This window comes from Streptomyces sp. NPDC043996 (genome assembly GCF_056435225.1).
Genome location: NZ_JBWKEY010000001.1, coordinates 56248 through 113143, shown reverse-complemented (window position 1 = coordinate 113143; position 56896 = coordinate 56248). Strand labels below are relative to the sequence as shown.

Below are 56896 nucleotides of genomic sequence, written 5' to 3'. Positions count from 1 at the left end.
TCGCCTTCAGCTGCCCACCGCCGGAGCCCAGCGTGCCCGTGATCTTCTGTGCGCCCCAGTGGCCGCTGACCTCAAGGTCCTCGAAGTCGCTGGAGACCGACCCGCTGGCGCTGTCCGCCTCCACCTCCGCGTGCCCCGAGTGGGGCAGCCGGATGGCGATCTCGCCCGAGAAGCTGGTCAGCCCGATGTCGAGCGGGCTGCCGTCCGGGTCCAGGTCGACGATCATCGAGCCGCTCACCGATTCGGCCCGAACGGAGGACACCGCACCCTCGAAAATCGTCAGGTCACCCGTGACCGACTGGAACCGCAGGTCACCGGTGACGCCTTGCGCCTCGACGCTGCCGGAGACCGACTCGGTGCGGACGGCGCCCGAGAGGCCGACGAGCGTGGTGTCACCCCAGACGTTCCGCACCTCCGCGCTCTCCTCGATGCCCGAGACCACGGTGCCCGCGCCGATCGCGCCCACGTCGACACGGGTCCCGGACGGGACGGCGAGGGAGATGACCGCCTTGCGGCGCACGCTCTCGGGGTCGAGCCACTCGAGGAGGCCCTTCCATGACGTGTCGTCGTACGCGACGGACAGGGTGCCGCCGGTCTGCCGCACGTGGAGCGGAGGGCCCGAGATCTCGGACACCTCAAGGCGGGCCGCGTCCTCGGCTGTGCCCACGATGTTCACCGTCCCGGTCACGACGCGGACGCGCAGCGTCGTCACAGGCGCGTCGAACGTCAGCTTCCGGGGTTCGGTGACGGACCACTCTGGCATGGTGGCGGACCTCCTTGAGCGGGTCGGACACGACGCGCCATATCGCGTCTCCCGTCACACGATATATCGCGGATACGGAAAGTCAAGAGCTGTCTCCAGTCTGGATATCGAGATCTATCGCTTCTCCTGTCGCGCGAGCCAGGGGTCCGTGCGCTAAACATCCGCCTTTGTCCTAGCGTGGGTCCATGCCATCCGAGTCGAACCCCGCCCCCGGCGCCCCCGAATCCAACGGCTTTCCCGGTCGCGTTCCCGGCCGCGCCGACCTCACGGGCTCCGGTGACGCGGCAGCCTCCGCCGACCCCAGCGCCGCCGCGGCCGCTGCCCCCGCCGCGGCCGCGTCGGCCGGCGCGGTGCTGCTCTGCCGGGCGCGGCCGGACTCCGTCGAGAACGCCGCCCAACTGCTGCGCGAGCGGATGCTGCTCGCTCCCGCGGGCCCGGAGTGGAGCGTGCTCGTACCCGAGGGCAAGCCGTGGCTCGATGGCGGCGAGCCGGTCGACCGCGTGCTCACCGGCTGGGCCACGGCCCTCGCCGTCGGCTCTTCCTGGCCGGTCCTGGCGCTGTGGTGGGACGCCGACCGCTCCGGCTACACGCTCGCGGCGGGCTTCCGGCGGACGGTCGGCTATGTGTGGCTGGCGAACGGCACCCCGGTCGGCGAGGACGAGGCGATGCGCACGTTCGCCGCCCGCCTCGGCCTCGACCCGGTGCTCGACATGCAGTCCCTGGACGCCCTGGCCCGGCCCGACTCGGAGGCCGACGCGCGGGCCCGGATGCGAGGGCTGATCGCGGTCCTCACCCGCACCGGGGTCGACCTGCCGCCGGGCCTCGGCCCCGGCGAACCGGCCGACCGCCTGAGGGAGGTCGCCCGCGTCGTGGACGGCGTGCGCCAGGTCGAGTGGTCGGGCTGGCGCGACGCCGTGCGCGCGGAGCTCGACGCGGTGGAGAGCGGCCCGCTCGGCCCGTGGCTGCGAGGACCGCGGGCGCGGGTCCTCGCGGGCGCGCAACTCGCCGCCGGGGTCCCGCTCCTCGCGTGGTCGCTGCGGCGGCGCGGCGGGGGCGGCTGGGCGGTCGCCGGGCTCGTCCTCGTGGGACACGGCCTCCTGGGACTCGCCTATGACCGCGCGCGGGACCGGGACTGACACCAGCCTCCCAGGCGCGGGGGCACCCACACAGCGCCGACCCCGCGACGATCTCGAACCTCACCGGCCTCCCACGCGCGGGGCCACCCGACCTCTCCGAAGGGCCGCCCCACCGCCCAGCGCCAGCCACGACAGCAGGGCGACCCGTTCGACTCCCGCACCCCGGCCCAGGTGACCCGTTCCGCTCCGTCACACCCTCCGGCGGCCGTGCCCCGCACCCTCCGTCCCCAGGGCGAACAGCTCCGCCCACTGCCGTGCCGTCAGGTCCTTGGGGAGCCGCGCGGGACCCAGGCGGTGGTGCCGCAGCCACTCCCGCACCGCGCGCCGCGGCAGCCGCGGGCACGCCTGGTCGACGATCTGGGGCAGCCCGCGCCCCCGGCCCGTGAACACGCGGCGCACGAGGTCCTGGTACTCCTCCAGGGCCGCGTGCTCGACCAGGGGGCGGTCCCGGCGCGTGACGGTCAGCAGGCCGCCGTCCACGGCGGGGCGCGGCCGGAACGCCGCAGAGGGGACCCGCCGGTCGAGGCCGAACGCGTACCAAGGCCACCACTGCGCCGTCATCAGCGTGGCCCCGCCGACGCCCGCGCGGCGCCGCGCGACCTCCCACTGGACCAGCAGCACCGCGTCCGTCCACGCCCGTGAGCGCAGGATGCGGCGCAGCATCGGCGTGGTCGCGTGGAAGGGCAGGTTGCCGACCAGGACGTGCGGCGCCGACGGAGCGTCGTACCGCAGGAAGTCGGCGTGGACGATCCTCGTGGACGGGCGGGTGCGGCGGGCGAGGCGCTCGGCCCGGCGGCCGTCGATCTCGACGCCTGTCAGCGGCCTGCCGAGGCCCTCCAGGGGCAGGGTGAGCGCCCCGTCGCCGGTGCCGATCTCGACGATCGGCCCCTGGGTGCGGGCCACCAGGGCGACGACGGCGTCGATGGTCTCCTGGTCGGTGAGGAAGTTCTGGCCGAGCTCATGACGGCCGTAGCGGGGCGTGGAAGGGGTGGTGCGGTGCGTGCGCACAGGAACTCCGCGGCTTCGAGGGGAGCCGGGCAGCACGAAGGACCGCCCGGCGCTGACGCGCTGGAGCGGCGGAGCGTTCCGTTCCTAGAGGCCTCGGGCGTGCTGGCACGTCCCGGAGCGACGCAGGAGAGTCCGGCCGCCGCTAACGGCGGCGGCGCCTCATCGCTGCGATGCCCGCACAAGCTGCGATTCCACACATGCGGCGCAGCGTACGTCACCCCCAAGGGCCGGGGGCAACCGTTTTTTCGGCGGCGGACGGCGCCGGGCTACTCGTCCTCGTCCTCGTCGTCGAGACGCGCGAGCCACGTGGCAAGGCGCTCCACCGGAACCTCGAAGTCCGGGTTGAGGTCCACGAACGTACGGAGCTGCTCGGCCAGCCACTCGAAGGTGACCTCCTCCTCGCCGCGCCGCTTTTCCAGCTCCTCGATGCCACGGTCGGTGAAGTACAACTCTCGCTCCTGCTGCGCGTACGTCGGGACTCTTCGCCTCATCGTAGGCCGACACGCCGGTGGGCCCGGTCCCGCGTCCACCAGGGACGCGGGACCGGGCCCACCTTCGTACGACCGAGGAGGCCGCCGGGACCCTCGCGGGCCGCCGGGGCTACGCCTCGAACACCTCGCGCACGAGCTGCTCCTGCTCGGCCTGGTGCCGCTTGGCCGAGCCGACCGCCGGGGCCGAGCCGTGCGGCCGCGAGATGCGGCGCAGGCGCTCGCCGTGCGGGATGTCGGCACCGACCGCCAGGTCCAGGTGGTCGATCAGGTTGAGGGCGATGAAGGGCCACGCGCCCTGGTTCGCCGGCTCCTCCTGGGCCCACAGGTACTTCGCGGCGTTCGGGTACTTGGCGATCTCCGCCTGGAGCTCGGCACCCGGCAGCGGGTACAGGCGCTCGATGCGGATGATCGCCGTGTCCGTCAGGCCGCGCTTCTTCCGCTCGGCGTCCAGCTCGTAGTAGAACTTGCCGGCGCAGAAGACGACCTTGCGGACGGCGTTCGCGTCCACGGACGCGTCGCCGATGACGGGGCGGAAGCCGCCCGTCGTGAACTCCTCCGTCTTCGAGGCCGCGGCCTTCAGGCGCAGCATCGACTTCGGGGTGAAGACCACCAGCGGCTTGTGGTGCGGGTTGTGCACCTGCCACCGCAGGAGGTGGAAGTAGTTCGACGGGAGGGTCGGCATCGCGACCGTCATGTTGTTCTGCGCGCACAGCTGGAGGAAGCGCTCCACGCGCGCGGAGGAGTGGTCCGGGCCCTGGCCCTCGTAGCCGTGCGGCAGCAGCAGGGTGACGCCGGACGTCTGGCCCCACTTCTGCTCGGCCGACGAGATGAACTCGTCCACCACCGTCTGGGCGCCGTTGACGAAGTCGCCGAACTGCGCCTCCCACATCACCAGGGACTCCGGGCGCGCCAGCGAGTAGCCGTACTCGAAGCCCATCGCCGCGTACTCGGAGAGCAGCGAGTCATAGGCGTTGAAGCGCGCCTGGTCCTCGGCGAGGTACAGCAGCGGCGTGTAGTCGTCGCCCGTGTTGCGGTCGATCAGGACCGCGTGGCGCTGGCCGAAGGTACCGCGGCGCGAGTCCTGGCCCGCCAGGCGGACCGGGGTGCCCTCCAGGAGCAGCGAGCCGATGGCGAGGGTCTCGCCCATGCCCCAGTCGATCGTGCCGTCCTCGACCATGGTCGCGCGGCGCTGCAGCTGGGGCAGCAGCCGCGGGTGGACGGTGACGTGCTCGGGGATGTTCACCTGGGACTCGGCGATGCGCTTGACGACCTCCTGGGAGATCGCCGTGCTGACCGCCACCGGGAACTCGGCCTGGGCCGCGGGGACCTCCGCCGGGGCGGGCTGCGAGGTGGCCTCACGGACCTCCGTGAAGACCTTCTCCAGCTGTCCCTGGTAGTCCTGCAGGGCCTGCTCGGCCTCTTCCAGGGTGATGTCGCCCCGGCCGATCAGCGACTCGGTGTACAGCTTGCGCACCGAGCGCTTCTTGTCGATCAGGTCGTACATCAGCGGCTGCGTGAACGCCGGGTTGTCGGACTCGTTGTGTCCGCGGCGGCGGTAGCAGATCAGGTCGATGACGACGTCCTTGTTGAACGCCTGGCGGAACTCGAAGGCGAGCCGCGCGACGCGGACCACGGCCTCCGGGTCGTCGCCGTTCACGTGGAAGATCGGAGCCTCGATCATCCGCGCCACGTCCGTGGAGTACATCGACGAACGCGAGGACTCCGGAGCGGCCGTGAAGCCGACCTGGTTGTTGATGACGATGTGGACCGTGCCGCCCGTGCGGTAGCCGCGCAGCTGCGACATGTTGAGCGTCTCGGCGACCACGCCCTGGCCCGCGAAGGCCGCGTCTCCGTGGAGGGCGACCGGCAGGACGGTGAAGTCCGTGCCGCCCTTGTTGATGATGTCCTGCTTGGCGCGGGCGACGCCCTCGACGATCGGGTCGACCGCCTCCAGGTGCGAGGGGTTGGCGCACAGGGAGACCTTGATCTGCTCGCCGTCCAGGCCCGTGAAGGTGCCCTCGGCGCCCAGGTGGTACTTCACGTCGCCGGAGCCGTGCATCGACTTCGGGTCGAGGTTGCCCTCGAACTCGCGGAAGATCTGCGCGTACGACTTGCCGACGATGTTCGCGAGGACGTTCAGGCGGCCGCGGTGGGCCATGCCGATGACGACCTCGTCAAGGCGCGACTCGGCGGCCGAGTCGATGACCGCGTCGAGCAGCGGGATGACGGACTCGCCGCCCTCCAGGGAGAAGCGCTTCTGGCCGACGTACTTCGTCTGCAGGAACGTCTCGAAGGCTTCAGCGGCGTTCAGGCGGCGCAGGATGCGCAGCTGCTCCTCGCGCTCCGGCTTGGCGTGCGGGCGCTCGATGCGGTCCTGCAGCCACTTGCGCTGCTTCGGGTCCTGGATGTGCATGAACTCGATGCCGGTGGTGCGGCAGTACGAGTCGCGCAGGACGCCGAGGATGTCGCGCAGGCGCATCATCGACTTGCCGGCGAAGCCGCCGACGGCGAACTCGCGCTCCAGGTCCCAGAGCGTCAGGCCGTGCTCGGTGATGTCCAGGTCCGGGTGCTTGCGCTGCTTGTACTCCAGCGGGTCCGTGTCGGCCATGACGTGGCCGCGGACGCGGTAGGAGTGGATCAGCTCGAAGACGCGCGCGGCCTTCGTGACGTCGTCGTCGTGCGAGGCGTCGATGTCCTTGAGCCAGCGGACCGGCTCGTAGGGGATGCGCAGCGCCTCGAAGATCTCGTCGTAGAAGCCGTTCTGGCCCAGGAGGAGGTTCGCGACGATCCGCAGGAACTCGCCGGAGGCGGCGCCCTGGATGACCCGGTGGTCGTACGTCGAGGTCAGCGTCATGACCTTCGAGATGCCGAGCTTGTTCAGGGTGTCCTGGGACGTGCCCTGGAACTCCGCCGGGTAGTCCATGGAGCCGACGCCCATGATCACCGACTGGCCGGGCATCAGGCGCGGCACGGAGTGGACGGTGCCGAGGCCGCCGGGGTTGGTCAGGGAGACCGTGACGCCGGTGAAGTCGTCCATCGTGAGCTTGTTGTCACGAGCACGGCGGACGATGTCCTCGTAGGCCTGCCAGAACTCGAAGAAGTTCAGGGTCTCGGCCTTCTTGATGCCCGCTACAACCAGTTGCCGGTCGCCATTGGGCTTCACGAGGTCGATGGCCAGGCCGAAGTTGACATGCTCCGGCTTGACCAGCGTCGGCTTGCCGTCCTTCTCGGCGAACGAGTAGTTCATCGACGGCATGGCCTTGATGGCCTGCACCATCGCGTACCCGATGAGGTGCGTGAAGGAGATCTTCCCGCCGCGGGCTCGCTTCAGGTGGTTGTTGATGACGATGCGGTTGTCGAACAGCAGCTTCACCGGGACGGCGCGCACGGACGTGGCCGTGGGCAGCTCCAGGGAGGCGTTCATGTTCTTCGCCACGGCCGCGGAGGGGCCGCGCAGCGTCACGTACTCCGGACCCGCGGGGGCCTCGGCGGCCGGCGCGGCCTTCGCGGGCGCGGCCTTGGCGGCCGGGGCCTTCACGGGCGCGGCGGCGGGCTTGGCGGGGGCCTTCGCGGCGGGTGCCGCGGGCGCGGGTGCGGCCGCGGGCTTCGCCGCGGGGGCGGCCGGGGCGGCTGCTGCCGCCTGGGACGTGGTGGACGCGGCCCCCGCGGCCGTGTCACCCGCCGGCTTGGCCGGAGCTGCGGCGACGGTCGCGCCTACCCCCGGCTTGTAGTCGGCGAAGAAGTCCCACCAGGCACGGTCGACCGAATTCGGGTCCTGGAGGTACTGCTGATAGATCTCGTCGACGAGCCACTCATTGGGACCGAACGCGGCAGCAGGGTTCTTGCCCTGCGCTTCTTGGTCGGTCGTGGTGCTCGAGTTACTGGGGGACTGTGGCGACACGGCGGCAACCGCCCTCTTCCGCTTCACAAGGTGATGGACAGCGGAAATAAAGGCTACGCCTCCAACCTCGTCAGGTGCAGGCCGGGCCGGTCATCCGTCGCGTAAGTCACACTGGATTGCGGGTTTCGGCGCTGTAAATGGCGGGAAACTAGCGAGGTTTGCCTACGACGCGGCGCCGCGCGGAGACCTCTCGGGTACGTCGACGCGCGGCTGCGGCCCATGTGGCGCGCGACCTGCGCGCCTTTGATTCGCTTCCGCTTCGAACCTTACGTCAACTTCAGTCCTCGGGCAGGCCCGGAAGGCTGACCCTGATCAGGCAGCCGCGAGCCGATTCGGCCACTCCGATGTGCCCGCCGTGGAGATCGACCGCCCAGCGCGCGATGGCGAGCCCGAGCCCCGTGCCGCCGTCACCGCCGGGCTGCGCGCCGACATGGGCGCCCCGGTTGAAGCGCTCGAAGACGCGGTGCCACTCGGACTCGGGGATTCCGGGCCCCTCGTCGAGGACCTCCAGGTCCAGGGACTCGGGGTAGGGGCCGCGCCGGGCGCGGACCGTGACGCGGCCGTGCGGCGGGCTGTGCTTGACCGCGTTGTCGATCAGATTGGCGACGACCTGGTGCAGGCGCTCGGCGTCGGCGTGCGCCGTCAGCTCCGGGGGTGACACGTCCAGGCGCAGATGGACGTCCGTACGGGTGTGACTGCCCGAGCCGGAGGGCATCCCTTTGCGCGCGGAGGCGACCATATTGGCCTCCTTCAGGACCCCGGACAGATAGGGCCACACTTCGAAGCGGCGTGCTTTGAGGGGGACGACACCGTTGTCGAGCCGCGAGAGGTCCAGGAGGGTGTCCACCAGGCGCCCTAGGCGCTCCGTCTGCTTCAGGGCCGTGCGCATCGTCTCCGGGTCGGCCGCCGAGACGCCGTCGACGACGTTCTCCAGGACCGCGCGCAGGGCCGCGATGGGGGTGCGCAGCTCGTGCGAGACGTTGGCGACGAGCTCCTTGCGCTGCCGGTCCTGGGCTTCCAGGTCGTCGGCCATGCGGTTGATCGTCATCGCCACGTCGCCGAGCTCGTCACGGCGGTCGGCGCCGCGTACGCGCCGCGTGTAGTCGCCCAGCGAGACCGCGCGGGCCACCGAGTTCATCTCGTCCAGCGGCGCGGTGAGGCTGTGGGCCACGAACTGCGTGATCAGCAGCGTGGCGATCACGGAGAAGACCGTGATGAAGCGGAGCTCGGTCTCCGTCTTCATGGCCACCATCAGCAGCCCGGTGGTGATGAACACCGAGACGACGACCAGGGTGCCGAGCTTCGTCTTGATGGAAAACGGCCTGAGCCCGCCGAAAGGACCGCTCATGCTGCCGAAGGGACCACTCATCCCGCCGCCTCCGCCCCGGTCGTACCGCCGTCTTCGACCCATGCCCGGTGCGCCGCGTGCCGTACCCCCCAGCGCGCCGTGCGCCGGCGCCCCGCTCCGGGCGGTCGTCGTACCGCTCGGGGCGCCGGATGCCGTGCCGCCGGCGGCGCCGGGGTCCGCCGTCATGGCGTCGGGGTCTCCAGGGCGTACCCGACCCCGTGGACCGTGCGGATGCGTTCCGCGCCGATCTTGCGGCGCAGCGCCTTGATGTGGCTGTCGACCGTGCGGGTGCCGGAGGCGTCCGCCCAGTCCCACACCTCGGCGAGCAGTTGCTCGCGCGAGAGCACCGCGCGCGGGGTGTTGGCCAGGCACACCAGGAGGTCGAACTCCGTGGGCGTGAGGTGCACGTCGTCGCTGCGCACCCGCACCCGGCGCTGCGCGTGGTCGATCTCCAGCTCGCCGAGGCGCAGGATGCCGCTGCGCGGCGTCGTCGCGGCGAGCGCGGCCCGCTCCACGCGGCGCAGCAGCACGTGCACGCGTGCGGCCAGTTCGCGCATGGAGAACGGTTTGGTCATGTAGTCGTCCGCGCCGACGCCGAGCCCGACGAGCATGTCCGTCTCGTCGTCCCGCGCGGTCAGCATGAGTACCGGCACAGGGCGCTGGGCCTGCACGCGGCGGCAGACCTCCAGGCCGTCGAAGCCCGGCAGCATGATGTCGAGGATCAGCAGGTCGGGCTGCCAGGCCTGAGCGGTGTCCACCGCGGCCGGGCCGTCCGCCGCTGTTTGCACGACGAAACCCTCTGCGCGCAGACGGGCCGCGATGGCGTCCACGATCGTGGGGTCGTCCTCGACCACGAGCACCCGGCGCTGTGCTCCCGGCATCGCCGCCGTGGCGCTGTTGTGGGAGGTGTGTGTCTGCTCCATCGCCCCGCCCCTGACGTGATCGCTTGGTGTCCGGTCAGCAGAGTACGGGGCGCGAAGGCACCTCGGCTACGCAGCCCTTGTCGCGAGATGGACCACGTCCGGTACGCCCCGGGCAACGGTGATCTCTTCCGTACGTACCCGATGGAATCCGGCATTCCGCAAAGCGGAGTCGAAAGCGGGTGAGGGCTGCGCGGACCAGACGGCGAGGACTCCGCCGGGGTTCAGGAGGGCCCGGCAGGCGGCGAGGCCGAAGGGGGAGTAGAGGCTCCGGTTGTCCTCGGTGACGGTCCAGTCGGGGCCGTTGTCGATGTCCAGGCAGAGGGCGTCGTACGTGGCCGGAGCGGGGCCGGGGCCCGCCTCGGCGGCGCCGTTGACGCTTGCGAATGCGCCGCTGACATATGCGACGAGGTCGGCGTGCAGGATCTCCGTGCGCGGGTCGGCGATCGCCTCCCGGGAGAGCGCGGCGAGCGGCCCTTCCAGGTGCCAGTCGATGACGGCCCGCTCGCGCTCGACCACGGTGATGCGGCCCCAGCGCGGGTCGGCGGCCGCGTGCGCGAGGGAGAAGCCGACCCCCAGGCCGCCGATGAGAACGCTCGGCTCCGGGCGCCCGTCGAGGGCCGCGAGGGCCGCGTCGACCAGGAGCCGCTCGGAGCGGCCGTCCGAGGTGTCCATGAGGAACATGCCATTGGCAATGATCTGCAGCAGCTCTCCGTGGCGGCGCAGCACGACTTCGCCGAAGGGGCCTTCGCGCCGGTCGAGCACCACGGGGGGATCGGGTCGGTACGGGGTGTGCATGCCCGCCATCCTGCTGCGATCCGCCGCCCGACTCCAGGGAATTCCACGGATCCGGAGCGTGGCGTGCGGGGCGCGGAGAAATGAGGCGTGCGGGACGCCGAGGAATGAGATGAGGTTGCTGTGAGTTCCTGTGAATCACGCCGCACGTGGCGTCGGTCATAGACAGCACGGGAACGATCAGTGAAACGTAACCGTGATCGATTCGTGACGAAGTTTCCGTGACGGAGGGAGCGCCTCAGCGTGAACCGGACTGTTCCTGGCGGGCGTGCCCGCACGGCCGCTGGTGGAACCCCTCCCGTGGGCGAGGGCGAGGGTGAGGGGAGCCGCATCGAGGGCGGCCTGGACGGGGTGCCCCGGCAGGGGCGGTCGCTGGTGCTGCGGGCGGTCGCGGGGGGTGGTCCCGGTGGGGCGGCTTCCGGTTCCGTCGAGGACGGAACGCCGGCGGTGGCCCTCGCCGTGGCCGAGCCGCCCGTCTTCGGCGGGCCGGGCGCAGCGGGCCTGGGAGCCGGAAGCGGAGCCTCCGCCGCGGCCGGGCGGCCCGCGCTCGGTGAGCCGGGCGCCCGGCCCCACGGCCCTTGGTCCGCGCTGCCCGCGCTGCGCGGCCTGCGCGGCCTGCGCCCCTGGCGCCTGCTGCCGACTCCGGTTGGTACGCCCTTCACGTTCGGCTACGCCGTGGTCCTGCTCGTCACGTCGACGCTGGCCGAGTACGCCGACCCGTCGCTGATCTCCTCGATGCACCAAGGGTCGAGCACGGACGTCGCCCACCTCGCGGACCGGCCGGTGTTCGTCCTGGTCGCCAGCGCGCTCTGGGTCGCGGGCGGGATCACCTCGCCGTACGCCGTCGGGTTCCTGTTCGTCCTGACCGCACTCGAACGGCGTACGGGCCCGCTGCGGGCCGCGGGCGTCTTCCTGCTCGGGCACGTCGTCGCCACGCTGGCCACGGAGATCCCGGTGGGTCTCTCGGTCCTCGCCGGGCATCTGCCCGGCACGTCCCTGCAGCGCCTCGACTACGGCATCAGCTTCGGCGTCGCCGCGAGCGTCGGCGCGCTGGCGGGTCTGGTCGCGCCGTGGCTGCGCTGGACGATGCTGGCGGGCTTCGGCTGGCTGCTCGTCGAGGACCTCATCGCGTTCGCCGACCCGATGACGAACTGGGGCCATCTGCTCGCCCTCGCCGTCGGCGTGGCGACGTGGCCGCTGCTGCGAGGCGGGCAGGGCAGGGGCGCCGAGCCTCGGCGCCTTCGCTGACGGAAGCGCGTCACCGCTGGTCAAGGGCGGATGCCGGGCTCAGGCTCGGCATCCGCCCTTGACTTTTCCACAAGACTCTTGCGACGCAAGGCAATGCTCGACTATCTTGTACCGCATGACAAAGGAGCTGTCAGCGTCGCACGACCAGCGCCGCAGCCAGCTGCTGCGCGGAGTGCTCGACCTATGCCTGCTCGCGCTCATAGCGGAGCGCCCTCGGTATGGCTACGAATGCGTGGAAGCCCTCACCGAGAGCGGCCTCGACCTGGTGAGCGAGGGGAGCATCTATCCCTTGCTCACGCGGATGGAGCGCGCGGGCCTGGTCGATTCCTATCGCGCCCCATCCGCCGCGGGCGGGGCGCCGCGCAAGTACTACCGCCTCACCGAGGCGGGCGCGGCCGAGCTCTCCAGCGGCCGCACCACGTGGACCGCCTTCACGGGAGCGGTCTCCACGGCCTTGGGGACGACCTCGGGGGCGTGACGACGGCGCGCGGAGCTATGGGGGCGCGCAGGCGCTCGCATGGGCGTGACGGTGCGCGGGCGCGCAGGGAGATCCATGAGCCGCGCGGATCAAGCCGCGCGGATCAAGCCGTGTGGATCGAGCCGCACGGATCGAGCCGCACGGATCGAGCTGTGCGGATCGAGCTGTGCGGATAGGACCGCACGGATAGGGCCGTACCGATAGGACCGAGCGGTTCGAGTCGTGCGGGGGACGTACGGACGGAACAGCGACACAGGCGAACACGGGGGATGAGACATGACGTACGAGACGGCCGGTGACGTGGCGATCAGTGACGCTACGGGCGGCGGGGCGCCGCCATCGGGTGATCGGGGACCGGAACGCGAGGTCACGGGCAAGGCCAGGGGCGAGTCCACGGACGAGCTCAGGGGTACATCCACGGGCGAGCCCACGGGCAACGGCAGCTCCGAAGCGGAGCTGACCCGCGACCGCGTCCTGGCGATCTGCCGCAGCAACTGGGAGTACCGAGGCATCGACGACGCCTCCACCCGCGACATGCTCGACGAGCTCTCCGGCCACCTGGACGAGGCCGCTGCCGCGGGCCGCACGGCGCGAGACGTGGTCGGCCCGGACGTGAAGGAGTTCGCCGCCGCCTGGGCGCGGGCGCGCACGCCCCTGCCGCTGCGCGCCCTGCGCATGGCCGCCCTGATCCCCTTCGTCGTCGGCTCACTGCTGCTGCTCACGCACCTCATCGACCGAACACTGACCCTGTCCGTCGAAGCCCCCCGCGTCGCCTTCTACGTCGCACTCGCGTCGGGTGGTGTGGCCTGGGAGATGAGGCGGGGGAACCTCGGCTTCCGAGGCTGGGCGCTCGGCGGCCTCGCCGCCCTGCCCGTGGCCGCGCTCACCGGCTGGCTCATAGGCGACGACCCGCTGTTCCGCCTGCCGATCTGGGGCACGCTCCTCTTCTTCATTCCCGGACTGCCGTACGCGGTCCAAGACCTGCGGGCCAGACGCGCCGAGCGCGCCCAGGGCGAATCCAGCGAAGGCTGAGGCGGGGCTGTACCGGGGGCCCTGGCTCGCCCTAGCCCCCGCCGTCGCTCTCGCTCTCGCCCCCGCCCACCCGCCGCGCGCTCGTCAGGCGGGCCACCACGCTCCAGCCGAGCGCCTTATACAGCGCCCGCCCCTCCACGGTTCCCGCCAGCACGCCGACCTCGGAGCCGTGGTCGACCGCGGCCGTCTGCAGCGCGCGCATGACCAGGCTGCCCAGGCCCCGGCGGCGATGCTCGGCAGAGGTTTCGATCTGGTCGGCCACCGCCGTGCGGCCGGTCGGGGCGATCTGGCCGCGCGCCGCCCAAGAGCCGTCCTCCGTGGTCACCATGGCCCGGACGACACCGCCACGCTCCCAGGAGCGCAGTCGATAGCCGTCCGGCACCACCAGACCTCGCGGGGCCACCGGCGTCAGCGGCACCGTCATCAGATAGCCCTCCTCCGGATCGACCCACCACTCAGGGCCCAGCCAAGGCGCCACCCGGGAAGGAGCGTCGAAGACCTTCAGCCACACATCCCGGCCCGAGACGGACGAGGCGACCTTGCGGACGTCGGCCTCCTGGACGTCGGCGTTCGCCGCGCCGAAGACGTGCCGGGACGGGTGCTTGGCCTGGCCGACATCGATCGTGTAGCCCCAGGGCTCCACGACCGGAGGGGCGGCACCGCGCGAGACGACCCAGCCGTCGATCCAGGCCCGGACGGCCGTGCCGCCGTCCATCCCGCCCATCCAACCGAAGCGCTCCATCGAACCCCTCCTAGCGCCGAGCTGCCTCCCGGCGCCCTATGTAAGGGGCAAGGGGCGGCAATAGGCATCACGCGTAATGGATGAACGAGGCTAGTGAATATTACGGAGGCTTGATTGCGGAACGGGGGAGGCGATCGCTCAGAGCGAACATGGCCAGGGGAACATTCAGAGGCTCATAAGCATTGAGTCGGTACAGCTCAACTTGAATGCTGAAGGGGAGATCATGGCTGCTGAGTCCACGGCTAACACATCGCTCGCTCTGCCCGTGCTGCCGCTCGACGACGAGGTCGTGCTGCCCGGCATGGTGGTGCCGTTCGACCTGTCCGACGCTGACGTACGAGCGGCGGTGGAGGCCGCGCAGGCCGCCGCCAGGTCCAGTGGGAGTAGCAGCAAGCCGAGGGTGCTGCTTGTTCCGAGGATCGACGGGACGTACGCGGGCACGGGCGTGCTCGGCACCGTCGAGCAGGTCGGCCGCCTTGCGGACGGAGACCCGGGGGCGCTGATCCGTGCGCGCGGCCGGGTGCGGATCGGCGCGGGCACCACCGGGCCGGGCGCGGCCCTGTGGGTGGAGGGCACCCAGGTCGAGGAGACCGTGCCGGACCCGCTGCCCGGTGCCACCGTCGAGCTGGTCAAGGAGTACAAGGCGCTGGCGACGAGCTGGCTGAAGAAGCGCGGCGCCTGGCAGGTCGTCGACCGCGTGCAGCAGATCGAGGACGTCTCGGCGCTCGCGGACAACTCCGGGTACTCGCCGTTCCTCACCGCCGAGCAGAAGATCGAGCTCCTGGAGACCGAGGACCCGACGGCCCGCCTGAAGCTCGCCACCGAGCAGCTGCGGGAGCACCTGGCCGAGCAGGACGTCGCCGAGTCGATCGCCAAGGACGTCCAGGAGGGCGTGGACAAGCAGCAGCGGGAGTTCCTGCTCCGCCGCCAGCTGGAGGCCGTGCGCAAGGAGCTGCGCGAGCTCAACGGCAAGGACGGCGAGGACGAGTCCGACGACTACCGCACGCGGGTGGAGGCCGCCGACCTGCCCGAGCACGTACGGGAAGCGGCCCTGAAGGAAGTGGAGAAGCTGGAGCGCGCGAGCGACCAGTCGCCCGAGGGCTCCTGGATCCGCACCTGGCTGGACACGGTGCTCGAACTGCCGTGGAGCGAGCGGACCGAGGACGCGTACGACATCAAGGGCGCCCAGGACGTCCTCGACGCCGAGCACGCGGGCCTGCAGGACGTGAAGGAGCGGATCACCGAGTACCTGGCGGTGCGCAAGCGGCGCGCGGACCGGGGCATGGGTGTGGTCGGCGGCCGTCGCGGCGGCGCGGTGCTCGCGCTCGTCGGGCCGCCCGGCGTCGGCAAGACCTCGCTCGGCGAGTCGGTGGCGCACGCCATGGGGCGCAAGTTCGTGCGCGTCGCGCTCGGCGGCGTGCGGGACGAGGCGGAGATCCGCGGCCACCGGCGCACCTACGTGGGCGCGCTGCCGGGCCGGATCGTGCGGGCCATCAAGGAGGCCGGGTCCATGAACCCGGTGGTGCTCCTCGACGAGATCGACAAGGTGGGCTCGGACTTCCGGGGCGACCCGGCGGCCGCGCTGCTCGAAGTGCTCGACCCGGCGCAGAACCACACCTTCCGCGACCACTACCTGGAAGTGGAGCTGGACCTGAGCGACGTGGTCTTCCTGGCGACGGCCAACGTCCTCGAGGCCATCCCCGAGGCCCTGCTCGACCGCATGGAGCTGGTCAGGCTCGACGGCTACACCGAGGACGAGAAGGTCGTCATCGCCCGGGACCACCTGCTGCCGCGCCAGCTCGACCGGGCCGGGCTCGGCTCCGGCGAGGTGACGATCGACGAGGGCGCGCTGCGCAAGCTCGCCGGTGAGTACACACGCGAGGCGGGCGTGCGCACCCTGGAGCGCGCCATCGCCCGGCTGCTGCGCAAGGTGGCGGCTCAGCACGAACTGGGCGACAGGGAACTGCCGTTCACGGTGGGCGCGGACGAGCTGCGCGCGCTGATCGGGCGGCCGCACCACGTCCCGGAGTCGGCGCAGGACCCGGCCGAGCGGCGCACCGCGGTGCCCGGCGTGGCCACGGGCCTCGCGGTCACCGGGGCGGGCGGCGACGTGCTGTACGTCGAGGCCTCCCTCGCTGACCCGGAGACGGGCGCGGCGGGGCTGACGCTCACCGGTCAGCTGGGCGACGTGATGAAGGAGTCCGCGCAGATCGCGCTGTCCTTCCTGCGGTCGCACGGCGCCGAGCTGGAGCTGCCCGTGGGCGATCTGAAGGACCGGGGCGCGCACATCCACTTCCCGGCGGGCGCGGTCCCCAAGGACGGGCCGAGCGCGGGCATCACGATGACGACGGCACTCGCGTCGCTGCTCAGCGGCCGCCTCGTGCGCACGGACGTGGCGATGACGGGCGAGGTGTCGCTGACCGGCCGGGTGCTGCCGATCGGCGGCGTCAAGCAGAAGCTGCTCGCCGCCCACCGCGCCGGGATCACCACGGTGATCATCCCGAAGCGGAACGAGCCGGATCTGGACGACGTCCCCGCCGAGGTCCTGGAGAAGCTCGACGTGCACGCGGTGACGGACGTCCGTCAGGTCCTGGAGCTGGCCCTCACCCCCGCCGAGGTGATGGTCCCGGCCGCGGCCTGACCGGGGCGGCCCAAAGGAATCCCGCCGCGGAGTGACGGACGTGGCGGGTGCGCAGGAGGCCCGGGGCTCCGCGAGGAGCCCCGGGCCGTGCGCGACGCGTGGGAAGGGCACGCGACGACAGAGATGTCACCGATCGTCAGCCGTCAGCCGTCAGCCGTCAGCCGTTGGCCAGGGCCTGGACCCGGTCGTACGCGCCGTTGAACTTGTTGTGGTCGCCGACGATCGGACCGGAGGAGGTGTACTGCCACATGGTGTGGAAGCCCCAGCCGGCGGGGAGTTCGCCGGGGCTGGTGTTGTAGCGGGCGATCCACAGGGGGTTGGCGGACGCGAAGCCGCCGTAGTTGCCCGTGCACTGCTTCCACCAGGTGGTGGCCGTGTAGATCACGGGGTCGCGGCCGGTGCGCGCCTTGTAGGTGGTGAGGAAGTCCCGGATCCAGCTGACCATCGCGCTCTGGGACTTGCCGAAGCAGGCGGCGCCGTAAGGGTTCCACTCGATGTCGAGCGCGCCGGGCAGGGTCTTGCCGTCGCGGGACCAGCCGCCGCCGTTGTCGACGAAGTAGTTGGCCTGGGCGGCGCCGCTGGAGGTGTCCGGGGTGGCGAAGTGGTAGGCGCCGCGGATCATGCCGATGTTGTATGAGCCGTTGTACTGCTGGGCGAAGTAGGGATTGCGGTAGGAGGTGGACTCCGTCGCCTTCACATAGGCCCACCGCACGCCGCTGTTCCACAGGGCCGACCAGTTGACGTTGCCCTGGTGGCTGCTGACGTCGACGCCCTCGGTCTGCTCGGCGTCGCCGCCGCTCGGCTTGCCGCCCTGGCCGTCGTGTTCGATGACGCCCTGACCCATGCGGGCGCTGCCGCGCGGCGGGATGTCGGCGGTGTCGGCGGCCTGCGCGGCGCCGGGCAGGGCGACCAGGAGGGCCAGGGCGGACAGAACGGCGAGAAGGATGCCCGCGGCGCGGTGGCCGCGGGCGGTACCAGGTCTGTGCACGGGCATGTCGTGCCTCCGTAAGGCCTCATGGAGCCCGCACGGCGTGGGCGTGGCCGAAGGTGTGGCGCTTCGCCGGTACGGCGTGCGGACTCGGTGGGGGGACCTGTCGACATGCCACGGGGCACCGTGCGCCGCCGCGCCGGCCGCCGCGAGCGGTGCTGGTGTGAGCATGTCATCAATGACGCTACGCACGTAGACAGCGGGTGGGAAGGGGCTCTCGTGGCCGCCGTTGGTCTACGCCTGCGAAATACTGAGCGAGCTGCGGCGATGGTCGCGGCCGGAAGAAACTTTCAGAACCGGGAAAGTGCGGCAGGGGTGCTGACATGCGTGAGGACGCGCACCACGGCGGGAGCTCTGGGGCGGGCGAGGCGAGGGTGGGCAGTGGCGTGGACCATGAGTTCCTGGCTCTGGAACGGGAGCTGACGCTGCTGTTGCGCCGGGCCAGGGCCTCGTCCGGCGAGATGGCCCGCCAGGTCCATCCGGATCTGGAACCGGCCGCCTACGGCCTGCTCGCCTTTCTCGACGAGTCCGGCCCGCGCCGCGCCACGGACCTGGCGGCGTTCATCGGCGTCGGCAAGGCCACGATGAGCCGTCAGCTGCGGGCGCTCGAACAGCTGGGCCTGGTCACGCGCGAGCCGGACCCCGCCGACGGCAGGGCCTGGCTGGTGCGGCTCACGGAGGAGGGCCGCGAGCGGTTCCGTACGGTACGCAGCGCGCGGCGCGAGCGGTACGTGCGGCAGCTCGCCGGGTGGGACAGGACGGAGGTCGCCGAGCTGGCCCGGCTGCTCGGCCAGCTGAACACGCGGGCCGAGCTCTAGCCCCCAGGGCCGCGGTCCGCACGGCCGGAGCCGCGGTCCGCGCGACCGGGGCCTAGGTCCGCACGACCCCGGCCCCGGTCCGCTCGGCCATGACCCGGGCCCCGGCCCCGGCCCCGGCCCCTGCCCGGCCCGGCCGAGCCCTCAGGCCGTTCCGAAGACGACCGCCAGCGGCTGGGGCGTCTTGTACACGGTGGACGGCTCGGTCACGTGGTCCGAGCCCACGTACAGCCGCTTGCCCGCGTAGAGCACGCGGCGGTCCAGGGAGAACCGCGACTCCGTCTCATAGCTCGCCGAGGGGTTCCGCAGGACCCGCGTGGACTTCAGCGTGGCCGGGTCGACGCTCCAGACGGCGCCGCCCTCCTCGCGGACGATGTTGGCCTCCTGGTACGCGACGAGCTTGCCGTCCTCGTCGAGGCCGACCGGCACCAGCCTGCCCGCGTCCGTTCCCGGTGCCCGGCGCAGCCGCTCGCCGGTCTTGAGGTCGAAGGACACCAGGTCGTTCTTGGCCCCGGAGGAGGCGCTCGCCGGGTCCCGCGTGGCCAGGTAGAGCGCGTTGCGCTCCTTGCTGACGACGAGCTGGGAGCAGCCGGTGACCTCGGTGGCTGGGCAGTCGGCCGCGTACTTGCCGTGCTTGCCGCCGCTGACGGGGATCGTGCTGAGCGCCTTGCCGCGCGCGGCGCTGTCGTCGACCGTGACGAAGTGCGAGATGCCGCTGCCGCCCTGCGCGTGGCCGTCGTCGGTGGCGATGACCAGCGGATCGACGGACGCCACATGGGCGTACTCCGTGCCCCGCGCCAGCGCGTACGACGACTTCACGGCGCGGGTCTTCGGGGCGACCGTCTCGACCTTGAGCCGGGGGTGATCGGTGTCGCCGCAGTCGCGCACCACGACCAGCTTGGTCTCGTCGCCCGCGTAGCCCTCGGCGTCGCAGGTCTCGTCCGACGGCTTCCACAGCGGGGTCCCGTCGAGCTTCCAGCCCGCGTTCCCGCTGGTGCCCGCCGCCGCGACCGTGCCGCCGCCGACGGCGACCTCGTCGAACGTCTCGCCGCTGCCGTACGCGTTGACGGCCTGTTTCCGCCAGAGCAGTTCGCCCCGGCGGATGTCGACCACGCCGACCTCGGTGCAGAGCGCGGGATCGTCCTTGTCGTTCTTGAAGAGGACGGCGATTTTGCCGTCCTTGGTCGGTGTCTGCGACGACCAGCAGACCTCACCGGCGAGCGGTACCCGCCACCGGGCCTTTCCGCCGGACAGCGGATATCCGGATATCGCCTTGAGCCCGGTCTTGACGAAATTCCGGTCCGTCGTCCACATGCCCATGGCTCCGGCCATCTCGGGGACCTTCGGCTGGGCGACCTGGCCCAGCAGCCTCGCCTCGGCCCCGGCCGCATCCGAGCCGCCCTCGCCCTCTCCGCTCCCGCCGCCGTCACCGCCACAGCCGCTGAGCACCAGCGCGGCCGCGAGTACCGAACCCGCGATGACCGCCAAGCGCTGGGACATTCAATTCTCCTTCGCGCGTGGGCACATGACCGGATGTGGCCATGCGTTCCCCTCGCCGGAGATCCTTCCCGGTCGCCGCGCGGGATTTCAATACTTAATTCCTGATCCCTTGTTCAGTTCAAATGTTCCGCGGATGAATTCAACGGGCGGGATGGAAAAGGGAATTGACTGCCGGGGTATTTCTTGCCGCCGGGCGGCAGCGTGAAACCCGGGGCTCAGGGCCCGGGACCCGGGGCCTGGCGCCCGGCTACAGCTCCGCGTACACCACCGCGGCGTCGTCGTGCCGCTTCCCGCGCGGGAACGCCGCGCCGTCCGGGTCGGCCCGCTCCAACTCCCGTACGCGGTCGACGAGTCCCTGCGGTCCGCCCTTGCGGAGCAGCGCGAGGCAGTCGGCCCAGTCACCCTCCCGGAACGTCTCGACCCAGCGCCCGGCCCCGTCGGTGAGCGCCGCGAGCGCCGTGACGGCGGCGCGGGGGAGCGTGCCGGTGACCGCGAGGGCCGCCACCGAGGGGTCGGCGGCGGCCGTGTGGAAGCCGCCCTCCGCGTTGCGCAGCGCCTCGACGGCCGCCCCGTACTCACGGCCCAGCGCCTGCCGTTCGGCCGAGCCGCGCGGCAGCGCCCGTACGGCGTCGCGCAGCGCGCGCACGGCGGGCGGCAACTCGTCCAGGCGCCGGTCGAGGACCGCGTCCACCGTGCCGCCGGGGCCGGAGACGAGGAGCGCGGAATCGGACAGGACCAGGTACGCGACGCGCTCCGCGTCCCACCGGGCCAGGACGACGGTCGCCTGGGGAGTGCGCGGGTGAGAAAGGTCACAGGTGTCACGGTGGGTGTCCGCGGTCCGGGAGATGGCCGCCGCGAGGATCTCAGGCAGCGTCAGGTCCGGGCGGGAAGCGGACAGTTCGCCAAGCGCGCCGCCGAGCCGCGCGGTGAACCAGGGGACCGAATGCAGACATCCGACGTCGTCGGCGGGCGGTGTCACCCCGTCGAGTAGAACGAGCGTTCCACCCTGTCCGGACGCGGGCAGCGTCACGGACACATAGTCCTCGTTGGGGCGGTCCGGGTCGCCGGGCTCGGTGGCCAGTTCGATGCGCATCCGGTCAGTCTGCCCGAGGCCCCCTTCGGCCTCCCGGAGCGGCGGTGGGCGGTGCCGGACGGCCGGTCCAGGGCGGTCCGGGCGGCGGAACGCGGCCGGAACTGACGGCTCCGATGGGGTGTGGCGGCGCATCCTGCCAAAGCCGCCCACGGACGTCCAACTGGCTCGCCGTTCAGGCCACGGTCGACACACAGCGTGACTTGCTCGCCAACTCCCAGTCGATGTTCACTCCTTCAGGTGGCCAGGCAGACGATGCGAGAACTGCCGCGCACCGGCACTGGAATCGTCTGGCAAGGTCAGGGTCCGTGCCGGGAGCGCTCGCGTTGACGGATCGTCACCCGGGCCCTAGGGCAGACGAAAACAGGAATGCGAGCACCGGTGCAAGAGATGCGGCCTCGGCGCGAAGGCAGCCAGAAGGCCCCGGCAAGGGCCGAACCGGACGCGACCCCTCCCACCGACCGGGGTACCGCTGCCGCGCGGGGCGCGTCGGCGAGCCCGGCGGACCCCGCCGCCGCTGACCCGACGAGCGACCGGCCCGCCCCCGGCGAGCCCGCGGCACCCCAGCCCGCCCCTGGTCACCCCACGGCACCCCAGCCCGCCACAGGCCACTCCCCGGCACCCCAGCCACCCCTCGCCACCCCGGCACCCCCCAAGGCCCGCGTCCGCAACCGCCTGATCGTCGCCGTGGCGGTCGTGGCCGCCGCCGTCGCCGGGGCCGGAGCGCCCGCGATCGTCGGCGCCTCCGGGGAACTCAACGACTCCCAGAGCCTGGTGACGCTGTCCGAGCTCACCCAGCGCGCCATCACGCTCAGCCACTCACTGGCCGACGAGCGCGACGAGGTCGCCGCCTACATCGCCGCCGGACGCCCCGACGGCAAGGGCCTGTCGGAGAGCCACAGCGCCCGCGTCGACCGGCAGATCGAGGAGCTGCGCGAGGCCGCCGCCGACGCGAACACCAACACCTCCGTCACCGCCGCCCTCCGCGGTGACCTCGCCGCCCTCGCGGGCGTCCGCCGCGCCGCGCTCACCGGCAAGGGCACCGCACTGGACGCCCACAAGGCGTACGCGAAGGCCATCACCGAACTCCACGGCCTCACCCGCGATCTTGCCGAGCGGCTGCCCCCGCGCGCCGGCTCCGGCGGCCACGCGCTCGTCGACCTCGACCACGCCGTCGACCAGGCGGGCGCCGCCCGCGGCCTGCTCCTCGCCGCGCTCTCCGTGCCCCGCCCCGCCACCACCGGCGCCACCGTCGATCCGGTCACGGGCCTGCCCACCGCCGCCGACGACGAGGCGGACGCCGACGCCCACGGCCGCGACGACCTCAGCGCCGCCGCCCAGCAGGCCCGCGTACGCGAGCTGGCCGCGCTCGCCGACTTCCAGGACGCCGCGCCCGCCAAGGACCGCGGCGCGTACGACGCGGCGGTCACCGGCTCCGACGTCACCACCGCCGAGCAGTACCTGGCCCGCCTCACCGACCTGCCCCGGCTCTCACCCTCCGACCGGCGCCTGGACCGCAACAAGGTCGACACCGCGCTCTCCGCCCGCGTGGAGGCGATGCGCGGCGCCGAGAACGCGCTGGCCGCCGCCCGCACGAAGAGCCTCACCGAGCTGCGTGACGACGATGTCACCGCCCTGGAGATCAGGATCGCGCTGGTCGGCGTGCTCCTGCTCGTCGCGGTCGGCGTCGGCATGGCGACCGCCCGCTCGCTGACCCGCCCGCTCGCCGCGCTGCGCATCGGCGCGGCCCGCGTCGCCGGGGCGCCCGCGGCCGAGGAGCCGGTGCGGTTCACAGGGCGCGACGACGAGTTCGCCGCCGTCGTACGGTCCGTCAACGCGCTGCACGGCCACGCCATCGCCTTGCAGGAACGGCTCAGCACCCTTGAGACCGACCGCAAGCACCTCATCGGGCAGCGCCAGACCATGGCCGACGCGCGCGAGGCGATGGCCGACGAGCGCGACGCGCTGCGCGCCGAACTCACCGAGGCCGCCGCCCATCTGGAGCGGGTGCGGCGCGGCATCCACGGCACGTTCGTGAACCTCACGCTGCGCACCCTCGGCCTCGTCGAGCGGCAGCTCGCCGTCATCGAGCACCTGGAGGAGCGCGAGCAGGACCCCGACCGGCTCGCCACGCTCTTCAAACTGGACCACCTCGCCACGGTCACGCGCCGCCACAGCGAGAACCTCCTCGTCCTCGCGGGCGCCGAGCACGGCCACCAGCACGCGGGCCCTGTGCCGCTCGTCGACGTCGTCCGCGCGGCCGTCAGCGAGATCGAGCGGTACGAGCGGGTCCGCATCGCCACGCTGCCGCCGGGCACCCACGTCGCCGGGTTCGCCGCGGACGACATCAGCCACCTGGTGGCCGAACTCCTGGAGAACGCCACGTCGTTCTCGCCGCCGGAGTCGTCCGTGGAGGTGTCCGGCTGGCTCCTGGAGAACGGCGAGGTCATGCTCTCCGTGCAGGACGAGGGCATCGGCGCCAGCGTGGAGCGGCTGCGGGAGCTCAACGCGCGTCTCGCCGACCTGTCGGGCGACGACCTCTACGACCAGGAGGACGGCGAAGGACTCGGGCTCGGCCTGTACGTGGTGGCGCGGCTCGCCCACCGGTACGGCGCGCGGGTGCGGCTGCGCGAGCAGAAGCGGGGCGGTGTCGCCGCCGTCGTCGTGCTGCCCGACGGCATCCTCGCCGACCCGCCCGCGCCGGTGCCCGCGGCACGGGACGGCGCGTCGGTGGCGTACCCGCCCGGCGCGGAGACGGAACTCCCGGCGCCCGCGGAGTCCTTGGCGCCCGCGGAAGCCCTGGCGATCCCGGCACCCCCGGCACCCCCACAGGCGCAGGACCCGCTGATCGCGGCCGCCGAGATCACCATGGAGCTCCTCGCCCCGTCCTTCGGAGCCGGTCGCTCCACGGACGCGGGCACCGACGACCTCAAGGACCTCGGGACCGACCACCCCGATGCCCCTGGGGCCGCCGAGGAGACCGGCCTCCCGGACGAGGCGGAGCCGCACACACGGCCCGACGACGCGCCGCCGGAGCCGCTGGCCCGCCCGAAGCCGGAGCTGCCGGAGACCGGAGCCCCCGCCACCGCGCCCACGGCAGCGACCCTGCCCGACGCGCACGCGCGAGAGGCGGCGGACCGCCAGGTCTTCACCGCCAAGGGCCTGCCCAAGCGCACGCCGAAGGCCAGCCCGATCGCCGGGGGACTCGAACCCCGGCCGCGCACCGGGCGCGTCGACGCCGAGGAACTGCGGCGGCGGCTCGGCGGGTTCCAGCAGGGGGCCAGGAGCGGACGGCGCGACGTGGAGGTGGAACTCGCCGAGGCCGCCGCCCGCGCGCGCGGCACCGCCGCGGACGCCGTACGCACCGCGGATACTGCACAGACCACGGATACCGCAGATGTTCCGGGGGACTCAGTCGAGGAGGCAAGCAGTTGACCGCGCCCATGCGCACGCCCGGTTCTTCCGCCAAGACCGCCGAGCCCGAAGGGTCCAGCGAGCCCCAGGAGCCCAGCAAGCCCCACAAGCCCCACATGTCCCACGAGCCCCACAAGTCCAACAAGTCCGAGGAACCCGAGGAGGCGTCCCGGACGACGGCGGCCGAGCCCGCCGTGCACGGACTCAGCAGCGAGGCACGCAACCTGCACTGGCTGCTGACCAACCTCGTGGAGGAGGTCCCCGGCATCCTCTCCGTGGCCGTTGTCTCCTCCGACGGGCTGCTGCTGCTGTCCTCCGACCCCGCCCGCAACGCCGAGCGCCGCCCCGCCCACCGCCCCACCGGGCCCCGGGGTTCGAGCGCCGACCTCGCGACCATCGTCTCCGGGCTCGGCAGCCTCACCCTCGGCGCGGCCCAGCTCATGGACGGCGGCGGGGTGAAACAGACCGTCGTCGCGATGGCCGAGGGCAGCCTCTTCGTGATGGCGATCAGCGACGGCTCCCTGCTCGGCGCGCATGCCACGCCCGACTGCGACATGACCGTCATCGCGTACCACATGGCGCTCTTCGTCGGCCGGGCCGGACACGTCCTGACGCCCGAACTCCGCGGCGAGCTGCGCCAGTCCCGTGAGCACGCCGGATGAGCGCGAGCGCGGCGGCACCCCGCCTGCCCGTGCGCGGCGCCGACCGCAAACCCGCGCGGGTGCGCCCCTACTCGCTCACCGGCGGCCGCACCCGCTTCGGCCACGTCCTGCTCGTCGAGACGTTCGTGGCCGCCGACCCGGAGCTCGAAGCCGCCGAGGAGCGGCGGCAGCTGGAGCGGGGCGAACCGCTGGGCTCCCGGGTGCTGCCCGAGCTGCGGGCCATCGTGGAGCTCTGCCGCAGGATGCGTACGGTCGCGGAGGTCTCCGCGCTGTTGAAGATGCCGCTCGGCGTGGTCCGCGTACTCCTCAGCGACCTCGCCGACCAGGGAAAGATCCGCGTGTACGGGACGGGCCACGGCCCCGGGCGGCCGGACCGCGCACTGCTGGAAAGGGTGCTGAATGGGCTCCGCGGTCTCTGAGACCCACGTCCGCGAACTGCTCGACGGCGAGGAGGGCGTGCAGGCCTGGCAGCGGGACCGCTCCCGGGCCCCGATCGCCACGAAGATCGTCGTCGCGGGCGGCTTCGGCGTCGGCAAGACGACCCTCGTCTCCGCCGTCTCCGAGATCACACCGCTGCGGACCGAGGCGCTGATGACCGGGGCCAGCGTCGGCACCGACGACCTGAGCGCGACGCCGGACAAGACGACCACCACGGTCGCGATGGACTTCGGCCGCGTCACGCTGGCCGAGGACCTCGTCCTGTACCTGTTCGGCACGCCGGGCCAGCAGCGCTACTGGTTCATGTGGGACGACCTCGCGCGCGGCGCGATCGGCGCGGTCGTCCTCGCCGACACCCGCCGCCTGACCGACTGCTTCCCCGCGCTCGACTACTTCGAGAGCTGCGGCCTGCCGTACGTCGTGGCCGTCAACCACTTCGACGGCACCGAGCGGTACGAGGCCGAGGACGTCCGCGAGGCGCTGACCGTGGCGCCCCGGATACCCGTACTGATCATGGACGCGCGGGAGCGGCCGTCCGTGATCGAGTCACTGCTCGCGCTCGTCGGCCACGTGCTGGACGAAACGCCCGAGTGACCCCGACGCAGCCCCAGTGACCCCCCTGGCAGTAGTGGAAGGACCCGCATGCGGAAGATACTCGTCGTCGGAGCCGGGCAGTCCGGTCTCCAGATCGCGCTCGGACTCCAGTCAGGGGGGTACGAGGTCACCCTGATGTCCAACCGCACGGCCGACGAGATCCGCGCCGGGCGGGTCATGTCCACGCAGTGCATGTTCCACACCGCGCTCCAGCACGAGCGCGACCTGGGGCTCAACTTCTGGGAGTCGCAGGCCCCGCGCATCGAGGGCGTCGGCGTCTCCGTCGCGGGCCCCGACTCCACCCGCGCCATCGACTGGGTCGGCCGCCTCGACGGCTACGCCCAGTCCGTCGACCAGCGCGTGAAGATGGCCGGATGGATGGAGACGTTCGCCCAGCGCGGCGGCCAGCTCGTCATCCACGGCGCGGCGGTCGGCGACCTGGACTACTTCGCCCGCACCTACGACCTGGTCCTGGTGGCGGCGGGCAAGGGCGAGCTGGTGTCGATGTTCGAGCGGGACGCCGCGCGCTCGCCGTACGACGCCCCGCAGCGTGCCCTCGCCGTCGCCTACGTCCACGGGCTCGGACCGCGCCCCGAGCACCCCGAGTTCGACGCCGTCCGCTGCAACCTCGTGCCGGGCGTCGGCGAACTGTTCGTGATGCCGACGCTCACCACGTCGGGCCGCGCCGACATCCTCTTCTGGGAGGGCGTCCCGGGCGGCCCGCTCGACGTCTTCCAGGGCGTCAAGGACCCAGGCGAGCACCTGGCGCTGACGCTGAACCTCCTGGAGAAGTTCCTGCCCTGGGAGTACGCGCGCGCCACGAAGGCCGAACTCACCGACGCGGGCGGCACGCTGGCCGGGCGCTACGCCCCCACCGTCCGCAACCCCATCGGACGGCTGCCCTCCGGGGGCGCGGTCCTCGGCGTCGCCGACGTGGTCGTCGCCAACGACCCGATCACCGGGCAGGGCTCCAACTCCGCCTCCAAGTGCGCCGCCTCGTATCTGGACGCCATCGTGTCCCACGGGGACCGGCCCTTCGACGAGGACTGGATGCGGGCGACGTTCGAGCGGTACTGGGAGACGGCGCGGCACGTCACGAAGTGGACCAACGCGATGCTGGGGCCGCCGCCGGGGCACGTTCTCGGCCTCCTCGGGGCGGCCGGTGACCACCAGGCCGTCGCCGACCGCTTCGCGAACGGGTTCGATGATCCGGCGGACTTCGAGGGGTACTTCTATGAGGCGGGGGCGGCGGAGGCGTACCTGACGCGGACTCGCCCGTAGCCCGCGTGGGACGCCCCAGACCCCGCTCCTCAAACGCCGGAGGGGCTGGAAAATCCAGCCCGTCCGGCGTTTGAGGACGAGGCGCGAAGCGCCAATGCTTTTCGGGGGTGACAGGGGGCGGAGCCCCATGGTTCGGGAAGGGGCGGGTCTGGGGCGCCCCGCGAGGGTTAGCCCACGCCCCGGTCCGAGCCCTCGCGCGCGCCCTCAGGCAACCGCGGCGGCCGGTACGCGGCCACCGGCGCCGCCCCGGCATCCGGCCGCACCGCCCCGAGCACCGGATTCGCCGCGAGGGGCGAGACCTTCACCCGCGCCCCGGGCCGCGGCGCGTGCACCACGAGCCCGTCGCCGAGGTACATCCCCACATGCGTGGCCTTGGGGAAGTACACGACGAGATCCCCGGGCCGCAGCGCACGCAACGGCACCCGAGGCAGCCGCGCCCACTGCTCCTGGCTGGTGCGGGGGATATCCCGGCCGGCCCGGGACCAGGACCGCTGGGTGAGCCCGGAGCAGTCGTACGACCCGGGCCCCTCCGCGCCCCACACGTACGGCTTCCCGATCTGCCCGACGGCGTACCGCAGGGCCCGCTCGCCCCGTGCGGACGGCGCCCGCCGGACGCCGGGCGCCCCGAGCGCCCCGGACGCGAGCAGCTTCCGCTGGGCCTCGTCCGTGCCGTCCCGCTCGGCCCGCTCCAGCGCGGCCAGATCCTCCGCGCTGAGGGAGGCGAGCAGCTCCTCGACCTCCCGCAGCCGGGCGCGCACCGCGTCGCGGGCCCCCTTCTGCCGCTTGGCGAGGGACTCCTGGGTGGCGAGGGCGCGCCGCGCCTCGCGGGCGAGCAGGTCGGCCCGGCGCGCGCCGTCGGCGAGCCGGGTGACGGTCGCGGCCCGCCCGGCGGCGGCCCGCCGCAGCACGTGGCGCTGGTCGAGGGCGCCCTGCGGGCTGCGGGCGAGCAGCAGCCGCACGTAGGAGGAGATCTCCACGCTGTTGTTCTGGTACTGCTGGCGGGCCAGGCGGCCCGCCGCGCTCCTGCCGTCGTGCGCCGACGCCCGCGCGGTCGCCAGGCGGCGGTTGAGGCCGCTGACGCGGCGGCGCTGCTCGCGGAGCTCGTCGTCGGCCTCGTTGTACGTCTCGGTGGATTCCTCGGCCTGCCGGTACAGGCGCTGAAGGTCCGTCAGGAGCTGGGTGACGGTCCGCTCGCCGGGGCCCGGGCCGGGTGCGGCGTGCGCGGGCGGGGCGGCGGTCGCAGTCATCAGCGCGGTGAGCGCGGTGAGCGCGGAGCCCGCGCAGGTCCAGCGCAACAGCCTTCCTGACACGTCATCACCTCCGGGGCGCGGCGGGACTTCCGGCGCGTACCGCGAGCATCCGGGGGTGGGTGGGGGTGCGCCTGTCGGGGGTGGGCGGGTGGAGCAAGGGGGTCACCCGAACCAGGGGTGCGCGGCGCGTCCCCTTGCACGCGGGGCGCCCCAGGCCCGCCCCTTCCCGAACCGGGGGCGGCTGCCCCCGTTCCCCCGCTCAAAGCCAATCGGCGCTGGCGCGCCTCGTCCTCAAACGCCGGACGGGCTGAATCACCGCGCTTCGCGCTTGTCCTCAAGCGCCGGACAGGCTTGAACTGTCCCACCCACCCGAGAGCCGCTAGGTCGGGGGGTGCGAGGGCCTCTGCCGGTGTAAGGGTGGGCGGGTGGGGGATAGCCCGTCCGGCGATTGAGGACACGGTGCGCAGCGCTATGGGGTCGGCTTGGACCAGGGCCACTTCAGGTTGCGGAGGCCGGGCTCGGGGGCACCCCCCTCGGGCGCGTACTCGTAGCGCCAGCCGGGGTGCAGCCCGAACCGCCGACCGGTACCCGCGGCCACCCGCCGGTAGACGTGCACCGTGGGCGCCCCGCCGCCGTCCGCCGGCACGGGCACGCGGTAGAACTTCGGCGGATGCCCCGTCGGCCCGAGGAGGACGGGGAGCACGCGGCCGTCCAGGGGGCCGCCCACGAAGGGGGTGTCTTCACTCTTCACGGTCCCAGTGTCGCCCGCTTCCCCCGGTCACAGCAGCCGCGCCGCCTCCGCCACCACCGGAAGCACCCGCCGGGCCAGCTCGCCCACGGGTCCTTCGGGGCTCTCCAGGGCGAGGGCGTGCCGCACCATCTCCGCGGTCTGCGGATCGCGGCCCGCGGTGGCCGCGATCTGGGCCACGAACAGGTCGACCAGGCAGTCCCGCAGCTCCGCCGCGGGCGGCTGCTTGTCCTCGTCGAGCCAGATGAGGGAGGCCGCCTCGACCGCGGTGAGCCACATCCGCACGGTGGTGCGAAGGCGCGGCCCGGCGGGCTCGGCGAGGTCCATGTGGGCGAGGATGTGCGCGGCGGCGGACCGGCGCACGCCGTCCACGATGGCGGTCGTGCGGGAGGTCTCCACGACGCTGCCGCCCTGGAGCAGCGCGCTGAACCCGGCGTCGTGCTCGTCGACGAACGCCAGATACCGGTCGACGGCCCGCGCCAGGCGCCGGGTGAGCGGGCCGTCCTGGGCCTCGGCGAAGCACTGCTCGAGCTCCTCGGCCGCCGACCGCAGCGCGGCCTCGTACAACTGCTGCTTGCCGCCGGGGAAGTAGCGGTAGACGAGGGGGCGCGACACCCCGGCGGCCTCCGCCACGTCGTCCAGCGAGACCTCTTCGGGCGCGCGGTGCGCGAACAGCGACAGGGCGGCTTCGAGCAGCTGGCGCCGCCGCTCCTCGACGCTCAGACGCCGGTACGCGGGGGTGGGGCTGACGGCAGCGGTCATGTCCCGCAGCGTAACCGGGTTGCCGTACGAGGAGTCCGGCCCGGAGCGGCCCGCGCGGCCGAAAGCCGCCGCCCCCGCCGCCCTCGTCCCTGCCGCCGCTAGGCCAGCAGGCCCGAGGACTTCCACAGCCTGCGGCCCACGCCGTGCAGCACCCCGATGTCGTCGAGGAAGTCGGTGAGGCGCTTGGCGCCGGACTGCATGACCTCGCGGCGGTGGCCGCTCGCCTTGACCTGGGCGAGCGCCTCGCGGCGGTCCAGGCCGACGTCCGTGTAGACCCGCGGGTTGACGAAGGCGATGGAGAAGACGCGGGCCGCCTCGCCGCTGCTGATCCGGGTCAGCTCGCGCTCCCAGCGCGGGGCGGTCACCATCTGGCGGCGCAGCTCCTCGCGCGCGTACCGGACGTGCCGGGCCTCCTCGACGACGTGGATGCGGGTCACGCCGCGCACGATCGTCTGCACGCGCTCGTCGGGGAACGTCAGGCGCTGCATCCAGTCGAGGATCTCCTCGCCGAGCAGGGTGCAGGCGAAGGAGCCGGGGGTGGTGGACACGGTCTTCAGGACGCGGGCGAGGTTGTGGTTGAGGCGCGTGACAGGGTACGTCGGCGCGCCGCCCTTCTGGATCATGCGGGCGAACATCATCGAGTGCCGGCACTCGTCGGCGATCTCCGTGAGCGCGTACCGCACGTGCGCGCTGGTCACGGACTTGTCGTAGATGTGCCGTACGAGCAGCTGCATCAGGATGATCTCGAACCAGATGCCGAGCGAGGCGAGGGACGCGGCCTCGTGCCGGGCCAGGTCGAAGCGCTGTTCCTCGGACATCCGCCGCCACATCGGGGTGTCGTAGAGCGAGACGAGCTCCGGCGGCCAGAACCACTTGCCGTCCTCGACGGGGGCGTCCCAGTCGAGCTCCTTGTCCGGGTCGAAGGAGTGCTTGGCGGACGACTCCAGGAGGCGCGCGGCCACCTGTTCGCGGTCCTTGAGCAGGCCGAGGGCGTCCCGCAGACCCGAGAGCCCGGTGTCTTCGGTCACGGTCGTCATGACGTCTCCTGCCTCGTGGTGTAGGGGGCGGGTGGAGGGATGGGTGGGAGGGCCCCGATGGGGGTTACCGGGGGTCACCTCTTATAAGACTCCTTGTCAGCAAGGCCGTCAATCCCTCGCGCGCGACTTGTTGACCCGGCATCTACTCGCGTGTGAGCCTGCCAACGGGCCACCCTTTCCAGGCGGTTGCGGGACATCAGGGGCCGCCGAGACTCGCGAGGAGCCGTCAGTGTCTACGCGCGATCTGTACACCACGGGCCAGCAGGACCTCACCTGGCAGGTGCCCGCCACCGGCGCCGCCCGCTTCACCTGGGAGTACGACGACGGCCGCGAGCGCCTGTTGAACCTGTACCAGAAGGGCAAGGACAAGCAGTGGGACGGCGCCACGCGCATCGACTGGGAGCTGGAAGTGGACCCACTCGATCCGCTCGGCACCCCCGATGAGGCCATGTCGCTGTACGGCACCCGCCACTGGGACCTCATGTCGGCGCGCGAGCGCGGCGAGCTGCGCAAGCACTACGCCTCCTGGCAGTTCAGCCAGTTCCTCCACGGCGAGCAGGGCGCGATGGTGTGCGCGGCCCGCATCGTGGAGTCGGTGCCCGACCTGGACGCCAAGTTCTACTCGGCGACCCAGACCATGGACGAGGCCCGGCACGCCGAGATCTACGGCCGCTTCCTGCACGAGAAGATCGGCATGCTCTACCCGGTCAACGACAACCTCCAGGCCCTGCTCGGCGACACCCTGCGCGACTCCCGCTGGGACATGCCCTACCTCGGCATGCAGGTCCTCATCGAGGGCCTCGCCCTGGCCGCGTTCGGCATGATCCGCGACACCACCGACAAGCCGCTGCCGAAGCAGATCCTCGCCTATGTGATGCAGGACGAGGCCCGGCACGTGGCCTTCGGGCGGATGGCCCTGCGTGACTACTACAAGCAGCTCACCGACGCGGAGCTGCGCGAGCGCGAGGAATTCGTCATCGAGGGCTGCTACTTGATGCGCGACCGGCTGCGCGGCGTCGAGGTCCTGGAGAACTTCGGCATCCCCAAGGCGGAGGCCGAGGAGTACAGCGAGCGCTCCGAGTACCTCCAGCTCTTCCGGCAGCTCCTGTTTAGCCGCATCGTCCCCTGCGTCAAGGACATCGGCCTGTGGGGCGAACGCCTCCAGCGGGCCTACGTCGACATGGGCGTGTTCGAGATGGGGGACTCCAACCTGGACCTGCTGATGGCCGAGGACGAGGAGATCGCGGAGAAACTCGACGCGGAACGGTTCGCGGCGGAGGAGCGCGACCGCGTCGCGGAGGTGGCCCGCACCATCGCCGCGGGCGACGATGTCAGCCCGTCCGGCGTTTGAGGACGAGCCGCGGAGCGGCGATTGTTTTTCAGGGGTCAGGGAAGCAGGGGGCCAAGGCCCTACGAGCCCAGCGCCGCCTCCATGACCGCGCGGGCCACAGGGGCCGCCGTGCCGCCGCCACTGATGTCCGCGCGGTCGGCGGCCGCGTCCTCCATCACCACGGCCACCGCCACCGCGGCCTCCGCGTCCCCCGGCTTCTGCGCCCACGAGATGAACCAGGCGTACGGCGTCCCGGCGTTGCCGAGGCCGTGCTGGGCGGTGCCGGTCTTGCCGCCGACGGTGGCCCCGGCGATCGCCGCGTTCCGCCCGGTGCCCCGCTCCACGACGTCCGTCATCAGCTCCCGCAGCCGCATGGCCGTGGCCGGGCTCATCGCCTGGCGCGGGGCCGGTGCGGACGTCGCGGCCACGGTGTCGCCGTCGTCGGTGGTCGTGCGGTCCACCAGGTGCGGCGCCCGGACGTAGCCGCCGTTCGCGACGGCCGCCGAGACCAGTGCCATCTGCAGCGGCGTGGCGCGCGTGTCGTACTGGCCGATGGCGGAGAGGGCGAGCTGGGCGCGGTCCATCGAGGTGTCGAAGGTGCTGGTGGCGACGGACGAGGGAACCTTCAGGCCGGGGTCGTTGAAGCCGAACTTCCCCGCCGTCTCCACCATGGCGTCCAGGCCGGTGTCGACGCCGAGCTTGGCGAACACGGTGTTGCACGACCACTGGAAGGCGTACCGCAGGCTCGCGTCCGTACACCCCTCGACCTCGTTGGACAGGCTTGTTGAGGTGCCCGGAAGCCGGTACGGCGCCGGTGACCTCGTCGGCTCCTCCAGGTCGGTGATCTCCCCGGAGTCGAGCGCGGCCGCCGCCGTCACCACCTTGAACGTGGAGCCCGGCGGATAGGTCTGCCGCAGCGCGCGGTTGAGCATCGGCTTGTCCGGGTCGCCGTTCAGCCGCGACCAGGCCGCCGCCACCGAACGGCCCGTCCCCGCGAGGGACTCGGGGTCGTAGCTCGGCGTCGACACCAGGGCGAGGATCTTCCCCGTGGCTGGTTCCACGGCGGCGACGGCGCCCTTCTTGCCGCCGAGCCCGGCGTACGCCGCGCGCTGCACGGCCGCCTTGACGGTGGTGACGACCTCGCCGCCGGGGCTTCGCGCGCGCGTGAAGTCGTTCCACAGGGGGAACGGCGCGAGCATCGGATCGGCCCCGGAGAGCACGGAGTCCTCGGCGTGCTCCAGGAACGTCGTGCCGTACACCTGCGAGGCGAAGCCCGTGACCGGCGCGTACAACGGGCCGTTCTTGTACGTCCGCTCAAAGCGCAGCTGCTCGCCGGTGTCCTTGGAGCCGGTGACCGGGCGGCCGTCCACGAGGATGTCGCCGCGGGGCTGGGAGTAGCGCGCGATGGCCTGGCGCCGGTTGGCCGGGTTGGCGTCGTAGGAGTCGGCGTCGAAGACCTGGACGCGGGTGGCGTTGATGAGCAGGGCCAGCAGCAGGAGCAGGCAGAAGGCGGCGGCGTGGCGGATGTACCGGGTCACGAGGACGCCTCCTTCGGCCGCTGGTCCCCGGTGTGCCCGGCGGCGGGCGGAGGCTGGGCGCGCGCCGAGTCGCTGAGCCGGATGAGCAGCGCCACGATGATCCAGTTGGTGACGACGGACGAGCCGCCCTGCGCGAGGAACGGCATCGCCATGCCGGTCAGCGGGATGAGCCCGGTCACGCCGCCCGCGATCACGAACACCTGGAGCGCCACGATCGAGGCGAGCCCGATCGCGAGCAGCCGCCCGAAGGGGTCGCGAAGCGCGAGCCCGGTCCGGTAGCCGCGCTCCACGAGCAGCGCGTAAAGGAGGAAGATCGCGGTGAGCCCGGTGAGGCCGAGCTCCTCGCCCGCCGTGGCCAGGATGAAGTCGGACTTCGCGGCGAAGCCGATGAGGATGGAGTGGCCGAGCCCGAGGCCGGTGCCGAGCAGCCCGCCCGCGGCGAACGCGAACAGGGACTGGGCGAGCTGGCCCGGCCCGCGGCCCGCTTCGATGGACGCGAAGGGGTGCAGCCAGTCCTCGACCCTGCTGTGCACATGCGGTTCGAGGGAGCCCACCGCGTACGCTCCGGCGGCCGCGAGCAGCAGCCCGATCGCGATCCAGCCGGTGCGGCCCGTGGCCACGTACAGCAGGACCACGAACAGGCCGAAGAACAGCAGCGAGGTCCCGAGGTCGCGCTCCAGGACAAGGACGCCGACGCTCAGCAGCCAGATCGCGACGACAGGGCCGAGCACCCGGCCCGTGGGCAGCTGCACGAACCGCCACAGGGTGCGTCCGGTGGCGGTCAGGGCCGTGCGGTTGGCCGCGAGGTAGCTGGCGAAGAACACCGCGAGCAGGATCTTCGCGAACTCGCCCGGCTGGAAGGAGAACCCGCCGACGCGGATCCAGATGCGGGCGCCGTTCACGGCCGGGTAGAAGATCGGCACGATCATCAGGACCAGCGCCGTGACGACGGAGAGGTACGCGTACCGCTGGAGCAGCCGGTGGTCGCGCAGCAGCACCACGACCGCCACGCACAGGCCGACGCCGATGGTCGACCAGACCAGCTGGGTGGGCGCGGCCCGGTCGCCGGGCGTCTCCAGGTCGAGCCGGTAGATCAGGACGAGGCCGAGGCCGTTGAGGAGCACGGCGATGGGGAGCAGGAGCGGGTCCGCGTACGGGGCCCGCAGCCGCACCGCCAGATGGGCGAGGAGCGCGAGCACCCCGAGCCCGGCGCCGTAGCCGGCGGCGCCGGGCGGGACGGAGCCGGTCCTGGCCAGGCCCACGTCGCAGTAGCCGTAGACCGAGAGCAGGACGGCGACGACGATCAGGGCGAGTTCGGTGCCCCGGCGCCTAGGGACGCGGACCTCCATGACCGGAACGTAGCAAGCCGCGGGCTTAATGTCCGGTTATGCCCCGCCCGTTCGGGGGGTCAGCACCAGCGGGGCGCGGCCCCGATGTTGGCGATGTAGTGCGCGGCGCCCCAGGCCCAGGTGCCGTCCGTGAGGAGGTACCAGCGGTCGTTGCCCCCCACGTGCTCGCCGCGCGTCTTGCAGAAGATGTGCACGATCTTGCCGTACGGCTCGTGCCGGATGACCTTGCTGCCGCGGGTGGGCCGGTCGCGCAGCAGCAGCCCGGACTTGGCGGTGACCTTGCCCTTGTAGACGTGGGGGTGCGCCGCGCCGTCGGCGGCGAGGGCGGGCGCGACGGATAGCGTGGTGACGGCGAGCGCGCCACCGGCGGCGGCTATGCCGAGGCGGACGGCGAGGGAGCGGGGACGAAGGGCCATGAGGTCTCCTCTGGGGAGTGGGGTGTGCGGCCGTTTCCTAGGCCGCGATTCACGCTAAAAGCGACACCGGGCGTCCGCAAAAGGTCACGTACCGTCAGGCGGCCTCGTCACGTGCCGCCAGACGTCCCCGTCACCTACGGCCAGACGTCCCCGTCACCTACGGCCAGGCGTCCGCATCACGTACGGTCAGGCGTCCCCGTCAGGCCCTGACTTCGTCCGGCTCGCCCCCGGTGGGCCGCTCATCGAACGGCAGCGTGAGCGTCGCGACCGCTCCCGGCCCTTGCTCCACATTGGTGAAGGTGAGGCTCGCCCCGACCACCCGCGCCTGCCCGAGGGCGATGGTCAGGCCGAGCCCGTGGCCCTTGGTGGTGCCCTCCGTGCGGAACCGCTGCGGCCCGTGCCGCACCAGGTAGTCCGGGAAGCCGGGGCCGTGGTCGCGCACGGTGATCACGGGCCCGTCCACGGTCAGGACGACCGGCGGCGCCCCGTGCTTGAGAGCGTTCGCCACGAGGTTCCCGAGCACCCGCTCCAGGCGCCGCGCGTCGCTCTCCACCAGCAGATCGCGGACGACGACCAGCTCCACCTCGGCGCCCGAGGCCCGCACCACGCGCTCCGCCAGGGGAGCGAGGAGCACCGCGTCCAGGTCCACGCGCTCGTTGCGCGTGTCGAGCCGGGAGATCTCCAGGAGGTCCTCGGTGAGCGTGCGAAGGGCGGCCACCCGGTCGCGCACCAGCTCCGTGGGGCGGCCCGGCGGCAGCAGCTCGGCCGCCGCGTGCAGCCCGGTCAGCGGGGTGCGCAGCTCGTGCGCCACGTCCGCGGTGAACCGCTGCTCGCTGAGGAGCTTGCCCTGCAGCGACGACGCCATCGTGTCCAGGGCGCCGGACACCGTCGCCACCTCGTCCTGGTGCCGGGCGGGGTCACGGGTGCGCGGGTCGTTCACGCGGGCGTCCAGATCACCCGCGCTGATCTTGCGCGCCACCCGCGCCGTCAGATGCAGCCGCCGCGTCACGCGCGTCACCGCGAACGCCCCGACCAGCAGCGTCGCCCCGATCGCGAGCACGGACGAGCCGACGATCGCCCGGTCGAGGCCGTCGATCGTACGGGCGCCCTGCGCGTAGTCGACCTGGACGGCGATCGCCCGGCCGCCGTCCGCGGGACCCGCCGCCCACACCGTGGGGCTCTTGTCGTGGTCGCCGACCATCGTGCCGCGCTCCCCGCCCGCCGCGAGCTCGCGCAGCGCGCGCGGCAGGTCCGGCGGGTCGATGCCCGCGCCCGGCGCGAGCCGCCCGCCCGCCTCGTACTGCTTGGTGGCCTCGTCGAGCCGGGAAAGCGCGCGGTCCCTGGCCTGCCCCACGGTCTGGTTGGTCACCGCGACGTGCACGAGCACGCCGAGCAGGGCCGCGAGCGCGCAGCACATCACGGCGATGAACACCGCGGCCTTCCACGTCAGCGTCGCCGTCCACGCGGGCAGGCGAAGGCGGCGGCGCGGGCGGTGGCCCGCCGTGCGCTCGCCCGCCGCGCGCTCGCCCGTCATGAGTCCTCGCCGTCGGGGCCAGGCCGCTCGCCCGCGCTCGGGCCCGGCGCGGGGCCCTCAAGGCCGGGGCCCTCGGTGACCTCGGGCGCCGGGCTGCGGCCGCCCTTGGGCCGGGGCGCGTCCGAGGAGCGCAGGAACTCGTCGCGCGTCGGCAGCATCGCGCGCTGGTGCCGGTCCCAGGACCAGGCCGTGCGGTACTCGTAGCCGGGGATGTCGGAGACCGCGCGAAGCACCAGGTCGCGCCCGGCGAGCTCGACGCCGAGGACCGCGTCGGAGGTGCCCATGATCTGGGTCAGATGCCCCTTGTCCATGGCGTAGACGCGGATCGCCAGCTGCTCCTCGGGCATGCGGATGCCGATGACCACGTCGTCCTTGCCGTCGCCGGTGAAGTCGCGGTAGTACGCCTTGAGTACCGGGCACTCCTTGGCCTTGGCCTTGTCCTTCAGGCCGCAGTCCTTCAGGGCGTCGGCGGTCTCCTTGTAGAGCGCGGAGGGGCCCGAGTAGTCGTCGGGGTGCGCGGCGGCCTGCGCCTTCACGATGTCGACCGGGTTCACCTTGTGCAGATCGCCGCCGGGCACCCGTACGCCCGTGACCTCCTCGGTGTCCGCCGTGCCGTAGTCGCCGAGCGGCGAGGAGGCGGGCGGCAGGTCCGGCCACAGCCGGGTGGGGCCGACGGCCGTGGGCGTCGAGCCCGCGCTGCGCAGGTCGCCCGGGTCGCCGCAGCCCGCGGCGAACGCGGCCGCGGACAGCGCGAAGAGGGCCGCGGCGAGCGCGCGGCGCCCGCCGGGGCCCGGCCCGCGCGGGGTGCGGCTGCGGCTGCGGTTCAACTGCACTCCTGCTGCCTTGAGCGGTGGCCGCGCGCGAGCCCGGCCCCGGTGAGCCGGGGGGCGCGTGCTCAGCGCACGAGGTCGGCGTAGAGAATGATGTTGTCGGTGCGGTGACCGTCCTTGATCGGGCCGCCGCACGTCAGCAGGCGCAGCTCGGGACGGTCGGTCGCCCCGTACACCTTATGGGTTGGAAAGTCTTTCTTGTCGACCTGCTGGATCGCGCGGACCCGGAAGGCCGCGGTGTCGCCGTCCGCGCGCGGCACCAGGATCTCGTCGCCCACCTTCACCTTCGCCACGTTCCGCATCAGCGCCGGACCGTTCACCGTGTCGTAGTGGGCGACCAGGACGGCCGCGCCCTTCTGGCCGGGCGTCACGCCGCCCGTCCACCAGCCGGGCACCTCCGCCTTCGCCACGGGCGGCACCTCGAGCGCGCCGTCCGCGCCGATGCCGAGGTCGAGCATCTCCTTGGCGTCCACCCCGGCGGCGGGGATGCGCAGGCCGGTCGGCTTCGACTCCTTCAGCGGTGCCGCTGCCTGCCGGGCCTGGGCGGTGGCCGCGTTCCGCACGGTGACGTCCGGCGCGGGGGACGCGGAGCGGCCGCCCTGGCCGCAGGCGATGAGGCCGACGCCGACGGCTCCGGTGAGCAGGGCGGCGGCCGCGAGCCTGCGGCGGACGCGGGGACGGGGCGCGGCGGGGGTCTCGTCGGCGGGCGGGACGGGGGCGGACGTGCTCACGGGGGCTCCTGGAGGCTCCTGGAGGGGCGGCGGCGGTGCGCGCGCGGGGGCTTGACGGGTCCTAGTCGTCGGTGCGGCCGCGGCGGAGCATCGCGAAGCCCAGGCCCGCGGCCCCGGCGGCGGCCATGGCACCGCCCGCCACGAGGAAGGCCGGGTCCCCGGCGTCCCGCAGCCCGTCGGTGCCCGCCCGGACGCCGCCCTTGGGGGTGACGGTCTCGTCGGGCGACGAGGTCTTCCCGGGGGAGACGGAGACCGGGGCCGATGGCGTGGGCGACGCCGCGCTGGCGAGGGCGCCCGTGGCCGGGACGAGCAGGGCCCCGCCCGCCAGCACGGACACGACGGCGGTACGGAGGACGGCGGTGCGGCGGCGGGGATGGCTCACGGTTCGTTCCTTCGCGCTCGTGCGCTCGTGCGTTCCGCTCGTGCGCTCGTGCGTTCGGCGGGTCGCCCCGGAGGGGGGCGGGCGATCGATGACAGTGACGACGCTAGAAGCCCGCCATTGCAGTGGTTCGGCGGATGTGTAACAGCGAGCCCAAGCTGTGCGGGCAGTGCCGTTACGGGACGACGGGGGGACCGCGGCCGCTCGCCCGGACCGGCCGGGTGAACCCCGGGCGGCCCCTCATCGACTTCCCGGCACCGCCGTCGGCTTCTTGCCGCGGGCGCGCCGGGCTGCTCCCATGGTCATGGGGTGATGGGGATGAGCGGACTGCGCGTCGTACCGGCGTACCAGCACGGTCAGGAGCGGCTCTACGTGTGCCGGGCGGACGGCAGGAACGTGGCCTGGTACGACCGCGAGACCGCGCGGGTGAACCTGCTCAGCGCGGATCGCGAGGAGGACGTCCTGCACGTCCTGGCCCCCTTCCTCAGCGGCAACGTCACGGTGGGCCCTCCGCCCGTGCCCACCCCCGCCGAACTCGCCCGGCTCGCCCTGCACCCGGACGACGACCTCGCGCCGAACCGGCCGGGGGAATGGCTGCGCGTCTGGCTCGAACGCGAGCCGCCCACCGCCCGCAGGCTGCGCTCCGACCCCCGTGACCGGGCCCTGGCCGCGGAGGCCGCCGTCGGCGCGGCCCTCGACGCCCTCGAGGGCCTTGGCTGGCACACCCTGCACTCCATCGGCCTGCCCGGCGGCGCCCGCGTCCACCACCTCCTCATCGGCCCCGGCGGCCTCTTCTGCGTCCGCGCGGTGGCCGCGCGCAAGCAGCGGGTGCGGGTGGCCGACCCGATGGTGGCGGTCGGCAGGGCGCAGCCGGTGCCGCTCCTGCGGGAGCTGCGGGCCGACGCGGCCCGGGCGTCCTTCGCGCTCACCGCCGAGGTCCGGCCCGTCCTCGTGCCCGCCGGGGCGCTGTCCGTGGACGCGGTGGCACCGCCGCGCGAGGTCCGCGTGCTCCGCGAGCCCGACCTGCCCGCACTCGCCCGCACGGGCGGCGTCCTCAAACCGGCGGACGTAGAGGCCCTCCACGCCCTTGCCCGGGACCGCCATACGTGGCTACGGGTGTGACGGGGCCACCGGGGCCACCGGGCTGGGCGCCTCGGCCGCGCCTACGGTGGACGGGGCGGTCTCCGCCCTGCCTGGCGGGGACCTGGCGGTCTTTGGCCGTACCTGTTGTGGGCTTGGTGGTCTCGGTTGTACCTGCTGGGGCCTGGCGGCCTCCGCTGTACCCGCTGTGGGCACGGCCGTCTCCGCCGCACCTCGCTGTGGGCAGCTGGTCCGCCCAGAGGGCGGAACGGGTGGGCACAGCCCCGAAGCCGCCGGGTGCCGGTTGAGCGGGGCCGAAGCCGCCGGGCACCGAGTGAGCACAGAGCCGCGAAGCCGCCGGGCACCGGATAGGCACAGCCCCGAAGCCACCGAGCCCCGGGCAGGCGGACCCGAAGCCGCCGCACGCCCGGCGCGCAAGCCGCAGCGCACCCGGCAGCAACACGCCCCCCTCAGGCGCCCCCGCCCGAGGGCAGCACCCCCGCCCCCGCAGGGTCCAGCACCGGCGCCAACAGATCCCCGTACCGCCGCAGCCGCACCCCCATGTCCGGCACCCGGAACACCAGCCGCTCAGCAGCCCGCAGGGCCCCGCACGCCTGCACCTCCTCCCACGTCACCGGAGCCGACACGGTCGGCTCCGCCCGCGCCCGCACCGTGTAAGCCGTCGCCGTCGTCTTCGCCGCCGCGTTCTGGCTGAAGTCGACGAACACCTTCCCCGGCCGCAGGCTCCGCGTCATCCGGTGCACCACGAGATCCGGCAGCGCCCGTTCCGCCGCCACCGCAAGCCCCTTCGCGTACGCCGTCACCCGCGCGGAAGCGACCGGCACCAGCGGCACAAGCAGGTGCAGCCCCTTGCTCCCGGAGGTCTTGGCGTACGCCCGCAGCCCGTCGGCGACCAGCCGCTCCCGCAGCCACAGCGCGGCCGCACACGCCTCCACCACGGTCGCGGGCGGCCCCGGGTCGAGGTCGAGCACGAGCCGGTCGGCGAGCCCGGGGGCGTCGGCCTGCCACTGCGGCGTGTGGAACTCGGTCACCAGGTTCGCCGCCCACACCAGCGTGGCCAGGTCCTGGACGAGGATCTGCCGCCCGGCCCCGTCCGACCGGGGCACCTCGGCCGTGGGCACCCAGTCGGGAGTGCCCGGCAGCACGTTCTTGGTGAAGAAGCGCTGCCCGTCGGGCCCGTCGGGGAAGCGGAGGAACGACACGGGGCGGTTGTGCAGATGGGGGAGCAGCGCGTCGGCGGCGGTGGCGTAGTAGTGCAGGACCTCGCCCTTGGTGAAGCCGCTCGCCGGATACAGCACCTTGTCGAGATTGCTGAGCGCGAGCCGCCGCCCCGCCACCTCAGTGATGGGGGTCATACGAGGAGAATCCCATAAAACACGGACAAAAATGAGCAATACCCCCACCTCGCCCCGGAGAAGGCACCACCACCGCATCGAAAATGATCGATGCATTCACCATCTTGGTGGCCTTGTGTGCACGTTCCGGATTCACCGAGTGACCCACGGTGCCCTCAGGCCGCGTCGGGCGTTGAGAATTTCATGGTCATCTCCGAGGCCCTGTGTGGTTGAGCGTAGGATCAGCTGACCCTCGTACCGCCCGCGACCAGCGAAGCCCGTCCGCGCGGCTTCGGCAGCGTGATCGAACTCACGGCGAGCGCCCCGGCGCCCGCCGTTCTCCGGCCCCCGGAGAACGTGCCAGCCGGCGCGAGAAGCGACGTGTTCCATGCGACTTGTTTAATCGGAATCCAACCAAACGGCCAGACAATTGATATCTAGAGCATCGCGGGTGTCTTCGCGAATAAAGAGCAGAATTGACGTCGCGGCGTGGCGTCAGCCACGGGTACTGCTGTGGGCCGCGGCGGGCTTGGTGGTCCTCGGATTCCAGATCGCCCTCGAGATCGCCACGCGCCACTACGGCACGCCCGGACCGCTCACCAACCAGGCGCGCGAGATCGTCCTCGGCCCGGCGTCGGGACCGCTCCTGTACGCGGGCATGGCGTTGATGATGGTCGTGCTCACCTGGCGCGAACGGTTCATCGCGGCCGGCGCCGCCATCGCCATCGACATCCCCTTCTTCCTCGTGCGCTGGGCCACCGGCGACAAGCTGACCTTCGGCAACGGCGCGCTCTGGGTGCTCCTGGGCTGCGCGGTCATCGCCGTCACACGCCGCACGGGGCAGCGGCGCACGCTGCTCCTGAAGGGCGTCGGCCTCGGCCTGCTCCTGGTCGCCGGGCGCAAGACCGGTGACGCCTGGCTGCTCATCACGTCGAAGACCCGCCCGAAGGTGCTCGACCCCTACCTCGCCACCGCCGACCACGCCCTGGGCAACCCGTCCTGGGTGGTGGGCCGCGTGGTCGAGGCCACCGGGCCCGTCGGCTCCCACTTCCTGGACTTCGTCTACGTCCAGCTCGCCGTGGCCGCCGTCGTCGTCGCGCTTTACCAGCTGCGCAACGTGGCGGCGCAGGGGCGCTTCCCGAGCCATCACATCGTGCGCACGTTCCTGGTCATCGGCCTGATCGGCCCGGCCTGCTACATGATCTTCCCGGTGGTCGGCCCGGTCTTCGCCTACGGCACCGGCGCGTTCGGCACCGGCGGCGCGGAGTGGGCCGTGGCCAACGTGTGGCCGCACACGCTGCCGTCGATCGACGCCCCGCCGCAGCCGGTCCTCTACGACGGGATCACCCCGCGCAACTGCATGCCCAGCCTGCACACGGCCTGGGCCACGGCGATCTTCATACACTCCCGCAAGGGCCCGCGCGTACTGCGTTTCGCGGGTACGTTCTGGCTGATCGCCACGCTCACCGCGACCCTGGGCTTCGGCTACCACTACGGCGTCGACCTCGTCGCGGGCGTCGTCTTCACCCTCACGGTCGAGGCGGGCATGCGCGCCCTGGACCGGGGCTGGGACCGGTCGGCGGTCCGCCTGGTCGCCCACGGCGCGGCCGTCTTCGCCGCGCTCCTGCTGTCCTACCGCTATCTGGCGGTGGAGATGTCCGAGTACCCCTGGCTGTTCGGCCCGCTCCTGCTGCTCGCGATGGCCTCGGTGATCTACGCCTACGCGCGGACCACCAAGCTGTGGGAACCGCAGGCTCCGCCCGCTCTGCGCGCGAAGCCGCAGCCCGAGCTCGTCTGAGCCACCGGGCCCCGTGGGCCTGTTCCCCGCCGACGCCCCGGCCGGGAACAGGCCCACGGCGCGTCGTCGGCCCCCGCGCCCGCGCCGGTGGCCGACGACCCGCACTGCGGGGAAACTGTTCACGGAGAGGACGGAGGTGCTCCCGAGGCACCGCAAGACGCTCCCGAAAGGTCTCGCCCATGCGGTCCATATGGAACGGCGCCATCTCCTTCGGCCTGGTCAGCATCCCGATCAAGCTCGTCAACGCCACCGAGAGCCACTCGGTCTCCTTCCGCCAGATCCACACCGAGGACGGCGGCCGCATCCGCTACCGCAAGGTCTGCGAGCTGGAGGACCGCGAGGTCCCCGCCGCCGAGATCGGTAAGGGGTACGAGGACGCGGACGGCTCCGTCATCCCGATCACGGAGGACGACCTGGCGTCGCTGCCGATCCCGACCGCGAAGACCATCGAGATCGTCGCGTTCGTCCCCGCGGACCGCATCGACCCGCTCCAGATGGACACCGCGTACTACCTGTCGGTCAACGGAGCACCCGCCGCCAAGCCCTACACCCTCCTGCGCGAGGCCCTGAAGCGCAGCCAGAAAGTGGCCATCGCCAAGTTCGCCCTGCGCGGCCGCGAACGCCTCGGCATGCTGCGCGTCGTCGACGACGTCATCGCCATGCACGGCCTGCTGTGGCCGGACGAGATCCGCGCCACCGACAGCGTCGCCCCCGACACCGGCGTCACTGTCCGCGAGGCCGAACTCGACCTGGCCGACGCCCTCATGGACACCCTCGGCGAGGTCGACATCGACTCCCTCCACGACGACTACCGCGAGGCCGTCGAGGAGATGATCGCCGCGAAGGTCGACGGCGGTACGACCGCGGCCCCGGCCCCCGCGGCCGACACGGGCGGCGGGAAGGTCATCGACCTCATGGCCGCCCTGGAGAACAGCGTCCGCGCCGCCCGCACGGCCCGTGGCGAGCACCCGGAGGAGGAGCGGGAGGCCGAGGTCACCGCACTCCCGCGCCACCGCTCCCGCACGGCCCCCAAGCAGGTGGGCGGCAAGAAGTCGACGACCGCGAAGAAGCCGACGGCGGCCGCCCCGAAGAAGAGCACGGCGACGGCGAAGAAGACCACCGCGACCACCGCGAAGCAGCCGCCGACGCCCAGGAAGTCCACGAGCACCGGGAAAACCGCGACGGCCAAGGAGACCACGCCCACGAAGAAGGCCACGGCCACGAAGAAGACCACGGCGGCCAAAAAGACCACGACCGCCAAAAAGACAACGGCGAAGCGCCGCGCGTCCTGAGCCAGCCGCCCCGGACTTCTCCCGACGTACCCACCCCCACCCCTCACCCGGCGTCCCCACACACCGTCACCGCGAACAACCCCACCTCCTCCTTGCGACTGCGCACGTTCCCGAACCCGGCCTCGCGCGCCCAGCCCTCCGTGAGCGCCGCGTTCCGGCACTTCATCACCCACGGCCGCCCCTCCCTGTTGGGCAGCACATGAGCGATGAAGTCCAGCTGGGGATGGCGGGTCTGCGTGGTGCAGACGAGGACGCCGCCCGGGGCGAGCAGCTGCCGCAGCCGCTTGAGCGAGGTCCGGATCGTGTCGTCCTCGAGCAGCAGCTCGTACAGGCCGGACACGACGACGACGTCCGGCGCCCCGCCCGCCGGCGGCCGAGGGTCGAACGCGTCCCCCGTCTCGTACGAGACGTTCGTCAGGCCCCGCGCCCGCGCGAGGTCCTCGCCCTGCCGCAGCCCGGCCTCGGCGAGGTCCCGGCACACCACCCGCACCCGCTCGGGTCCGTACGCGGCGGCCACGTCCTGGAGGTAGCGGCCGGGCCCCGCGGCCACGTCGAGGACGCGGACCTCGCGGCCCGGGCGGGCGTCGATCTGCTCGCGCAGCACCCGCTGGAGGAGGTTCCGCCGGGCACGGATGGCGCGCCAGCCGACGGCGTTCAGATAGACGCGGTCGACGAGGCGGCCCACGCCGAGCGCGCCGCGCGACCGGTTCACGTACACGTAGTCGAGCATCGTGCCGCTGTCGAAGCCGTGCCGGTAGCCGACGCGGATGCCCTCCGAGGTGCGCCCGACCGTGCGCAACAGCCCCCGGAGCATGGACCACTTGAGGTTCCGCAGAGGTTTCGTCATGCGCGCAAGCGTGGCCGCGGGTCCGCGGGCGAGATATCCGTACGACTACTCGGGACGACCTGAGTACACGATGGCGCGGCACCGACGGACGACGACTAGGAAGGTAACAACAGTGACACACGGCACAGTTGCTACTTTGATACACGATTGAATGATCGACTAGCGCCCGATTCGTGATCGACTCGACCTGACGCGACGCGACCAGCGCCCGACAGGCCACGTTCCGCAGGCCGCGTTCCACAGGCCACGCACCACAGGAGGTCCCCCCGTGACCGGCTCCGACCCCAGACTCGACTCGTCCGCGGAGATACGCGCCCGCATCGACACGAGTAAGCCGCACTCGGCCCGCTTCTGGAACTACTTCGTGGGCGGCAAGGACAACTACGAGAGGGACCGGGAGCTCGGCGACCAGATCAAGGAGATCTTCCCCGGCCTCGTCGACGTCGCCCGCACCAGCCGCCACTTCCTCGGCCGCGCGGTCCGGCACCTGGCGGGGGAGCAGGGCATCCGCCAGTTCCTGGACATCGGCACCGGCCTGCCGACCGCCGACAACACCCACGAGGTCGCCCAGCGCGTCGCCCCCGACGCCCGCATCGTCTACGTGGACAACGACCCCCTGGTCCTGGCCCACGCCCGCGCCCTGCTCACCAGCACCCCCGAGGGCGAGACGTCGTACATCGACGCGAACATGTACGACCCGGAGGCCATCCTCACGGAGGCCGCCAAGACCCTGGACCTCTCCCAGCCGGTCGCCCTGATGATCCTCAACACCCTGGGCCACGTGGCCTCCTACGACCAGGCCCGCGACCTGGTCAGCCGCCTGATGGCGGGCCTGCCCTCCGGCAGCTACCTGGTCATCAGCGACTCCACCGCCACCAGCCCCGGCATGATCGCCGCCTCCGACGCGTACAACAAGAGCGGCGCGATCCCGTACTACGTCCGCAGCGTCGACGAGATCACCGGCTTCTTCGACGGCCTCACCCTCACCGACCCCGGCGTCGCCCAGGTCACCCGCTGGCGCCCCGAGCCGACCACGGACACCACCATCGCCGTCGACGCCTACGCGGGCGTCGGCCGCAAGCCGTAACCCCAGGTGCGGCGCCCACCCGACCACTCCGGGCGCCGCACACAACCCGTTCCTGAGGACCCCCACGAAGCTGGTAGGGTTCTACCCGTCGCCGCGAACATCGCGACGGACACGCCCCCGTAGCTCAGGGGATAGAGCAACGGCCTCCGGAGCCGTGTGCGCAGGTTCGAATCCTGCCGGGGGCACTCGCCAGTCAGAGACTTGAAATCATGTCCTGACCAGCGCGGATGCCTTGAAGAAAGGGCCGGAGTCAGTCCCACTGACTCCGGCCCTTTCTCATTGTCATCCACAGGCTGTGCGTGAGGAGTGCGTGAGCCACGCACCACTCACTCCACACCCCGCGACGCCCACCCCATCGTCTTCTCGATCTTCTTGTTGTCCTCCTCCTCGCTGTTGTCGATGAGGCCCGCGTAGTGGCGGTCGATGACCTCCGGGGACGTACCCGCGCGGCGCGCCACCTCCGCCACCGGCAGGCCCGAGCGCAGCCAGTCCGTGATGCAGGTGGCACGGCCGTGGTACGGCTTCTTCGCCAGGACGTGCAGCTTCGGCGGCGGGAAGGCGTAAGGCCGGGCCTCCTGCCAGACGCGCCAGTAGCTGGAGGTGCCCACAAGGCCGCCTCGCTCGTTCTGGAACAGCCGACCGTCCTTCGCGGTGCCGAACTCCTTCACGTGCGCCCGCAGCATCGCCACCAGCACGGGCGGAATCGGCACCGGCCGGTCGGCCTCGGGATCTCGCATCTTCAGACCCCGCTTGTCGTGCCGCTCACCGGAATCCGTCCATTTCTTTCCCGCGACCGGACGCGTCTCCCGAAGCGTGAGCACACCCCACCCGGTTCCTGGAAGGTGGCAGTCGCTCAGCCGCAGCCCCACGACTTCCGCCGGGCGCATGGCCGCGTACAGAATGCAGCCGAAGAAGGCGACCAGACGACGCCCCCGATTCCGATGCACCGATCCCACGTACGAGACGGCGATCAGGAACTCCCGACCCTGGACTTCGTTCATGAGCACGCGCGGGTCTACGGTCCCCTTCGCGGCGGTGGCGGGCCGGTCCAATCCAACGATCGGATTCTCGTCCAGATACCTCTTCTGGACCGCGTAGGCCATGGCCACGTTGAAGCCGCGCCGACGGCGCTTATAGGTGTCCTTGGCGGCCAGCCCGCCGTCCATCTTGTACGCCAGCCGGTAATGGACGTCCTCGGTAACGCTGGCATCCTTCAGCGCGGACAGGGAGAAGGAGTGCTCCGCGAGCCACGTGCAGACCTTCGCCAGCTCCGGCGGGGGTTCCTCGTCGGCGTGGGCCGGGACGACGGCCCACCGCATGGCCCGTCGCACCGAGGCCAGCGTCGGGGCGTCGGGCCGGTCCGGCATCATCCCCAGGGCCGCCGCGGCGAGGCTGTCCGCGAAGCCCTCCCGGGTCTTCGCCGCGGCGGTGCGCCACCGCCGTTTCATGAACTCCCGCGAGAACTCCCACCACGTGGGATCTCGCTTCTCCTCGGCAGCAGCCTGCGCAGCTGCGGCTTCCGCCTTACGTATTTCCGATTCAGGCAGGCCGGATTCCACATCGAACGCCTCACCTCTGCGCATGGCCTGCCGCAGTTCCGAGCGGCGGTTGTCGGCGAGCGTGGACGTGGCGAACGAGGCGTAGCAGCGGTTTCCCGCGACAACCCAACGGAGCTGGTACGGGGCGCTTTTGCTCCTCACCCTGCTGACGCCCCACACGCGGACGTCATTGGAGAATTCGCGCTCCTTGGGCCCGTCGGGGCTCCCACTTCCGTGGGAGCCCCGTGCTGCACTGTTGGTGCTGTCGCTCACGCAGCGTCCTCGCGCTCCGCGAGCCAACGCTCGTACTCCGACCGCCGTATCCGTAAGTCGCCGTTCGGGAGCTTGATCGAGCGTGGGCCTTTACCGAGTTGGCGCCATCGGTGGAAGGTCGAAGGCGCCACTCTGAGGTCGGCCAGGACCTCCTTCACCGTCATCTTCTCGTCGACCGCGCGGGCACTCATGCCGCCGTCCTCTCTTCTGTTTTGATCGGCAACGCCGGAGGCGTAGGCCTCTGGAGATCCGCCGTGACCCACGTCGCCCGAGGGCCGTAGGCGGGGATGGTGATGGGGCGCCTGTCCGAGGTGCTGATTTCTGCGTCATCGCGTCATCTGCGTCATCCATGCGTCTGACCTGCGGGTTTTGGTGACGCAGAGGCTTGGGCGTGCGTCACCCGCGCGGGGCGGTCTGCGTCACCGGTGACGCAGGCGGGTGACGCAGATGACGCGGGGTGACGCAGCCGATGGCCCTCTGCGTCACCCCCATAACGGCAGGTCAGAGGCCGTTTTCTGTGCCTGGGTGACGCAGGTGACGCAGCATTCCTCTTCTTAGGAAAAGAGGAAGAAGATGTCCGTTATGAGTGGTGCGACTCAAGTCGCGAAGAAGGAGCCGCTTCGCGGCGCGACCCTTGGGCGGCGGCGCTGCCGCCGAACAGCAAGAGGAGCACGCCCGGCGGGCGGGTGGTGCTCTTCTTGCTCGCCCTGGCTGCCGGGCCCGAGTCAGAACACCTGCTCCTGCTCATGTGGGGACGGCTCCGGCGAGCGGGTCATCTCGATGTAGCGGCCCTCTTTGGTACGGCCCGATTCGATGAGGACGCCGCGGGCGGCGAGGGTGGGCTGGAGCCGTTTGAGGCGGTCGGAGAGGACCTTGCCCGTGGTGGGCCAGCCCTTGGGCAGGGGACGGAAGTCCTCGCCGGTGTAGAGGCGGGTGAGGCAGTGGAGCCACTCGGTCGACGTCCTCCGGTCCCCAACGCCCGCCTCCAGGCTGACGGCGTGCTGCAAGACGGTCTGCGCAAGGAGGTCACCTTCGATCACGTCGTCGTTGAGATCGTCCAGGCAGGCCCGGTAGGCGTTCAGCGCACCGAGCCCGGTGGCCGCGTCCAGTTGGGCGCACAGGTGGGCGAAGTCGGCCATGCGCAGGTCGGTGGGGATGTCGGCCTCGGCGGCGCGGACCTTGACGGTCAGGTCCAGGAGGGAGCCGAGGACGACGGGCAGGACGTCTTCGAACTCCGTCCACAGCTCGGCTTCGGTGCGCCGGACGCGGGGGCGCTCCAGGCGCAGCGGGAGGAGACGTTCGGCGAGGTCGGGGCGGATGACGCCGACGTCGATGCCGGTCAGGAGCAGGGGGCGGCGGTAGCGGGCGCGGACGACGTCGCCGTCGGTGTACAGGGCGCGCTTGATGGTCTCAGCCCCGGTGACGATGCAGCACATGAGGTCAGACAGGTCCGGCGCGAGGTAGGAGAGGTTGTCCAGCGCGGTGACCCATCCGGCGGCCACGGCCGCGATCAGGTGCTCTTCGTCCTTGGGAGCGCGGCGCAGATCGCCGCTCATACCTTCGATGATCCGCACGAGCATCCGGCCGCCGGTGGACTTTCCCGCGCCCTGGGGGCCGGTGAGGAAGGGGGCGGGGACGGGCACCGACGGCCCGAGGCAGCCGATCAGCCAGGCGATGGCCAGGCATTCCGTCTCAGCGGTGGCGAAGTTGCACAGCCGCAGCAGGAGGTCGATGCCCTTGCCGTCGGTGTCCTTGGCGGGCAGGGGGAGCTCCCCGGTGAGCTGGGTGCGCCGCCAGCACACCTCCTCCGGCCGAGGGGTGAGGATGTCCCAGCCGGTGGGGTGGATACGGACGGACTGCCCGTCGGTACGGCCCAAGTCCAGCCAGGTCGCGCCGTCGACGCCCGGCGCGACGCGGATGTGCACGGGCTGCACGTCCTGGCTCATCGCCAGCGCTTCGATCAAGTCCAACGCCTCCTTGAGCGCGGTCCCGTTGAACACGCCAAGCCCGTCGCGAAACAGCCCGACCATCAGTTCTTGCCGGTGGCTGCCCGCGGTTCCCTGGGAACGGATCGGACGGGCCACGGGGTGACCGTTCTTCTGCGCGAACACGGTCCCGTCAGCCGTGCGGAAATACCTGAAGCGCTGCTGCGCATAGTCCGTGATGACCTCACGGGCCGGGGTCTTCTCGTCGTCGGACACGGCTACAGACCCAACCTGGTGCGGGCGTTGGCCCACGCGTCGGTGCAGTGCCGGACAGTTTCGCCTTTGGCCTGCGCGGCGGTGAACAGCCGTGCGATGTGGGCATCGGTGAGGCAGCCGCACCGGCCGTGCCTGGACAGCACGGCGAGGAACGTGCGGTAGACCGTGGCGTGCACCGCGCTGCGGGCGTCGGTGATGTTCTGCTCGGCCATGGCGATGCCTCGCTCCAGGAAGGCGGGCGTGCGGTGGCGGCACGGCCCGCCCCCGGCCGGTGCGGGCACGGCGGCGTGCGGCGTGGGCCGGGCCACGGGGGGCTGCTTCACGGCCAGCGCGCGCACGACGTCCGGCAGGGTGGTGAGGGTGCCGGTGCCGTGCCCGAGATAGCGGGCGTAGGCCATGGCGGACTTGATGTCGACGCCGGGACGCACCGCGTTGGCGGAGTGCATGGCCCCTTGGTAGATCCAGTGCTCGCCCCGGGTGGTGGGCACGGTCTGCGTGCCGGGCAGGGCCTGGCGGGCCCACGCGATGGCGTCGGCGTTGTCCAGGTCCACGACCGTCAACTCCGCCCCGCCGGGGTGGTAGGCGACCGCAGCCGCTTGCGCCCAGGCGCGGCGCCAGACGCCGGACTGGATGACGTCCAGATCGGTGGTCGCGGCGGCCCAGGCGTGGCAGGGCGCAGGGCAGGCGCAGGGCCCGGCGCTCTTCATTGTGGGGCGGCCACCGCAGGCGTTCCGCGTGCAGGTGCGGCAGTTGCCGAACGGCACTTTCCCGGCCCGCAAGGGCAGCACTGGCACGCCGGAGGCTGCCAGGCCCAGAGCGGTATGGAGATGCTCGTTCATGCTGCGCTCTCCTCGATGAGCATCTTCTGGTGGCGGGTGGGAATGGCGGCGAGGACACGGGTGCGCCAGTTCAGTGCGTAGTCGATGCAGTTGGCGCAGTTTTTGTGCGGGTGGCCAGGCAGGGGCGGGCGTCGGCGGGCGTGGGAGCTCCAGGCGGCAGAGTCGGCGGAGGCCAGCAGGTGCCCGACGCGTTCCAGGCCCAGGGTCTTGAAGCCGAAGCCGTGCAGCTTGAAGCCGCGGGCGGCCATTGCGGAGACGATCGCGGCGCCCTGGCGGGTGGACTGCAACCGGCACACCGACCCCAGCCCCACCACCGGCTCCGCCCGCAGATCCACGCCAGCCTTCTCGTACAGCTCCACGCACCGCTCGTAGGCGGGGATGGTGTCGCCCTGGATGACCGGGGCGATACGCAGGCCGGGGGCCAGTGAGCGCAGTTCGAGGAAGTTGTTCACGGTGCGGCGCTGATGCTCTTCCACGCTGAGGTGGGTGCCGACGAAGTACTGACCACCAAACCAGCCGCCGTGGATGATGGCGTTCTCGCACATCCAGTCCTGAGGGGCTGCCCAGTCGTAGGGGCCCACGTGCTCCCAGATACGGCGCAGGCTGTCGACGTACTGGCGCGGCGTGCGGGTCCAGGTCCCCTTGTCCTTCAGCTCCATGAACCCGCCGGAGTCGATCGCGTAGGACCCTTGGGCAACGTCCCACTTCACGGCGCGGTCGAAGTGCTCGGACTTGAGGAACAGCGGCACGTCGGTCAGGCGCAGCCAGTGCCGTTTGTGCGTGGTCAGGTAGAACCGCATACCGCCCGCGGCAGGAGCTCCCGCCGGTAAGGCTCGCGGGAGGGACGTGGGTTGCGTCATGCTGGAGACCTCCACTGTTGAGTTGATGGTGGACAAGGGCGGCCCCGGTTCTTGGCGGAATGGAGGGCCGCCCTTGGCGTTGCTAGGTGTTCGGCTGATCGTTCTCGGGCCGCGTCAGGTCGGCGGTGAGGTAGAGGCGGGTGCGCATGCCGTCGCGGGTGGGGTAGGTGCGTGCGGTGCCGGTGCGGAAGGCGGCGGCCAGCGTGTGGGTGATGGCGTCCGCGTCGCGGTCGTCGCAGATGATCCGGATGTCGAACGTCACGGAGTCTCCTCGGCGGCGGCGGGGTGCAGGGGCCAGTCCGGGGTGACGGTGGCGGTGGGGTCGGTGCGGCGCAGGTGTGCTTGCAGGCCCGCGGCCTGCTCCGCCGCCCATGCCCGCTGCCGGTCGTGCAGGTCGGCCAGCGCGATGGCCGCGAGCTGGGGGTGGGCGCGGGGCAGGCGCCAGGCCAGGCGGGCCGCGGCCAAGGCGTCCTGCACGGGGTCGTTGGGGCCGTCGTGGCGCACGCGGTAGTGCTCGCACAGGGCGGGCAGGGTGCGCCGCCCGCGCCGGTAGCGGTCCGCGTGCTTGTCGAGCACGGCCGGGTCGATGACCGGCGCCACGTCCCCGTCCAGGAACGGCACGCCCGTGCGGGCGCACTCGCGGGCGAGGACGGTCAGCGCGTACGGGGCGCGGAAGACCACCAGCGGGAACCCGGCCCCCAGCGGCTCGGCGAGCGCCGCGACGATCTCCGGCAGCGCGTCGGCCGGTGCGCGCCCCTCGGCGCGCGCCCGTTCGGTGGTGATGCCGTGGATCGCGGCGGCTTCGGCCGGTACCTCGATACCGGGGTCCACCAGCCACACCGTGGTGTCGGGGGTGCTGGTGCCGCCGACCGCGGCGACGGCGGCGGTCACGATCCGGGCGGTTTCCGGGTCGACGCCGGTGGTCTCCACGTCCAGCGCCAGCATCGGCCCGTCCATCCAGGCGCTCACGCGGCCCTCCCCACGGCGGTGAAGGTGGAGTGCCAGGTGGCGAGCTCGTACATCTCCAGTACCTCGATGAGGAGTTCGTCGACCTCACCCGTGGGGTCGTCGGGGTCGCTCACCAGCACGCAGGGCGGATAGCTGTGCCGGGCGTGGATGGCCAGGCGGTGGGAGGGCGCGTCATCAGGGTTCGTGTCCGCGCGCAGCGTCCACACCTGCCCGGGTTCGGCGAGTACGAGCGGGTCGCCGTGCAGGACGCGGCGGACCGTCAGTTGCAGGGCGATGGGTGTGGGGAGCAGGTCCCGGTGGGTGAGTTCTTGGGCGCGGGCGTGGATGAAGGCGTGGGCCTGGTCGGGGCCCAGGACTAAGTCCAGGGGCGTGGCGGGGATGGTCATGAGCTGAGCTCCTTGGGGTGGTTGAGGGGATCGGTGCGCAGGACGACGAAGGCGTCGCTGCGCAGGTCGTAGTGGACGTGCACGGGCAGTGAGGTGCGGGTGCGCTCCTGGGCGGCGGCGTGCGCGGCCTTCAGCGAGGCGCGCACGTCCCCGGCCGGGAAGCGCTGCAGGGGTACGGAGTGGTGCCCGGTGCAGGTGGTGCAGGCCATGGCCCCTCCCAGGGCAGCTATTTGGGGGTGCGGGCCAGGCGCAGGGTGATGCCGCCGACGCCGAGCGGCCCGGCCGCGCCGCCGATCGCGACGGCGGTGTGCGCGGCGACGTCCAGCAGGGCGAGGAACGCGGCCACCAGGCCGAGCAGGCCGAGGGCGCCCGCCCCGGCTAGCGCGAGCGGCACCAGGTAGACGTGGGCCGGGCGGCGGGCCGGGGCGGGGCTGGTGGTGTGGATGATGATGGGCTGGCCGGTGGCCTGCGCGCGCCGGTAGTCGTCGGCGGGGATGTGCGGGGCCAGATGTCCGGGCGGGCCTGTGTGCTGCATGGGGTGTGCTCCCTTCCGTGTGCCGGAACGGGGGGCGGGCCCGTGCGCGGGCATGCGCGGCGGGCCCGCGGCGGGGGTGTCAGGGACAGGTGTCAGGGCGTGTCAGCGGCCTACTGTCAGGGCGCGTGACACCGCGTGTGCCTAGGGGTTTGGGTGTCAGGCAGCCTTGACAGTGTCAGGTGTCAGGCGGCCGTCACGGCGGCGGGCGAGCCGTCGTCGGGGCACGGGACGATGCGCCAGCGGCCGGTCTTCCCGGTCTCCGCCAGGCGCCCCTCGCGGTAGGCCTCGGTAAGCCGCGCAGACACCCACGGGCGCGACAGGCCGTGTGCCGCGCACCAGTCGTGGAAGTCGCGCGGGCCCACGACCATCCGCCCCGCGGCTTCGAACTCGCCGAGCGCCTGAGCGAACAGGCGCCGCGCCTCAGCAGGGCCCGGCTTGCGGCCCGCCTCCTGCCCGAACAACGGGACATCGTCGCCCTCCTGCGGCTCGGGAAGCTCCGCGGCAGGGTCGATGTCGACGTCCTCCGCGTCGACCAACGGGCCCGTGCCCTCCACGTCGTCCACGTCGTCTGCGTCCTGGTCTTCCTGCCCGCGGGTCTGCGGTGCCGTCGACGGCACATCGGCGTCGGCGCCGGCACCAGGGCCGGGGCGGCCGGTGTAGGCCCGTCCGGCGACCCGCCGCACGGCGTCAGCGGTGACCGGATCGACGCGCGCACCATGCTGCTGCGCCCACAGCGCGAGCCGCTCCATCTCCGGCACCGCCCGGCGGGTGAAGTGCCAGGTACGGCCGGGGGTGGCGTAGCGGTCCTCAGGGATGCCCGGCGAGACGACGTAGCAGTAGCCGGGCTTGCGGTTGCCCCACGCACCCGGCGAGGCGCCCTGGTCCAGCACCGCGTCCGGGAGGCTGAACCCCTCGTCGCGCGGATCACAGCCCAACGCGATCACGGAGGGCAGCGAGGCCCGCGTGGACGTCGACATCTGGTCGTACGACGGACGCTGAAGAGAAACGATCAGCGAGACACCCGCTGAACGGGCCTCCTGCGCGATGCCGGTGAACGCATCGTCACCCAAGTCCCGCAGGGTGTTGGCGGCCTCTTCGAACCAGGCAACCAGGAACGGCATACCAGGGCAGCCACAGGCGCGGCCGGTGGCGCGGCAGGAGTGCTCCGGGTCCCTCTGCGGCCCGGCCGCCTCAGGGGCCCACTGGCGATAGTTGTGAGCGCCGAGCCAGCGGGTGCGGGCGGGGATAGCCGCCGCGAGGGCTTGCACCATCACCTCCGTGCCGGACCCGCCTTCCACGGCCCAGTCGTAGCCGGGCAGCAACGGGCGGAAGTCCTGGAACGACTTGGGGTCCGAGCACCACAGCAGCACGTCACGGCGCGAAAGGATCTCGGTCTGGACGTCCAGGGCTGTGTCGCCCTTGCCAGACCCGGTTCCCCCGGCGATCAGCCCGTGCGTGCCGTTGCGGCCCTTCTCCGGGTCGCCCGGCAGCCACAGCAGTATCGGCGAGCCGTCGTCGTAGCGGCCGATGACCAGCGGCTCGGCGATCGAGCCACCGAGAGCCGACGGCCCCTCCCACTCCACGGGCTGCGCCAGCATGTCCTCGGGCACGATGACCAGGTCGCCCTCACGGGCAGAGTCCGCAGACGGCTGGTAGCGCACCGCCGACGTTGGCAGGTTCAGCGCCGACGCGATCCGCGGCAAGGTCCTGGGGACGTCATCGTTGGTCTGCTCGCCCGGCACCAGGCCGACCCGGGCCGTGACCCGGTTCGGCTCCGCCTTCGCGCCACGGATCTGCGCGCGAGCCAGCCCCACCTTCTCCATCAGCCCGCCGTCGGCACCGCCCGATCCGTCGCCAGTGTCGGACGTGCGCATGAAGATCCGCACGTTCCACGACAGCGCCAGCGCCGGGCCACCCATCAGGAACACGTCGTCAACCGGCCCGGCCGCCGGACCCGCCAGGCAGGCCGCCGTCACCCACGCCGACCCCAACGCCGTGGTGATGGCGGAGTGGAGGCGGCGCTGCCTGCTCGCCGCCTTGCCGATCACGTACGCGCCGCCGGACACCGCAACCGAGGTGAGGGTCAGGCCGACGGCGGCGGCCGGGGACGCCGCCCACCGCTCATTGCCAAGAACTCCGGCCAAACCGACCCCGGCCAGCCCGAGCCACGGCGGCAGATGCGGCTTGGCCCGGTGCAACAGATAGTTGCCGACCCCGCTCGCGTCCGCCCCGCCCTCGCGGGTGCTCACCAGCTGCATGGTCTGATCCGTGCTCATCGCGCGCCGCCTCACTGCTGGTCCCAGTTCATGCGCGGCGCCGTGGGCTTACGTGCCCGGTGCCGGACGCGGTTGATCTCTTCCTGGTACTCCTGCTGGAACACGGAGTAGCAAGCGGCAGCGTTCTTCGCCGCGTCCTTCAGCGCCTCAGCGGACTTGCGCAGCTTCCGGGCCACCTTCGCCGCGCGCAGCCGGGAGCCGAACGGACGGCCCTCGGGGTCGGGCACCGCCGCGAGCGTGCTCTGCATGATCTCGGCCGCCATGGCGACCTCCATCGCCATCATCACGCCCGCCGCACGCAACGTGTTGCAGTACGAACGCACCTGCGCAGGCGACCCGAAGTCCGGCGGCGGCAACAGCGACTGCCCACC

General features: G+C 72.2%; 51 protein-coding genes and 1 tRNA gene (2 of these 52 running past the window's edge). 17 read left to right on the top strand and 35 right to left on the bottom strand.

The window, feature by feature from the left end; translation table 11 throughout:
- A protein-coding gene (locus AC07A4_RS00535) for a DUF4097 family beta strand repeat-containing protein (RefSeq protein WP_478590977.1) crosses the window boundary here: on the bottom strand, positions 1 to 763 show its 5' portion. 239 nt of this gene lie to the left of the window's left edge; the window shows 763 of its 1002 coding nt (coding positions 1-763); its start codon is at positions 761 to 763; its stop codon lies off the left edge, out of view.
- A 185-nt stretch (positions 764 to 948) separates the two neighbouring features.
- On the opposite strand from AC07A4_RS00535, the gene AC07A4_RS00530 reads away from it, so the two are divergent.
- A complete protein-coding gene (locus AC07A4_RS00530; RefSeq protein WP_478590974.1) occupies positions 949 to 1899 on the top strand; it encodes a hypothetical protein in 951 nt (316 codons plus the stop codon).
- 189 nt (positions 1900 to 2088) lie between these two features.
- Here AC07A4_RS00530 and erm read toward each other — a convergent pair whose 3' ends face one another.
- The 6 genes from erm to AC07A4_RS00500 form a co-directional block, all read right to left on the bottom strand.
- Positions 2089 to 2907 carry a 23S ribosomal RNA methyltransferase Erm gene (gene erm, locus AC07A4_RS00525; RefSeq protein WP_478590972.1) on the bottom strand — a complete coding sequence of 273 codons (819 nt, stop codon included), beginning with the start codon at positions 2905 to 2907 and terminating at the stop codon, positions 2089 to 2091.
- 266 nt (positions 2908 to 3173) lie between these two features.
- Positions 3174 to 3356, bottom strand: a complete 183-nt coding sequence (locus AC07A4_RS00520) for a DUF6104 family protein (RefSeq protein WP_003961784.1) — start codon at positions 3354 to 3356, stop codon at positions 3174 to 3176.
- Positions 3357 to 3507: 151 nt separating this feature from the next.
- The gene (locus tag AC07A4_RS00515; RefSeq protein WP_478590971.1) at positions 3508 to 7299 is read right to left on the bottom strand and encodes a multifunctional oxoglutarate decarboxylase/oxoglutarate dehydrogenase thiamine pyrophosphate-binding subunit/dihydrolipoyllysine-residue succinyltransferase subunit; all 3792 of its coding nucleotides are present in this window, start codon (positions 7297 to 7299) and stop codon (positions 3508 to 3510) included.
- Between the two features lie 277 nt (positions 7300 to 7576).
- Positions 7577 to 8647 (bottom strand): HAMP domain-containing sensor histidine kinase, encoded by a 1071-nt coding sequence (locus AC07A4_RS00510; protein WP_478590968.1) that lies wholly within the window; start codon positions 8645 to 8647, stop codon positions 7577 to 7579.
- Between the two features lie 182 nt (positions 8648 to 8829).
- On the bottom strand, positions 8830 to 9570 hold the full coding sequence (locus AC07A4_RS00505) for a response regulator transcription factor (protein WP_478590965.1): 741 nt from the start codon (positions 9568 to 9570) through the stop codon (positions 8830 to 8832).
- Positions 9571 to 9636: 66 nt separating this feature from the next.
- Entirely contained in the window at positions 9637 to 10365 is a 729-nt protein-coding gene (locus AC07A4_RS00500) for a spermidine synthase family protein (protein ID WP_478590963.1), read from the bottom strand.
- 297 nt (positions 10366 to 10662) lie between these two features.
- Here AC07A4_RS00500 and AC07A4_RS00495 point away from each other — a divergent pair, with 297 nt between their 5' ends.
- From AC07A4_RS00495 to AC07A4_RS00485, 3 genes are all read left to right on the top strand, one after another.
- Positions 10663 to 11610 (top strand): rhomboid-like protein, encoded by a 948-nt coding sequence (locus tag AC07A4_RS00495; RefSeq protein ID WP_478590961.1) that lies wholly within the window; start codon positions 10663 to 10665, stop codon positions 11608 to 11610.
- A gap of 115 nt (positions 11611 to 11725) precedes the next feature.
- Entirely contained in the window at positions 11726 to 12088 is a 363-nt protein-coding gene (locus AC07A4_RS00490; RefSeq protein ID WP_478590958.1) for a PadR family transcriptional regulator, read from the top strand.
- A 276-nt stretch (positions 12089 to 12364) separates the two neighbouring features.
- On the top strand, positions 12365 to 13120 hold the full coding sequence (locus AC07A4_RS00485) for a hypothetical protein (RefSeq protein WP_478590955.1): 756 nt from the start codon (positions 12365 to 12367) through the stop codon (positions 13118 to 13120).
- 31 nt (positions 13121 to 13151) lie between these two features.
- Here AC07A4_RS00485 and AC07A4_RS00480 read toward each other — a convergent pair whose 3' ends face one another.
- Positions 13152 to 13862 (bottom strand): GNAT family N-acetyltransferase, encoded by a 711-nt coding sequence (locus AC07A4_RS00480; RefSeq protein ID WP_478590953.1) that lies wholly within the window; start codon positions 13860 to 13862, stop codon positions 13152 to 13154.
- 223 nt (positions 13863 to 14085) lie between these two features.
- On the opposite strand from AC07A4_RS00480, the gene lon reads away from it, so the two are divergent.
- Positions 14086 to 16503 carry an endopeptidase La gene (lon, locus tag AC07A4_RS00475; RefSeq protein ID WP_478590951.1) on the top strand — a complete coding sequence of 806 codons (2418 nt, stop codon included), beginning with the start codon at positions 14086 to 14088 and terminating at the stop codon, positions 16501 to 16503.
- A 157-nt stretch (positions 16504 to 16660) separates the two neighbouring features.
- Here the strand turns inward: lon and AC07A4_RS00470 are convergent, their stop codons facing one another.
- Positions 16661 to 17497 (bottom strand): lysozyme, encoded by an 837-nt coding sequence (locus AC07A4_RS00470; RefSeq protein ID WP_478590948.1) that lies wholly within the window; start codon positions 17495 to 17497, stop codon positions 16661 to 16663.
- A 317-nt stretch (positions 17498 to 17814) separates the two neighbouring features.
- Here AC07A4_RS00470 and AC07A4_RS00465 point away from each other — a divergent pair, with 317 nt between their 5' ends.
- Entirely contained in the window at positions 17815 to 18309 is a 495-nt protein-coding gene (locus AC07A4_RS00465; RefSeq protein ID WP_478590945.1) for a MarR family winged helix-turn-helix transcriptional regulator, read from the top strand.
- A 141-nt stretch (positions 18310 to 18450) separates the two neighbouring features.
- On the opposite strand, the gene AC07A4_RS00460 is transcribed toward AC07A4_RS00465, so the two are convergent.
- Positions 18451 to 19806, bottom strand: coding sequence for a hypothetical protein (locus AC07A4_RS00460; RefSeq protein WP_478590943.1), 1356 nt, complete (start codon positions 19804 to 19806; stop codon positions 18451 to 18453).
- Between the two features lie 247 nt (positions 19807 to 20053).
- The gene (locus AC07A4_RS00455; protein ID WP_478590940.1) at positions 20054 to 20899 is read right to left on the bottom strand and encodes a hypothetical protein; all 846 of its coding nucleotides are present in this window, start codon (positions 20897 to 20899) and stop codon (positions 20054 to 20056) included.
- Between the two features lie 378 nt (positions 20900 to 21277).
- Between AC07A4_RS00455 and AC07A4_RS00450 the strand changes: the two genes are divergently transcribed.
- From AC07A4_RS00450 to AC07A4_RS00430, 5 genes are all read left to right on the top strand, one after another.
- Entirely contained in the window at positions 21278 to 24331 is a 3054-nt protein-coding gene (locus AC07A4_RS00450; protein WP_478592807.1) for a sensor histidine kinase, read from the top strand.
- 95 nt (positions 24332 to 24426) lie between these two features.
- Entirely contained in the window at positions 24427 to 24972 is a 546-nt protein-coding gene (locus AC07A4_RS00445; protein WP_478592805.1) for a roadblock/LC7 domain-containing protein, read from the top strand.
- The gene (locus AC07A4_RS00440) at positions 24969 to 25391 is read left to right on the top strand and encodes a DUF742 domain-containing protein (RefSeq protein WP_478590937.1); all 423 of its coding nucleotides are present in this window, start codon (positions 24969 to 24971) and stop codon (positions 25389 to 25391) included. Before AC07A4_RS00445 ends, AC07A4_RS00440 begins: the two co-directional genes overlap by 4 nt.
- Complete coding sequence (locus AC07A4_RS00435) at positions 25372 to 26004, top strand: GTP-binding protein (RefSeq protein WP_478590935.1); 633 nt, start codon at positions 25372 to 25374, stop codon at positions 26002 to 26004. The genes AC07A4_RS00440 and AC07A4_RS00435 overlap by 20 nt, the downstream gene beginning before the upstream one ends.
- A 48-nt stretch (positions 26005 to 26052) precedes the next feature.
- Positions 26053 to 27285: a styrene monooxygenase/indole monooxygenase family protein gene (locus tag AC07A4_RS00430; protein WP_478590933.1), complete on the top strand. Its 1233-nt coding sequence runs from the start codon at positions 26053 to 26055 to the stop codon at positions 27283 to 27285.
- A 167-nt stretch (positions 27286 to 27452) separates the two neighbouring features.
- On the opposite strand, the gene AC07A4_RS00425 is transcribed toward AC07A4_RS00430, so the two are convergent.
- The 4 genes from AC07A4_RS00425 to AC07A4_RS00410 form a co-directional block, all read right to left on the bottom strand.
- On the bottom strand, positions 27453 to 28595 hold the full coding sequence (locus AC07A4_RS00425) for a C40 family peptidase (RefSeq protein WP_478590930.1): 1143 nt from the start codon (positions 28593 to 28595) through the stop codon (positions 27453 to 27455).
- 409 nt (positions 28596 to 29004) lie between these two features.
- Entirely contained in the window at positions 29005 to 29286 is a 282-nt protein-coding gene (locus tag AC07A4_RS00420; RefSeq protein WP_478590927.1) for a hypothetical protein, read from the bottom strand.
- A 27-nt stretch (positions 29287 to 29313) separates the two neighbouring features.
- Entirely contained in the window at positions 29314 to 30045 is a 732-nt protein-coding gene (locus AC07A4_RS00415; RefSeq protein WP_478590925.1) for a TetR/AcrR family transcriptional regulator, read from the bottom strand.
- Between the two features lie 98 nt (positions 30046 to 30143).
- Positions 30144 to 31082, bottom strand: coding sequence for an AurF N-oxygenase family protein (locus AC07A4_RS00410; RefSeq protein WP_478590923.1), 939 nt, complete (start codon positions 31080 to 31082; stop codon positions 30144 to 30146).
- A 229-nt stretch (positions 31083 to 31311) separates the two neighbouring features.
- On the opposite strand from AC07A4_RS00410, the gene AC07A4_RS00405 reads away from it, so the two are divergent.
- Complete coding sequence (locus tag AC07A4_RS00405; protein WP_478590920.1) at positions 31312 to 32433, top strand: ferritin-like domain-containing protein; 1122 nt, start codon at positions 31312 to 31314, stop codon at positions 32431 to 32433.
- Between the two features lie 59 nt (positions 32434 to 32492).
- On the opposite strand, the gene AC07A4_RS00400 is transcribed toward AC07A4_RS00405, so the two are convergent.
- The 7 genes from AC07A4_RS00400 to AC07A4_RS00370 form a co-directional block, all read right to left on the bottom strand.
- On the bottom strand, positions 32493 to 33950 hold the full coding sequence (locus AC07A4_RS00400) for a penicillin-binding transpeptidase domain-containing protein (protein WP_478590918.1): 1458 nt from the start codon (positions 33948 to 33950) through the stop codon (positions 32493 to 32495).
- Positions 33947 to 35299, bottom strand: a complete 1353-nt coding sequence (locus AC07A4_RS00395) for an FtsW/RodA/SpoVE family cell cycle protein (protein ID WP_478590915.1) — start codon at positions 35297 to 35299, stop codon at positions 33947 to 33949. The genes AC07A4_RS00400 and AC07A4_RS00395 overlap by 4 nt, the downstream gene beginning before the upstream one ends.
- Positions 35300 to 35358: 59 nt before the next feature.
- A complete protein-coding gene (locus tag AC07A4_RS00390; RefSeq protein WP_478590913.1) occupies positions 35359 to 35715 on the bottom strand; it encodes an SH3 domain-containing protein in 357 nt (118 codons plus the stop codon).
- Between the two features lie 199 nt (positions 35716 to 35914).
- Complete coding sequence (locus tag AC07A4_RS00385) at positions 35915 to 37249, bottom strand: ATP-binding protein (protein ID WP_478590910.1); 1335 nt, start codon at positions 37247 to 37249, stop codon at positions 35915 to 35917.
- Positions 37246 to 38082, bottom strand: coding sequence for a hypothetical protein (locus AC07A4_RS00380; protein ID WP_478590907.1), 837 nt, complete (start codon positions 38080 to 38082; stop codon positions 37246 to 37248). Before AC07A4_RS00380 ends, AC07A4_RS00385 begins: the two co-directional genes overlap by 4 nt.
- A gap of 62 nt (positions 38083 to 38144) precedes the next feature.
- On the bottom strand, positions 38145 to 38810 hold the full coding sequence (locus AC07A4_RS00375) for a class F sortase (RefSeq protein ID WP_478590905.1): 666 nt from the start codon (positions 38808 to 38810) through the stop codon (positions 38145 to 38147).
- A 61-nt stretch (positions 38811 to 38871) separates the two neighbouring features.
- Positions 38872 to 39192: a hypothetical protein gene (locus tag AC07A4_RS00370; protein ID WP_478590903.1), complete on the bottom strand. Its 321-nt coding sequence runs from the start codon at positions 39190 to 39192 to the stop codon at positions 38872 to 38874.
- 315 nt (positions 39193 to 39507) lie between these two features.
- Here AC07A4_RS00370 and AC07A4_RS00365 point away from each other — a divergent pair, with 315 nt between their 5' ends.
- Positions 39508 to 40311 carry an NERD domain-containing protein gene (locus AC07A4_RS00365; protein WP_478590900.1) on the top strand — a complete coding sequence of 268 codons (804 nt, stop codon included), beginning with the start codon at positions 39508 to 39510 and terminating at the stop codon, positions 40309 to 40311.
- A gap of 428 nt (positions 40312 to 40739) precedes the next feature.
- On the opposite strand, the gene ligD is transcribed toward AC07A4_RS00365, so the two are convergent.
- Positions 40740 to 41645 carry a non-homologous end-joining DNA ligase gene (ligD, locus tag AC07A4_RS00360; RefSeq protein ID WP_478590898.1) on the bottom strand — a complete coding sequence of 302 codons (906 nt, stop codon included), beginning with the start codon at positions 41643 to 41645 and terminating at the stop codon, positions 40740 to 40742.
- Between the two features lie 454 nt (positions 41646 to 42099).
- On the opposite strand from ligD, the gene AC07A4_RS00355 reads away from it, so the two are divergent.
- Positions 42100 to 43422, top strand: a complete 1323-nt coding sequence (locus tag AC07A4_RS00355) for a phosphatase PAP2 family protein (RefSeq protein WP_478592802.1) — start codon at positions 42100 to 42102, stop codon at positions 43420 to 43422.
- Between the two features lie 179 nt (positions 43423 to 43601).
- Positions 43602 to 44714 carry a non-homologous end joining protein Ku gene (ku, locus tag AC07A4_RS00350; RefSeq protein ID WP_478590895.1) on the top strand — a complete coding sequence of 371 codons (1113 nt, stop codon included), beginning with the start codon at positions 43602 to 43604 and terminating at the stop codon, positions 44712 to 44714.
- 43 nt (positions 44715 to 44757) lie between these two features.
- Here the strand turns inward: ku and AC07A4_RS00345 are convergent, their stop codons facing one another.
- Positions 44758 to 45561, bottom strand: coding sequence for a class I SAM-dependent methyltransferase family protein (locus tag AC07A4_RS00345; RefSeq protein ID WP_478590894.1), 804 nt, complete (start codon positions 45559 to 45561; stop codon positions 44758 to 44760).
- A 268-nt stretch (positions 45562 to 45829) separates the two neighbouring features.
- Between AC07A4_RS00345 and AC07A4_RS00340 the strand changes: the two genes are divergently transcribed.
- Together AC07A4_RS00340 and AC07A4_RS00335 are read left to right on the top strand one after the other, a co-directional pair.
- Complete coding sequence (locus tag AC07A4_RS00340; RefSeq protein ID WP_478590891.1) at positions 45830 to 46648, top strand: SAM-dependent methyltransferase; 819 nt, start codon at positions 45830 to 45832, stop codon at positions 46646 to 46648.
- A gap of 113 nt (positions 46649 to 46761) precedes the next feature.
- A tRNA-Arg gene (locus AC07A4_RS00335) sits at positions 46762 to 46833 on the top strand.
- Positions 46834 to 46974: 141 nt separating this feature from the next.
- On the opposite strand, the gene AC07A4_RS00330 is transcribed toward AC07A4_RS00335, so the two are convergent.
- The 11 genes from AC07A4_RS00330 to traA form a co-directional block, all read right to left on the bottom strand.
- Complete coding sequence (locus tag AC07A4_RS00330) at positions 46975 to 48459, bottom strand: tyrosine-type recombinase/integrase (RefSeq protein ID WP_478590888.1); 1485 nt, start codon at positions 48457 to 48459, stop codon at positions 46975 to 46977.
- 725 nt (positions 48460 to 49184) lie between these two features.
- Complete coding sequence (locus AC07A4_RS00325; RefSeq protein WP_478590885.1) at positions 49185 to 50660, bottom strand: ATP-binding protein; 1476 nt, start codon at positions 50658 to 50660, stop codon at positions 49185 to 49187.
- Positions 50661 to 50662: 2 nt separating this feature from the next.
- The gene (locus tag AC07A4_RS00320) at positions 50663 to 51499 is read right to left on the bottom strand and encodes a bifunctional DNA primase/polymerase (protein WP_478590882.1); all 837 of its coding nucleotides are present in this window, start codon (positions 51497 to 51499) and stop codon (positions 50663 to 50665) included.
- Positions 51496 to 52299 (bottom strand): deazapurine DNA modification protein DpdA family protein, encoded by an 804-nt coding sequence (locus AC07A4_RS00315; RefSeq protein WP_478590880.1) that lies wholly within the window; start codon positions 52297 to 52299, stop codon positions 51496 to 51498. The genes AC07A4_RS00320 and AC07A4_RS00315 overlap by 4 nt, the downstream gene beginning before the upstream one ends.
- Before the next feature lie 142 nt (positions 52300 to 52441).
- Complete coding sequence (locus AC07A4_RS00310) at positions 52442 to 52621, bottom strand: hypothetical protein (protein WP_478590877.1); 180 nt, start codon at positions 52619 to 52621, stop codon at positions 52442 to 52444.
- Positions 52618 to 53316, bottom strand: a complete 699-nt coding sequence (locus tag AC07A4_RS00305; RefSeq protein ID WP_478592799.1) for an exonuclease domain-containing protein — start codon at positions 53314 to 53316, stop codon at positions 52618 to 52620. Before AC07A4_RS00305 ends, AC07A4_RS00310 begins: the two co-directional genes overlap by 4 nt.
- Before the next feature lie 8 nt (positions 53317 to 53324).
- Entirely contained in the window at positions 53325 to 53714 is a 390-nt protein-coding gene (locus AC07A4_RS00300) for a hypothetical protein (protein ID WP_478590875.1), read from the bottom strand.
- Entirely contained in the window at positions 53711 to 53923 is a 213-nt protein-coding gene (locus AC07A4_RS00295) for a hypothetical protein (protein WP_478590872.1), read from the bottom strand. Before AC07A4_RS00295 ends, AC07A4_RS00300 begins: the two co-directional genes overlap by 4 nt.
- Positions 53924 to 53940: 17 nt before the next feature.
- On the bottom strand, positions 53941 to 54249 hold the full coding sequence (locus tag AC07A4_RS00290; RefSeq protein ID WP_478590869.1) for a hypothetical protein: 309 nt from the start codon (positions 54247 to 54249) through the stop codon (positions 53941 to 53943).
- 182 nt (positions 54250 to 54431) lie between these two features.
- On the bottom strand, positions 54432 to 56507 hold the full coding sequence (traB, locus tag AC07A4_RS00285; protein WP_478592797.1) for a plasmid transfer protein TraB: 2076 nt from the start codon (positions 56505 to 56507) through the stop codon (positions 54432 to 54434).
- Between the two features lie 29 nt (positions 56508 to 56536).
- A protein-coding gene (gene traA / locus AC07A4_RS00280; RefSeq protein ID WP_478590866.1) for a plasmid transfer protein TraA crosses the window boundary here: on the bottom strand, positions 56537 to 56896 show its 3' portion. The gene runs 159 nt beyond the window's last position; 360 of the gene's 519 nt are visible here — the last part of the coding sequence; the start codon falls outside the window, past its right edge; it ends in the stop codon at positions 56537 to 56539.

Bases quoted from the DNA above. Each gene is read 5' to 3' on its own strand.
- AC07A4_RS00530 (WP_478590974.1), top strand. From the start codon at position 949: ATGCCATCCGAGTCGAACCCCGCCCCCGGCGCCCCCGAATCCAACGGC.
- AC07A4_RS00510 (WP_478590968.1), bottom strand. From the start codon at position 8,647: ATGAGCGGTCCTTTCGGCGGGCTCAGGCCGTTTTCCATCAAGACGAAG.
- AC07A4_RS00505 (WP_478590965.1), bottom strand. From the start codon at position 9,570: ATGGAGCAGACACACACCTCCCACAACAGCGCCACGGCGGCGATGCCG.
- AC07A4_RS00500 (WP_478590963.1), bottom strand. From the start codon at position 10,365: ATGCACACCCCGTACCGACCCGATCCCCCCGTGGTGCTCGACCGGCGC.
- AC07A4_RS00490 (WP_478590958.1), top strand. From the start codon at position 11,726: ATGACAAAGGAGCTGTCAGCGTCGCACGACCAGCGCCGCAGCCAGCTG.
- AC07A4_RS00485 (WP_478590955.1), top strand. From the start codon at position 12,365: ATGACGTACGAGACGGCCGGTGACGTGGCGATCAGTGACGCTACGGGC.
- AC07A4_RS00480 (WP_478590953.1), bottom strand. From the start codon at position 13,862: ATGGAGCGCTTCGGTTGGATGGGCGGGATGGACGGCGGCACGGCCGTC.
- lon (WP_478590951.1), top strand. From the start codon at position 14,086: ATGGCTGCTGAGTCCACGGCTAACACATCGCTCGCTCTGCCCGTGCTG.
- AC07A4_RS00470 (WP_478590948.1), bottom strand. From the start codon at position 17,497: ATGCCCGTGCACAGACCTGGTACCGCCCGCGGCCACCGCGCCGCGGGC.
- AC07A4_RS00465 (WP_478590945.1), top strand. From the start codon at position 17,815: ATGCGTGAGGACGCGCACCACGGCGGGAGCTCTGGGGCGGGCGAGGCG.
- AC07A4_RS00460 (WP_478590943.1), bottom strand. From the start codon at position 19,806: ATGTCCCAGCGCTTGGCGGTCATCGCGGGTTCGGTACTCGCGGCCGCG.
- AC07A4_RS00455 (WP_478590940.1), bottom strand. From the start codon at position 20,899: ATGCGCATCGAACTGGCCACCGAGCCCGGCGACCCGGACCGCCCCAAC.
- AC07A4_RS00445 (WP_478592805.1), top strand. From the start codon at position 24,427: ATGTCCCACGAGCCCCACAAGTCCAACAAGTCCGAGGAACCCGAGGAG.
- AC07A4_RS00440 (WP_478590937.1), top strand. From the start codon at position 24,969: ATGAGCGCGAGCGCGGCGGCACCCCGCCTGCCCGTGCGCGGCGCCGAC.
- AC07A4_RS00435 (WP_478590935.1), top strand. From the start codon at position 25,372: ATGGGCTCCGCGGTCTCTGAGACCCACGTCCGCGAACTGCTCGACGGC.
- AC07A4_RS00430 (WP_478590933.1), top strand. From the start codon at position 26,053: ATGCGGAAGATACTCGTCGTCGGAGCCGGGCAGTCCGGTCTCCAGATC.
- AC07A4_RS00415 (WP_478590925.1), bottom strand. From the start codon at position 30,045: ATGACCGCTGCCGTCAGCCCCACCCCCGCGTACCGGCGTCTGAGCGTC.
- AC07A4_RS00410 (WP_478590923.1), bottom strand. From the start codon at position 31,082: ATGACGACCGTGACCGAAGACACCGGGCTCTCGGGTCTGCGGGACGCC.
- AC07A4_RS00395 (WP_478590915.1), bottom strand. From the start codon at position 35,299: ATGGAGGTCCGCGTCCCTAGGCGCCGGGGCACCGAACTCGCCCTGATC.
- AC07A4_RS00390 (WP_478590913.1), bottom strand. From the start codon at position 35,715: ATGGCCCTTCGTCCCCGCTCCCTCGCCGTCCGCCTCGGCATAGCCGCC.
- AC07A4_RS00385 (WP_478590910.1), bottom strand. From the start codon at position 37,249: ATGACGGGCGAGCGCGCGGCGGGCGAGCGCACGGCGGGCCACCGCCCG.
- AC07A4_RS00365 (WP_478590900.1), top strand. From the start codon at position 39,508: ATGAGCGGACTGCGCGTCGTACCGGCGTACCAGCACGGTCAGGAGCGG.
- ligD (WP_478590898.1), bottom strand. From the start codon at position 41,645: ATGACCCCCATCACTGAGGTGGCGGGGCGGCGGCTCGCGCTCAGCAAT.
- ku (WP_478590895.1), top strand. From the start codon at position 43,602: ATGCGGTCCATATGGAACGGCGCCATCTCCTTCGGCCTGGTCAGCATC.
- AC07A4_RS00345 (WP_478590894.1), bottom strand. From the start codon at position 45,561: ATGACGAAACCTCTGCGGAACCTCAAGTGGTCCATGCTCCGGGGGCTG.
- AC07A4_RS00320 (WP_478590882.1), bottom strand. From the start codon at position 51,499: ATGAACGAGCATCTCCATACCGCTCTGGGCCTGGCAGCCTCCGGCGTG.
- AC07A4_RS00315 (WP_478590880.1), bottom strand. From the start codon at position 52,299: ATGCGGTTCTACCTGACCACGCACAAACGGCACTGGCTGCGCCTGACC.
- AC07A4_RS00305 (WP_478592799.1), bottom strand. From the start codon at position 53,316: ATGGACGGGCCGATGCTGGCGCTGGACGTGGAGACCACCGGCGTCGAC.
- AC07A4_RS00300 (WP_478590875.1), bottom strand. From the start codon at position 53,714: ATGACCATCCCCGCCACGCCCCTGGACTTAGTCCTGGGCCCCGACCAG.
- AC07A4_RS00295 (WP_478590872.1), bottom strand. From the start codon at position 53,923: ATGGCCTGCACCACCTGCACCGGGCACCACTCCGTACCCCTGCAGCGC.
- AC07A4_RS00290 (WP_478590869.1), bottom strand. From the start codon at position 54,249: ATGCAGCACACAGGCCCGCCCGGACATCTGGCCCCGCACATCCCCGCC.
- traB (WP_478592797.1), bottom strand. From the start codon at position 56,507: ATGCAGCTGGTGAGCACCCGCGAGGGCGGGGCGGACGCGAGCGGGGTC.